Origin of the sequence: Pantoea eucrina, assembly GCF_020079945.1 — a bacterium.
In the GTDB taxonomy this organism is placed as follows: Bacteria; Pseudomonadota; Gammaproteobacteria; order Enterobacterales; family Enterobacteriaceae; genus Pantoea; species Pantoea eucrina.
Genome location: NZ_CP083448.1, coordinates 1,434,209 through 1,490,663, shown reverse-complemented (window position 1 = coordinate 1,490,663; position 56,455 = coordinate 1,434,209). Strand labels below are relative to the sequence as shown.

55 protein-coding genes, 3 tRNA genes and 1 other RNA gene (2 of these 59 cut by a window edge) are annotated in these 56,455 nt (G+C 56.1%); 31 read left to right on the top strand and 28 right to left on the bottom strand.

Annotated features, from left to right (window positions below):
• The 5 genes in view from rsxC to nth are tightly spaced (at most 3 nt apart) and all read left to right on the top strand, a layout consistent with a single transcriptional unit that may run on beyond the window.
• Positions 1-458, top strand: partial view of an electron transport complex subunit RsxC gene (rsxC, locus tag LAC65_RS07040; RefSeq protein WP_039384190.1) — the end only. It extends 1,831 nt beyond the left edge of the window; 458 of the gene's 2,289 nt are visible here — the last part of the coding sequence; its start codon lies beyond the left edge, outside the window; its stop codon occupies positions 456-458.
• Entirely contained in the window at positions 459-1,517 is a 1,059-nt protein-coding gene (gene rsxD, locus LAC65_RS07035; protein ID WP_039384187.1) for an electron transport complex subunit RsxD, read from the top strand. It begins immediately after the preceding gene.
• 3 nt (positions 1,518-1,520) lie between these two features.
• On the top strand, positions 1,521-2,150 hold the full coding sequence (gene rsxG, locus LAC65_RS07030) for an electron transport complex subunit RsxG (protein WP_039384184.1): 630 nt from the start codon (positions 1,521-1,523) through the stop codon (positions 2,148-2,150).
• A complete protein-coding gene (locus LAC65_RS07025) occupies positions 2,147-2,854 on the top strand; it encodes an electron transport complex subunit E (protein ID WP_039384182.1) in 708 nt (235 codons plus the stop codon). The genes rsxG and LAC65_RS07025 overlap by 4 nt, the downstream gene beginning before the upstream one ends.
• Positions 2,851-3,486, top strand: coding sequence for an endonuclease III (gene nth / locus LAC65_RS07020; RefSeq protein ID WP_039384179.1), 636 nt, complete (start codon positions 2,851-2,853; stop codon positions 3,484-3,486). The genes LAC65_RS07025 and nth overlap by 4 nt, the downstream gene beginning before the upstream one ends.
• 41 nt (positions 3,487-3,527) lie before the next feature.
• Here the strand turns inward: nth and LAC65_RS07015 are convergent, their stop codons facing one another.
• Positions 3,528-4,592 carry a mechanosensitive ion channel family protein gene (locus tag LAC65_RS07015; protein ID WP_039385834.1) on the bottom strand — a complete coding sequence of 355 codons (1,065 nt, stop codon included), beginning with the start codon at positions 4,590-4,592 and terminating at the stop codon, positions 3,528-3,530.
• A 733-nt stretch (positions 4,593-5,325) separates the two neighbouring features.
• On the opposite strand from LAC65_RS07015, the gene dtpA reads away from it, so the two are divergent.
• A complete protein-coding gene (dtpA, locus tag LAC65_RS07010; RefSeq protein ID WP_039384176.1) occupies positions 5,326-6,831 on the top strand; it encodes a dipeptide/tripeptide permease DtpA in 1,506 nt (501 codons plus the stop codon).
• Between the two features lie 168 nt (positions 6,832-6,999).
• Positions 7,000-7,605, top strand: a complete 606-nt coding sequence (gene gstA, locus LAC65_RS07005; protein ID WP_039384173.1) for a glutathione transferase GstA — start codon at positions 7,000-7,002, stop codon at positions 7,603-7,605.
• 41 nt (positions 7,606-7,646) lie between these two features.
• Here gstA and pdxY read toward each other — a convergent pair whose 3' ends face one another.
• The 5 genes from pdxY to anmK form a co-directional block, all read right to left on the bottom strand.
• Positions 7,647-8,507: a pyridoxal kinase PdxY gene (gene pdxY, locus LAC65_RS07000; RefSeq protein ID WP_039384169.1), complete on the bottom strand. Its 861-nt coding sequence runs from the start codon at positions 8,505-8,507 to the stop codon at positions 7,647-7,649.
• 54 nt (positions 8,508-8,561) lie between these two features.
• Entirely contained in the window at positions 8,562-9,836 is a 1,275-nt protein-coding gene (gene tyrS / locus LAC65_RS06995) for a tyrosine--tRNA ligase (protein WP_039384166.1), read from the bottom strand.
• Between the two features lie 138 nt (positions 9,837-9,974).
• Positions 9,975-10,631: a pyridoxamine 5'-phosphate oxidase gene (pdxH, locus tag LAC65_RS06990; RefSeq protein WP_039384163.1), complete on the bottom strand. Its 657-nt coding sequence runs from the start codon at positions 10,629-10,631 to the stop codon at positions 9,975-9,977.
• A gap of 19 nt (positions 10,632-10,650) precedes the next feature.
• Entirely contained in the window at positions 10,651-10,980 is a 330-nt protein-coding gene (locus LAC65_RS06985) for an MliC family protein (RefSeq protein WP_039384161.1), read from the bottom strand.
• A 9-nt stretch (positions 10,981-10,989) separates the two neighbouring features.
• Positions 10,990-12,111 (bottom strand): anhydro-N-acetylmuramic acid kinase, encoded by a 1,122-nt coding sequence (gene anmK, locus LAC65_RS06980; protein ID WP_039385830.1) that lies wholly within the window; start codon positions 12,109-12,111, stop codon positions 10,990-10,992.
• Positions 12,112-12,388: 277 nt separating this feature from the next.
• On the opposite strand from anmK, the gene slyB reads away from it, so the two are divergent.
• Complete coding sequence (gene slyB, locus LAC65_RS06975) at positions 12,389-12,856, top strand: outer membrane lipoprotein SlyB (RefSeq protein WP_039384159.1); 468 nt, start codon at positions 12,389-12,391, stop codon at positions 12,854-12,856.
• Between the two features lie 39 nt (positions 12,857-12,895).
• Here slyB and slyA read toward each other — a convergent pair whose 3' ends face one another.
• Entirely contained in the window at positions 12,896-13,333 is a 438-nt protein-coding gene (gene slyA, locus LAC65_RS06970; protein ID WP_224144849.1) for a transcriptional regulator SlyA, read from the bottom strand.
• A 151-nt stretch (positions 13,334-13,484) separates the two neighbouring features.
• Here slyA and LAC65_RS06965 point away from each other — a divergent pair, with 151 nt between their 5' ends.
• The 3 genes from LAC65_RS06965 to LAC65_RS06955 are packed head-to-tail and all read left to right on the top strand — an operon-like array spanning position 13,485 to position 16,590.
• Positions 13,485-13,721, top strand: a complete 237-nt coding sequence (locus LAC65_RS06965; protein WP_039384154.1) for a DUF1656 domain-containing protein — start codon at positions 13,485-13,487, stop codon at positions 13,719-13,721.
• A gap of 6 nt (positions 13,722-13,727) precedes the next feature.
• A complete protein-coding gene (locus tag LAC65_RS06960) occupies positions 13,728-14,585 on the top strand; it encodes an efflux RND transporter periplasmic adaptor subunit (RefSeq protein ID WP_039384152.1) in 858 nt (285 codons plus the stop codon).
• A 7-nt stretch (positions 14,586-14,592) separates the two neighbouring features.
• On the top strand, positions 14,593-16,590 hold the full coding sequence (locus tag LAC65_RS06955; protein ID WP_039384151.1) for an FUSC family protein: 1,998 nt from the start codon (positions 14,593-14,595) through the stop codon (positions 16,588-16,590).
• On the opposite strand, the gene LAC65_RS06950 is transcribed toward LAC65_RS06955, so the two are convergent.
• The 4 genes from LAC65_RS06950 to LAC65_RS06935 all read right to left on the bottom strand — a co-directional run bounded on the left by LAC65_RS06950 (position 16,591) and on the right by LAC65_RS06935 (position 19,014).
• Positions 16,591-17,058: a hypothetical protein gene (locus tag LAC65_RS06950; protein ID WP_039384148.1), complete on the bottom strand. Its 468-nt coding sequence runs from the start codon at positions 17,056-17,058 to the stop codon at positions 16,591-16,593.
• Positions 17,059-17,183: 125 nt separating this feature from the next.
• Positions 17,184-17,687, bottom strand: coding sequence for a superoxide dismutase family protein (sodC, locus tag LAC65_RS06945; RefSeq protein ID WP_224144858.1), 504 nt, complete (start codon positions 17,685-17,687; stop codon positions 17,184-17,186).
• 96 nt (positions 17,688-17,783) lie between these two features.
• The gene (locus LAC65_RS06940) at positions 17,784-18,680 is read right to left on the bottom strand and encodes an aldo/keto reductase (protein WP_039384145.1); all 897 of its coding nucleotides are present in this window, start codon (positions 18,678-18,680) and stop codon (positions 17,784-17,786) included.
• A gap of 64 nt (positions 18,681-18,744) precedes the next feature.
• The gene (locus LAC65_RS06935; protein ID WP_162287178.1) at positions 18,745-19,014 is read right to left on the bottom strand and encodes a DUF1289 domain-containing protein; all 270 of its coding nucleotides are present in this window, start codon (positions 19,012-19,014) and stop codon (positions 18,745-18,747) included.
• A gap of 184 nt (positions 19,015-19,198) precedes the next feature.
• On the opposite strand from LAC65_RS06935, the gene eptA reads away from it, so the two are divergent.
• From eptA to rnt, 5 genes are all read left to right on the top strand, one after another.
• The gene (eptA, locus tag LAC65_RS06930) at positions 19,199-20,836 is read left to right on the top strand and encodes a phosphoethanolamine transferase EptA (protein WP_039384144.1); all 1,638 of its coding nucleotides are present in this window, start codon (positions 19,199-19,201) and stop codon (positions 20,834-20,836) included.
• 39 nt (positions 20,837-20,875) lie between these two features.
• Entirely contained in the window at positions 20,876-21,478 is a 603-nt protein-coding gene (locus LAC65_RS06925) for a TetR/AcrR family transcriptional regulator (RefSeq protein ID WP_039384141.1), read from the top strand.
• Between the two features lie 41 nt (positions 21,479-21,519).
• Complete coding sequence (nemA, locus tag LAC65_RS06920) at positions 21,520-22,617, top strand: alkene reductase (RefSeq protein WP_039384139.1); 1,098 nt, start codon at positions 21,520-21,522, stop codon at positions 22,615-22,617.
• 96 nt (positions 22,618-22,713) lie between these two features.
• A complete protein-coding gene (gloA, locus tag LAC65_RS06915) occupies positions 22,714-23,121 on the top strand; it encodes a lactoylglutathione lyase (RefSeq protein WP_039384137.1) in 408 nt (135 codons plus the stop codon).
• Between the two features lie 108 nt (positions 23,122-23,229).
• Positions 23,230-23,913, top strand: a complete 684-nt coding sequence (gene rnt, locus LAC65_RS06910) for a ribonuclease T (protein WP_039384135.1) — start codon at positions 23,230-23,232, stop codon at positions 23,911-23,913.
• 38 nt (positions 23,914-23,951) lie between these two features.
• On the opposite strand, the gene LAC65_RS06905 is transcribed toward rnt, so the two are convergent.
• The gene (locus LAC65_RS06905) at positions 23,952-24,284 is read right to left on the bottom strand and encodes a Grx4 family monothiol glutaredoxin (RefSeq protein ID WP_021506217.1); all 333 of its coding nucleotides are present in this window, start codon (positions 24,282-24,284) and stop codon (positions 23,952-23,954) included.
• A 352-nt stretch (positions 24,285-24,636) separates the two neighbouring features.
• Here LAC65_RS06905 and LAC65_RS06900 point away from each other — a divergent pair, with 352 nt between their 5' ends.
• Together LAC65_RS06900 and purR are read left to right on the top strand one after the other, a co-directional pair.
• Entirely contained in the window at positions 24,637-25,425 is a 789-nt protein-coding gene (locus tag LAC65_RS06900) for a C40 family peptidase (protein WP_039384133.1), read from the top strand.
• Between the two features lie 297 nt (positions 25,426-25,722).
• Positions 25,723-26,748 (top strand): HTH-type transcriptional repressor PurR, encoded by a 1,026-nt coding sequence (gene purR, locus LAC65_RS06895; protein ID WP_039384130.1) that lies wholly within the window; start codon positions 25,723-25,725, stop codon positions 26,746-26,748.
• Here the strand turns inward: purR and punR are convergent.
• Positions 26,745-27,656, bottom strand: a complete 912-nt coding sequence (punR, locus tag LAC65_RS06890) for a DNA-binding transcriptional activator PunR (RefSeq protein WP_039385823.1) — start codon at positions 27,654-27,656, stop codon at positions 26,745-26,747. The genes purR and punR overlap by 4 nt on opposite strands.
• Before the next feature lie 108 nt (positions 27,657-27,764).
• Between punR and punC the strand changes: the two genes are divergently transcribed.
• On the top strand, positions 27,765-28,958 hold the full coding sequence (punC, locus tag LAC65_RS06885; RefSeq protein WP_039384127.1) for a purine nucleoside transporter PunC: 1,194 nt from the start codon (positions 27,765-27,767) through the stop codon (positions 28,956-28,958).
• A 272-nt stretch (positions 28,959-29,230) separates the two neighbouring features.
• Complete coding sequence (gene cfa / locus LAC65_RS06880; protein ID WP_039384125.1) at positions 29,231-30,379, top strand: cyclopropane fatty acyl phospholipid synthase; 1,149 nt, start codon at positions 29,231-29,233, stop codon at positions 30,377-30,379.
• A gap of 34 nt (positions 30,380-30,413) precedes the next feature.
• Here cfa and LAC65_RS06875 read toward each other — a convergent pair whose 3' ends face one another.
• The gene (locus LAC65_RS06875; RefSeq protein WP_039384122.1) at positions 30,414-31,070 is read right to left on the bottom strand and encodes a riboflavin synthase; all 657 of its coding nucleotides are present in this window, start codon (positions 31,068-31,070) and stop codon (positions 30,414-30,416) included.
• A 191-nt stretch (positions 31,071-31,261) separates the two neighbouring features.
• On the opposite strand from LAC65_RS06875, the gene LAC65_RS06870 reads away from it, so the two are divergent.
• The 6 genes from LAC65_RS06870 (at position 31,262) to LAC65_RS06845 (ending at position 35,332) form a co-directional block, all read left to right on the top strand.
• On the top strand, positions 31,262-32,635 hold the full coding sequence (locus tag LAC65_RS06870) for an MATE family efflux transporter (protein WP_039384121.1): 1,374 nt from the start codon (positions 31,262-31,264) through the stop codon (positions 32,633-32,635).
• A 154-nt stretch (positions 32,636-32,789) separates the two neighbouring features.
• Positions 32,790-32,866, top strand: a tRNA-Val gene (locus LAC65_RS06865).
• Positions 32,867-32,869: 3 nt separating this feature from the next.
• Positions 32,870-32,946, top strand: a tRNA-Val gene (locus LAC65_RS06860).
• A gap of 14 nt (positions 32,947-32,960) precedes the next feature.
• Positions 32,961-33,037 (top strand) — tRNA-Val (locus tag LAC65_RS06855).
• 343 nt (positions 33,038-33,380) lie between these two features.
• Positions 33,381-34,793: a pyruvate kinase PykF gene (gene pykF / locus LAC65_RS06850; RefSeq protein ID WP_039384119.1), complete on the top strand. Its 1,413-nt coding sequence runs from the start codon at positions 33,381-33,383 to the stop codon at positions 34,791-34,793.
• A gap of 302 nt (positions 34,794-35,095) precedes the next feature.
• Complete coding sequence (locus LAC65_RS06845) at positions 35,096-35,332, top strand: major outer membrane lipoprotein (RefSeq protein WP_039384115.1); 237 nt, start codon at positions 35,096-35,098, stop codon at positions 35,330-35,332.
• Between the two features lie 88 nt (positions 35,333-35,420).
• On the opposite strand, the gene LAC65_RS06840 is transcribed toward LAC65_RS06845, so the two are convergent.
• Genes LAC65_RS06840 through sufA form a run of 7 tightly spaced genes read right to left on the bottom strand, consistent with a single transcriptional unit; the run spans position 35,421 to position 42,023 of the window.
• The gene (locus LAC65_RS06840; RefSeq protein ID WP_039384113.1) at positions 35,421-36,395 is read right to left on the bottom strand and encodes a L,D-transpeptidase family protein; all 975 of its coding nucleotides are present in this window, start codon (positions 36,393-36,395) and stop codon (positions 35,421-35,423) included.
• Between the two features lie 60 nt (positions 36,396-36,455).
• Positions 36,456-36,872 (bottom strand): cysteine desulfuration protein SufE, encoded by a 417-nt coding sequence (gene sufE / locus LAC65_RS06835; protein WP_203025458.1) that lies wholly within the window; start codon positions 36,870-36,872, stop codon positions 36,456-36,458.
• A 20-nt stretch (positions 36,873-36,892) separates the two neighbouring features.
• Positions 36,893-38,113 carry a cysteine desulfurase SufS gene (gene sufS / locus LAC65_RS06830; protein WP_039384108.1) on the bottom strand — a complete coding sequence of 407 codons (1,221 nt, stop codon included), beginning with the start codon at positions 38,111-38,113 and terminating at the stop codon, positions 36,893-36,895.
• Positions 38,110-39,387, bottom strand: coding sequence for a Fe-S cluster assembly protein SufD (sufD, locus tag LAC65_RS06825; protein ID WP_039384107.1), 1,278 nt, complete (start codon positions 39,385-39,387; stop codon positions 38,110-38,112). The genes sufS and sufD overlap by 4 nt, the downstream gene beginning before the upstream one ends.
• A complete protein-coding gene (gene sufC, locus LAC65_RS06820) occupies positions 39,362-40,108 on the bottom strand; it encodes a Fe-S cluster assembly ATPase SufC (RefSeq protein ID WP_039384106.1) in 747 nt (248 codons plus the stop codon). The genes sufD and sufC overlap by 26 nt, the downstream gene beginning before the upstream one ends.
• Positions 40,109-40,147: 39 nt before the next feature.
• Positions 40,148-41,641 carry a Fe-S cluster assembly protein SufB gene (gene sufB, locus LAC65_RS06815; protein WP_039384104.1) on the bottom strand — a complete coding sequence of 498 codons (1,494 nt, stop codon included), beginning with the start codon at positions 41,639-41,641 and terminating at the stop codon, positions 40,148-40,150.
• A gap of 7 nt (positions 41,642-41,648) precedes the next feature.
• The gene (gene sufA, locus LAC65_RS06810; protein ID WP_039384102.1) at positions 41,649-42,023 is read right to left on the bottom strand and encodes a Fe-S cluster assembly scaffold SufA; all 375 of its coding nucleotides are present in this window, start codon (positions 42,021-42,023) and stop codon (positions 41,649-41,651) included.
• A gap of 387 nt (positions 42,024-42,410) precedes the next feature.
• On the opposite strand from sufA, the gene LAC65_RS06805 reads away from it, so the two are divergent.
• Positions 42,411-42,815 (top strand): hypothetical protein, encoded by a 405-nt coding sequence (locus LAC65_RS06805; RefSeq protein ID WP_039385821.1) that lies wholly within the window; start codon positions 42,411-42,413, stop codon positions 42,813-42,815.
• A 30-nt stretch (positions 42,816-42,845) separates the two neighbouring features.
• Here LAC65_RS06805 and ydiJ read toward each other — a convergent pair whose 3' ends face one another.
• A complete protein-coding gene (gene ydiJ / locus LAC65_RS06800; protein ID WP_224144848.1) occupies positions 42,846-45,899 on the bottom strand; it encodes a D-2-hydroxyglutarate dehydrogenase YdiJ in 3,054 nt (1,017 codons plus the stop codon).
• Positions 45,900-46,100: 201 nt separating this feature from the next.
• Here ydiJ and ydiK point away from each other — a divergent pair, with 201 nt between their 5' ends.
• Entirely contained in the window at positions 46,101-47,210 is a 1,110-nt protein-coding gene (gene ydiK, locus LAC65_RS06795) for an AI-2E family transporter YdiK (protein ID WP_039384098.1), read from the top strand.
• A 250-nt stretch (positions 47,211-47,460) separates the two neighbouring features.
• An RNA gene (gene rprA / locus LAC65_RS06790) (antisense sRNA RprA) lies at positions 47,461-47,569 on the top strand.
• Between the two features lie 162 nt (positions 47,570-47,731).
• On the opposite strand, the gene ppsA is transcribed toward rprA, so the two are convergent.
• A complete protein-coding gene (ppsA, locus tag LAC65_RS06785; RefSeq protein WP_039384096.1) occupies positions 47,732-50,122 on the bottom strand; it encodes a phosphoenolpyruvate synthase in 2,391 nt (796 codons plus the stop codon).
• A gap of 440 nt (positions 50,123-50,562) precedes the next feature.
• Between ppsA and ppsR the strand changes: the two genes are divergently transcribed.
• Both ppsR and LAC65_RS06775 read left to right on the top strand, forming a co-directional pair.
• Positions 50,563-51,390 (top strand): posphoenolpyruvate synthetase regulatory kinase/phosphorylase PpsR, encoded by an 828-nt coding sequence (gene ppsR, locus LAC65_RS06780; RefSeq protein WP_039384092.1) that lies wholly within the window; start codon positions 50,563-50,565, stop codon positions 51,388-51,390.
• Positions 51,391-51,523: 133 nt separating this feature from the next.
• Positions 51,524-52,570 (top strand): 3-deoxy-7-phosphoheptulonate synthase, encoded by a 1,047-nt coding sequence (locus tag LAC65_RS06775; protein WP_039384089.1) that lies wholly within the window; start codon positions 51,524-51,526, stop codon positions 52,568-52,570.
• Between the two features lie 2 nt (positions 52,571-52,572).
• Here the strand turns inward: LAC65_RS06775 and LAC65_RS06770 are convergent, their stop codons facing one another.
• From LAC65_RS06770 to LAC65_RS06750, 5 genes are all read right to left on the bottom strand, one after another.
• Positions 52,573-54,012 carry a protein adenylyltransferase SelO gene (locus tag LAC65_RS06770; RefSeq protein ID WP_039384085.1) on the bottom strand — a complete coding sequence of 480 codons (1,440 nt, stop codon included), beginning with the start codon at positions 54,010-54,012 and terminating at the stop codon, positions 52,573-52,575.
• Positions 54,013-54,109: 97 nt separating this feature from the next.
• Positions 54,110-54,853: an EAL domain-containing protein gene (locus LAC65_RS06765; protein ID WP_039384082.1), complete on the bottom strand. Its 744-nt coding sequence runs from the start codon at positions 54,851-54,853 to the stop codon at positions 54,110-54,112.
• A 312-nt stretch (positions 54,854-55,165) separates the two neighbouring features.
• On the bottom strand, positions 55,166-55,624 hold the full coding sequence (locus LAC65_RS06760; protein ID WP_039384078.1) for an NlpC/P60 family protein: 459 nt from the start codon (positions 55,622-55,624) through the stop codon (positions 55,166-55,168).
• Between the two features lie 63 nt (positions 55,625-55,687).
• Positions 55,688-56,437, bottom strand: a complete 750-nt coding sequence (gene btuD, locus LAC65_RS06755; RefSeq protein ID WP_039384074.1) for a vitamin B12 ABC transporter ATP-binding protein BtuD — start codon at positions 56,435-56,437, stop codon at positions 55,688-55,690.
• 1 nt (position 56,438) lies between these two features.
• Positions 56,439-56,455 carry the 3' end of a glutathione peroxidase gene (locus LAC65_RS06750; RefSeq protein WP_039384072.1) on the bottom strand. It continues 529 nt past the right edge of the window, so 17 of the gene's 546 nt are visible here — the last part of the coding sequence; the start codon falls outside the window, past its right edge; it ends in the stop codon at positions 56,439-56,441.

Sequence of the window (56,455 nt, the reverse complement as noted above, 5' to 3'; positions counted from 1 at the left end):
AGCCGATAACGGAAGACGATCCGCGCAAAGCCGCCGTCGCCGCCGCTATTGCCCGCGCCAAAGCGAAAAAAGCGGCCGCGCAGGCCACAACCGCAGACGAGCCGGTCGCCGCAACGCCTGCGCCGGCAACGGAAGACGATCCGCGCAAGGCCGCCGTCGCCGCCGCCATTGCCCGCGCCAAAGCGAAAAAAGCGACCGCGCAGGCCACAACCGCAGACGAGCCGGTCGCCGCAACGCCTGCGCCGGCAACGGAAGACGATCCGCGCAAAGCCGCCGTCGCCGCCGCCATTGCCCGCGCCAAAGCGAAAAAAGCGGCCGCGCAGTCGGAAAGCTCGCTGCCGCCGGCGGTATCCGCTGAACCTGAACCTGAAGACCCACGCAAAGCGGCCATCGCTGCGGCGGTCGCCCGTGCTAAAGCGCGTAAAGCGCAGCAGCAGCCTTCGACCACTGAGGAATAAATGGCCTTTCGTATCGCAAGCTCTCCCTATACTCATAACCGGCGCAGCACCGGTAACATTATGCTACTGGTGGTACTGGCGGCCCTGCCCGGCATGGCGGCGCAGTGGTATTTCTTTGGCAGCGGTTTTCTTATCCAGGTTGTGCTGGCTATTGCGACGGCGCTGCTGACCGAAGCGGCGATACTGCGGTTGCGCCACAGCGCCGTAAAGCCGGTGCTGGCAGATAACTCAGCCCTGCTGACGGCGCTGCTGCTCGGGATCAGCCTGCCGCCGCTTGCCCCCTGGTGGCTGATTGTTCTGGGCACCCTGTTTGCGATTCTGATTGCCAAACAGCTCTATGGCGGCCTGGGCCAGAATCCGTTCAACCCGGCAATGGTCGGCTACGTTGTGCTGCTGATCTCTTTTCCGGTGCAGATGACCAGCTGGCTGCCGCCCGATGCGCTGCAGGCGGTAAAACCGGATCTGATGGATTCACTCAGTATGGTGTTTCGCGGCCATACGCTGGCCGGCGATACCATGCAGCAGCTGCAGCTCGGGGTGGATGGCATCAGTCAGGCCACGCCGCTCGATACGTTTAAAACCGGACTGCGCGCCGGCCACAGCGCCGAAGAGCTTCACGCTCAGCCAATCTACGCCGGGGTACTGGCGGGACTGGGCTGGCAGTGGGTCAACCTGGGTTACCTGCTGGGCGGCATGCTGCTGCTGGCAAAAAATGCGATTCGCTGGCATATCCCGGCCAGCATGCTCGCCTCGCTGGCGGTATGCGCCACGCTCGGCTGGATCTTCTCGCCTGAGACGCTTAATACACCGCTCACCCACCTCTTTTCGGGTGCGACCATGCTGGGCGCATTCTTTATCGCTACCGATCCGGTTACCGCCTCCACCACTAACCGGGGGCGTCTGATCTACGGTGCGCTGATCGGTCTGCTGGTCTGGCTGATCCGCAGCTTTGGCGGCTATCCGGATGGCGTGGCGTTCGCCGTGCTGCTGGCAAATATCTGCGTGCCGCTGATTGACTACTATACTCAGCCGCGCGTTTATGGTCACCGGAAGGATTAAGGTATGATCGACGCTATTCGCAAAAACGCGGTAACGCTGGGGATGTTTGCAGTGGTGACGACCGGCGTAACCGCCGTGGTGAACTATGTGACCAAACCCACCGTTGAGCATCAGACTGCGCTGCAGCAGAAAAACCTGCTGGATCAGGTGGTACCGACCGCGCTGTACGATAATGCTATTCAGCAGGAGTGTTATCTGGTGCACAATGCGGCGCTGGGTAATGAGCAGCCGCATCACCTCTATATTGCCCGTAAAGGCGACAAGCCGGTGGCCGCAGCGCTGGAAAGTACCGCCCCCGATGGCTACTCCGGCGCCATTCAGCTCCTGGTAGGCGCTGACTTCAGCGGTACCGTGCTGGGCGTGCGCGTCATTGAACACCATGAAACGCCTGGGCTGGGTGATAAAATTGAGCTGCGCATCTCTGACTGGATCAACAGCTTTAATGGAAAACAGATTAAAGGGGCCGATGACCCGCATTTTGCCGTGAAGAAAGATGGCGGCGATTTCGATCAGTTTACCGGTGCGACCATTACGCCGCGCGCGGTGGTTAACGCCACTAAACGCACGGCGCTCTATATTGAAACGCTGCCAGCGACGTTGCGTTCGCTGCCGGAATGTGGAGAAACACCATGAGTGAAGCGAAAAATCTGCTGATTGGCGGTTTATGGAAAAATAACTCTGCGCTGGTACAGCTGCTGGGACTCTGTCCGCTGCTGGCGGTGACCTCCACCGCAACCAATGCGCTGGGGCTGGGGCTGGCCACGACGCTGGTGCTGACCATTACCAACAGTGCAATTTCCGCCTCACGCCGCTGGGTACCGGCAGATATCCGTATCCCGATTTATGTGATGATTATCGCCTCGGTTGTCAGCTGCGTTCAGATGCTGATCAACGCTTACGCCTACGGTCTTTATCAGTCGCTGGGGATCTTTATTCCGCTGATCGTCACTAACTGTATTGTCGTGGGCCGTGCTGAAGCGGTAGCGTCAAAAAGCAGTATCCCGCTATCCGCGCTGGATGGGTTCGCTATCGGTATGGGAGCGACCTGCGCCATGGTCACGCTGGGATCCATTCGCGAACTGATTGGCAGCGGTACGCTGTTCAACGGTGCCGATCAGCTGCTCGGCCCGTGGGCAACCTCACTGCGCATCGAAGTCGTGCACTTTGATTCACCGATGCTGCTGGCTATGCTGCCACCCGGCGCCTTCATCGGTCTGGGTATGCTGCTGGCAGGAAAGTATCTTATCGATCAGAAAATGAAACAGCGCGCCGCGCTGCGCGCTGAAGCGGAAGCTAAAACAGTGGCTGCGCCAGGTGAAATCGGGAAAGCGGTGTGAATAAAGAGAAGCGCCTGCAGATCCTGACCCGTCTGCGCGATAACAACCCGCATCCGACCACTGAGCTGCAGTTCAGCTCGCCATTTGAACTGCTGATTGCGGTACTGCTTTCGGCTCAGGCGACCGATGTCAGCGTGAACAAAGCCACGGCCCGGCTCTATCCGGTCGCGAACACCCCGGCGGCCATGCTGGCGCTTGGCGTCGACGGCGTCAAAGAGTACATCAAGACAATCGGGCTGTTTAACAGCAAAGCGGAAAACGTGATCAAAACCTGCCGCATATTGCTGGAACAGCATGGCGGCGCGGTGCCGGAAGATCGTGCCGCACTTGAGGCGCTGCCGGGTGTCGGGCGTAAAACCGCTAACGTGGTGCTGAACACCGCCTTTGGCTGGCCCACCATCGCCGTCGACACGCATATCTTTCGCGTCAGTAACCGCACGCGCTTTGCGCCGGGTAAAAATGTGGAAGAGGTTGAAGAGAAACTGCTTAAAGTGGTGCCTGCCGCGTTTAAGGTCGACTGCCATCACTGGCTGATTCTGCACGGGCGTTATACCTGCATAGCACGCAAGCCGCGCTGCGGCGCCTGCCTGATCGAAGACCTGTGCGAATACCGTGATAAGACGGAGATCTGAGCGCGGTGCCGGGGTCAGCGGCACCGCATTCTCCTGTCTGGTTACGCTTCCGGATGGCTCAGCGTAGCCCGTACATGCGGCAAACACTGCGGATAGTGCTGCTGAATAAACTCAATCATCTTTTCCCGCACGTAGCAGCGTAAGTCAAACGCGGTAGGCGAGTTATGTGCCGTCATCAGCAGCCTGATCGTCATGGTTTTTTCGGTTGTTTCCGTTACCTGCAGCACCTGCGTTTCCCGATCCCAGAGCCGGGTTTCATTGAGCACCTTCTCAAAATGCTCGCGCAGCGGTTCCAGCGGCATAGAGTAATCAAGATAAAGAAAGACGGAACCTAAAATCTGTGCGTTATTACGCGTCCAGTTCTGGAACGGATTTTCTGTAAAGTAGGTTATCGGCAATACCAGCCGGCGCAGATCCCAGAGACGCACCACAACATAGGTCAGATTAATTTCTTCAATCCAGCCCCACTCTTTTTCTACCACCACCGCATCATCAATTTTTATCGGCTGCGTAAATGCAATCTGAATACCGGCAAACAGATTGACCAGCGATTTCTGTAATGCAAAGCCAATAATAATACCGGCAACGCCTGCCCCGGCGAGAATCGTCGTGCCAAACTTACGCACACCCGGAAAGCTAAGCAAAATCAACGACAAACAGAGAGTTACCAGCACAACAATCACAACTTTTTTTACATACATGATCTGCGTGCGGATTTTTCGCGCGCGCAGGTTATTTGAGATATTAATGTCATAACGGATAAAGAGCATGTCCTGCGCGACATTGATCATCCTGATCATCAGCGAGCAGAAGGATAATATAATAAAGATGTGCAGAGCGGCATTAATAAAGCCCAGCGACTCCGGCTGAATATTCACATAATCTACGCCGGCGCTGATGAATAACAGCGGTAAAATAAGAAACATCGAGCCGCGCAGATGTTTTTCGAGAGATTTAAACAGTTTTTTATCCCGTCCCTGCCAGTAACGAATCAGGCTGAGAAGGATATATCGCGCCAGAAAGCCCATTGCGAGCGACAGTGTGACGAGTAATACAGCAGGCACCCATTGCGGAGCACCAGATAACTCACCCAGTATCAACGGCATCATCTTCCCTCATGGTTTACTGACGGCACTGCACCGCCAGTACGCTGAACATCTGGCCGGTTTCACGCCGGCCCCCGGAATTGTACTGACATGAGTATATGAAATTTATGATAAACCGCGTCTGCCCACGGCTGTTTATTCGTCTGAAAGGATGAGTTGATGTTTCAGTTAAGCCGTGAACAGCGTTCAGCGCTGGCTGGCCTCAGCGTTTTCGTTCGTTCCCTCAATAAAAAGAGATTTGCTGCACGAACAGCGCGCCATTTCTTTTTTCATGCGGCTAATTAATTGGAGAATTTGTGCGCTGGATCAACTAATTAGCTTTCCGGAAACCCCGCCCTGCTCTTTTAGCTCAATAATCAACCTATTATGCTCATAATTCACGCGAAAACAGCAGCATATATCGTATAAATATTCAGCAACAGTCTGTTATTCCGCTTTATGCCTCTCAGGCGGTTTGTTTCAGCAAAGGGGTTTACCAAACTTATGCGCTGCGTGTTTATTCTGTTACAATCGTTTCACACCCTATTAAACACTAAACCATCGCGCTTAGCCGCAGAGATTGCCCTGCCGGCATTCGCTACGCCAGCGTGTAAAAAATGCTTGCCCTGTGGCCCCGATTCAGCCAAATTAGGCGCCGTTTTTCCTTTCTAATAACAATGTTGCGCGGGATGACCCAGACCGACGCAGACTTAATTCCTGTTACAAAACAGGCGATGTATAAACTGAGGTATACGTGTCAACTGCAAACAAACACACTGACGAGGCAGTAAGCCTCAACGCCTTCCGGCAACCTAAAGCATTTTATCTGATCTTCTCTATCGAGCTGTGGGAGCGTTTCGGCTACTACGGCTTACAGGCCATTATGGCCGTCTATCTGGTCAAACAGCTGGGGATGTCTGAAGCGGACTCCATTACGCTGTTTACCTCCTTTAGCGCCCTGGTTTACGGTCTGGTGGCTATCGGCGGCTGGCTGGGTGACAAAGTACTCGGCACCAAGCGCGTCATTGTGCTGGGCGTCATGGTGCTGGCACTCGGCTATGCGCTGATCGCATTTTCCGGGCATGACACCACGCTGGTTTATGTCGGCATGGCGACCATTGCTGTGGGCAGCGGCCTGTTCAAAGCGAACCCCTCTTCGCTGCTCTCCACCTGCTACGCCAAAGACGATCCGCGCATCGACGGCGCATTTACCATGTTCTATATGTCGATCAACATTGGCTCGCTGTTCTCAATGATGCTGACGCCGTGGCTGGCAGCAAAATATGGCTGGGGTGCCGCTTTCTCTCTCTCCGTCGTGGGGCTGGTGATCACGCTGCTTAACTTCCTGTTCTTTAAGCGGCTGGTGAAAGAGTATGGGTCAAAGCCCGATTTTGCTCCGCTGCAGGTGGGTAAACTGCTGCTGACCATCGTGGGCGTTGCGGTGCTGATCGCACTCGCCACCTGGCTGCTGCATCATCAAAGCATTGCGCGCATAACGCTCGGCGTTGTCGCACTGGGCATTGTTCTGATCTTTGCCAAAGAAGCGTTCACGCTGCAGGGTGCCGCGCGCCGTAAAATGATTGTGGCGTTTCTGCTGATGGTGGAAGCGATTGTCTTCTTTGTGCTCTATATGCAGATGCCGACTTCGCTCAACTTCTTTGCGATCCGCAACGTTGAACACGCCATTTTCGGCATCGCGTTTGAGCCGGAGCAGTTCCAGGCGCTGAATCCGTTCTGGATCATGGTCGCCAGCCCGCTGCTGGCCGCAGTCTATAACAAGCTGGGCGATAAGCTGCCGATGCCGCACAAATTTGCCATTGGCATGGTGCTCTGCTCCGGCGCGTTTCTGGTGCTGCCGCTCGGCGCCGGCTTTGCAAATCAGGCAGGTATTGTCTCCGTTAACTGGCTGATCCTGAGCTATGCCCTGCAGAGTATCGGTGAGCTGATGATCTCCGGCCTGGGTCTGGCCATGGTCGCGCAGCTGGTGCCACAGCGTCTGATGGGCTTTATCATGGGCTCATGGTTCCTGACTACCGCAGGCGCAGCGATGATCGCCGGTAAGGTGGCCAACCTGATGGCGGTGCCGCAGGATGTCACCGATCCGCACACTTCCCTGGCGGTCTACAGCCAGGTATTCCAGCAGATTGGTATTGCCACCGGTGTGATTGCCCTGCTGATGCTGGTTACCGCCCCGCTGCTCAACCGCATGACGCAGGATACCGCTGAAGGTGCGCTGAAGCGCGCCGGCGCCAGCGAATAACCGCATCCGGCTCCGCGCTGCGCACGCCTGTTACTGCGCACCGGAGCCGTTTTTCAGCTGATAAGTCCCTTCCCATCTCTCTTTTTCCCTTGTAGTTTACTCAGAGTCCGCTATCCGGCGTGCCATGTTTGTCACGTCACTCATATCATTTGTTGAGGAGATGCAACAATGAAACTCTATTGCAAGCCCGGCGCCTGTTCCCTCTCCCCCCATATCGTCGCCCGCGAATGCGGCCTCGACTTTACGCAGGTTAATGTTGATCTGCAGAAGAAACTGACGGAACAGGGTGAGGATTACTGGCAGATTAACCCTAAAGGTCAGGTTCCGGCGCTGCAGTTTGATGACGGGACGATACTGACTGAAGGCGTGGCGATTGTGCAGTATCTGGCGGATCTCAAACCTGATTACCATCTGCTGGCTCCGACCGGCAGCCTGACGCGCTACCATACGCTGGAGTGGCTGAGCTTTATCAGCAGCGAGCTGCATAAAGGGTTTTCGCCGCTGTTCCGCCCCGATACGCCAGACGCGTACAAACCGCAGCTGCGTGCCCAGCTGGAGAAGAAGTTTCAGCTGGTCAATGCGGCGCTGGAAGACAAGCAGTGGCTGCTGGGCACGCGCTATACCGTAGCCGATATCTATCTGTATGTGGTGACGCGCTGGGCGAAAGCGGTGAAGCTGCAGCTGGATGAGATGCCGGCGCTGGACGCGTGGTTTGCCCGCGTGGGTGAGCGTCCGGCGGTTCAGGCGGCGCTGCAGGCAGAGGGGCTGGCGTAAACAGTGCGACAGGCCGGCGCTGAAACCGGCCTGCCGTGCAGTCAGAGTTTTTCTGCCGCGAAATGCTGCTGCGGCTGCGCGATAGCGTCCTGTGCCGCGACCAGCTGCAGCTCATACTCTCCCATTTCATGGGTTTTCAGCATCACTTCATATACCGCTGCAGTAACATGCTCCAGCGCCTGCTGCAGCGATTTGCCGTGCAGCAGATCCACCAGCAGCAGACCGCTGGTCAGATCGCCTACGCCTACCGGCTGACGCACGCCAAAGTCCACCAGCGGACGGCTGATATGCCAGCACTCATCAGCGGTAACCAGCAGCATCTCAAAGCGGTCGCTGCGCCGGCCGGCACGGGCCAGATGTTTAACCAGCACCACTTTCGGTCCCTGCGCAATCAGCAGACGCGCCGCATCTACCGCCTGCTCAACGTCAGCCACCGTCTGTCCGCTCAGCATCTCCAGTTCAAGCAGGTTAGGTGCAATCAGATCGCTGGCGGGCAGCGCCTGTTTGCAGTGAAACTCCGCTACGCCCGGCGCCACAATACAGCCTTTCTCAGGATGCCCCATCACCGGATCGCAGAAAAACCAGGCGTCCGGGTTGGCGGCTTTGACTTCACGCACAATCGCCAGAATCTGCTCGCCCTGTTCGGCTGAACCCAGGTAACCGCTGAGTACGGCATCACAGGTTTTAAGGCGATCGATGGCGGCGATACCTTTGACGATATCGGTCAGATGGCTGGCCGGCATCACCGTACCGGTCCAGTGACCATACTGCGTGTGATTAGAAAACTGAACAGTATTGAGCGGCCAAACGTTTGCGCCCATGCGGCGCATCGGGAACTCTGCCGCGCTATTACCGGCGTGGCCAAACACCACGTGAGACTGAATTGCGAGAATATTTTTCATTATAACCCTGTACTGCCTTGCCATGAAAAAGGGCCGGAAACCGGCCCTGACACCTTACTGCCAGTTTATCAGGCAGTAGTGTTTTTTGCCGCGACGCAGCAGCGTAAAGCGGCCAAACAGCTTGTCGCTGTCGCTGAAACGATACTCGGCATCCGCCTGTTTTTCTCCGTTCACAGAGACCGCATTAGAGCCGATCATCGTCCGGGCCTGGCCGCGCGACGGCACCAGCTCTGCGGCAACCAGCGCCTGCTGCAGATCGTCTTCCGCGCTGAGCGTGATAACCGGCATGCCGTCCTGTGCCAGCTGCTCAAAGTCTGCTTCGGTCATGTCGCTCAGGCTGCCTGAGAACAGGCTCTCGGTGATCCTTCTGGCCGCAGCCAGTCCTGCATCACCGTGCACCAGGCGCGTAACCTGCTCGGCCAGCACGTACTGGGCGCGTGGCGCTTTGCCGCTGTTTTTGTCCTCTTCTTCGAGCGCGTTAATCTCATCCAGGCTCATAAAGGTAAAGAACTTCAGGAAGCGGTAGACATCTGCGTCAGCGGTGTTGATCCAGAACTGGTAAAACTTGTAAGGACTGGTTTTTTTCGCATCCAGCCAGACCGCGCCGCCTTCTGTTTTACCGAACTTGGTGCCATCTGATTTTGTAATAAGCGGCACGGTCAGGCCAAAGGCCTGCTGCTGATGCAGACGACGGGTCAGGTCGATACCGGAGGTGATATTTCCCCACTGATCGGAGCCGCCAATCTGCAGCACCACGCCATAACGCTTGTAAAGCTCGGCAAAATCGTAGCCCTGCAGCAGGTTGTAAGAGAACTCCGTGTAGGAGATCCCCTGATCCTCACGATTCAGACGCTGTTTAACCGCTTCCCGGTTGATCATCTGATTAACAGAGAAGTGCTTGCCGATATCGCGCAGGAAAGTCAGCACGTTCATGCCACCAAACCAGTCGTAGTTGTTAGCCGCGATAGCGCTGTTATCGCCGCAGTCAAAGCTAAGGAACGGGGCAACCTGGTTGCGGATCTTCTCTACCCACTCGCCTACGGTTTCACTGGTATTGAGTTTACGTTCCGCGGCTTTAAAGCTGGGATCGCCAATCAGACCGGTGGCTCCACCCACCAGCGCAACCGGCTTGTGGCCGGCATCCTGAAAACGCTTCAGGCAGAGCAGCGGCACCAGATGGCCCAAATGCAAGCTGTCGGCGGTAGGATCAAAGCCGCAATAGAGGGCAATTGGCCCTTGCGCCAGTCGCTCTGCTAACGCTTCTTCATCCGTTACCTGGGCCACAAGGCCACGTTCCTGCAATTGTTGTATCAGGTTACTGCTGGTCATCACTGACTCCAAATTGATCGGGCTGCACCTGGGCTGGTACACAGCTTTCCGCTACGATGCGGAGACGAAAAAAAAGAGGGCTATAGCATAAAGCGCTGACGCTCACGGCGCCAGCGCTGAAACGGGGAAAAGCGGGTTTTACGGTGCTAACCGGTCAATCGTCCAGCCATTCTCACTGCGCTGATAGAGAAAACGATCGTGCAGCCGGTGTTCGCCGCCCTGCCAGAACTCAATGGCAGAAAACCGCACGCGGTATCCGCCCCAGAACGTGGGCAGCGGGACGTCGCCCTGCTGAAATTTCTGCGTAAGTTCCAGAAACTTGCTCTCCAGTACGCTGCGCGCAGAGATACGGCTCGACTGTTTAGAAACCCAGGCACCAATCTGGCTGTCGCGGGGGCGGCTATGGAAATATTTTATGACCTCCAGCGGCGAGAGCTTCTCCGCCTCGCCCAGCACCATCACCTGACGCTCCAGAAAGTGCCACGGGAGATGCAGCGAGATGCGCGGGTTTTCTGCCAGCTGCAGCGCTTTACGGCTGCCAAGGTTGGTATAAAAGACAAAGCCTGCAGCATCGTAGTGCTTGAGCAGCACAATGCGCTGATAAGGCTGACCGCTGCTGTCTACCGTCGCCACCGTCATGGCGGTGGGATCGGGCAGCTGCGCGGCACACGCCTGCTGCAGCCACTGTTCAAACAGGACCAGAGGATCGTCCGGCAAATCTTTGCGCCGCAAGCCGCCGCGGGTATATTCCCGGCGCAGATGGGCAATCTGTTGCAGGCTGTCGCTGTCGCTCATAGCGTCTCTCTTAATCGTATTAAGACCGGTTGGTGTTCGCCGCGTCCTGCAGTTCGCAGTCGTTGATAATGATTCTGTCATTGCGCTCAACAAAAGCGCTGTTGCCTTTCGACCAGAAAACGTAGTGGTCGTCACTGTAGCGCGCGCCCGACGCGGAGACGGTCTGTTTCAGCGTCAGCGGCTTGCCATCAAGAATAAAGCTGACCTCTTCTTTGCTGTTATCCAGCGTGACCGTCAGCGGCAGCGTGCCGCACTGGTAGTGCAGCGTTTCGGGCTGCGGGGCCGGCTTCTGCAGCATACCGCAGCCGCTCAGTGCCAGGCAGCCCGCTGCCAGCATATATCTCTTCATTACTTCTCCTTATCGTGTCGGCCGGCTATTTGCCGGATAGATAGCACCCAGCACGCTCATTTCACGCGCCCCGGTGACCGCAGGCAGATTGCCTGGCAGGCCAGAGAGGGTCCGGAACGCCAGCCAGGCAAAGGCCAGCGCTTCCATATCATCGCCGCTGACGCCCGCGGCATCGGTAGTGGTCACCTCGGTGCCGGGAAGATGCGCCGCGAGCCGCGCCATGAGCAGCGGATTGCGGCCACCTCCGCCGCACACCAGCAGACGGTCACAGCCGTTACTGAGCTGGATCTGCTGTGCAATTGTCAGCGCCGTCAGTTCGCTTAGCGTAGCCTGCACATCCTCCGGTGCCAGCGCAGGAAAAGCCTGTAGCTGACGCTCTATCCAGTCAGGATTAAAGTACTCACGCCCGGTGCTTTTCGGCGGCGGCAGCGCAAACCAGGGATCGTTCAGCATCTGCTCCAGCAGCGCGGGTACCACCTGCCCGCTGGCGGCCCAGGTCCCGTTATGATCGTAGCTTACCCCCTGATGACGCCAGATCCAGGCATCAATCAGCATATTGCCGGGTCCGGTATCAAAGCCCCGCACCGGCTGCCCCGGGATCAGCAGCGACAGGTTAGCGATGCCGCCAATATTCAGCACCATGCGGCGTTCACTGCTGTCCATGAGCAGCGCCTGATGAAACGCAGGCACCAGCGGCGCACCCTGCCCGCCCAGCGCCATATCGCGCCGGCGAAAATCGCCGACTACGGTCACGCCGGTGGCGGCGGCAATCTGGTTATTATCGCCAATCTGCAGCGTATTAGGGGCGAAGCTGCCGGGTTCATGCCAGACGGTCTGACCGTGGCAGCCGATGGCCACAATGTCATCGGCTTCCAGCGCCTGCTGACGCATCAGGGTGACCACCGCTTCAGCAAACAGCTTACCCAGCTCGGTGTCCAGCTGCCCGAGCTGCGACAGCGTCAGCGGCTGTCCCTGGCATATAGCCAGTACCCGCTGCCGCAGTGCGGGCGGAAACGGGTGACAGTAGCTCGCCTGCTGCGCCACCATGTGACGGTCGATCGCCGCCAGCACCACGTCCACGCCATCCAGACTGGTGCCTGACATCACTCCTATATAGCGTCCTGACTTTATCACGATAGCTCCTCGTTATCCGGCGGGTGCCGGCGCCGGCACTCTGCTGATGCCGCCTTTCTAATATGATGATAACTTTCTGCTTTTCACTCTGCCATGCGCAGTGCAGCAGAGCAGAAATATTTTTACCGGCGGATTGAATTTTTGTTGATGAGGCATACTCTATGCTGCGACTCTGGTACTGATTGTGCGGCATGGCATCCATGCGTCGCTTTCTGTCTTATACTCTGTGCAGAGCAGGATGAGAACATGGCGTTTTTTATAAAGGAGCTTTCTGATGATTAAGCGTTTCATAGCCGTGGCCCTCGCTGGTGTAACGCTGGCAGGCTGTGTCAGCAATGACACCCTCTCAGGCGATGTTTACAGCGCCAGTGAAGCCAAGCAGGTCCAAAATGTGTCATACGGCACGCTGGTGTCAGTGCGCCCGGTTAAGATTCAGGGTGGCGATGACAGCAATGTCATTGGTGCAATTGGCGGTGCGGTGCTGGGTGGTTTCCTGGGTAACACCATCGGTGGTGGTGCAGGTCGCAGCCTGGCGACGGCGGGCGGTGCGGTACTGGGCGGCGTTGCGGGCCAGGGCGTACAGGGTGCCGTTAACAAATCTAACGGCGTTGAGCTGGAAATCCGCAAAGACGATGGTAATACCATCATGGTCGTGCAGAAGCAGGATGCGAGCCGCTACTCACCAGGCCAGCGCGTGGTACTGGCCTCTAACGGCAGCCAGGTCACAGTCTCTCCGCGCTAACTCTGACGCGCAAAAAAACCGACGCCTGGCGTCGGTTTTTTATTTTTCGCGATGCTGTAATTCGAGAATATTTTTCTCAAGCCGCGCAATCAGCGTGACCATCTGATTGATCTCTTCGGCGCTGATGCCAGCCAGGATATCGTCGCGGGTTGCATCAATAACGTGCTCTACCTGCCCGATAATCGGTGCGGCTTCTTTGGTCAGCCTGATGCGTTTCGTCCGCCGATCGTTTGCGCAGGTGGAGCGGGTGATCAGTCCCTTCTCTTCCAGCTGATCCAGCGTGCGCACCAGCGAAGGCTGCTCAATACCGATCGCTTTAGCCAGCTGGATCTGCGACTGTTCTGGCGGAAGTTGATGAATATTATGCAAAGTCACCCAGTGCGTTTGTGTCAGCTCCAGCGGCTTCAGGCGCTGATCGATTAACGCGCGCCAGATGCGCACCAGGCGCGACAGGTCGGTTCCAAGTGGCGTATCCATTTCATCTCCTTATAATTAGCTTGCTAGCTATCAAGCCAGATTTTACACTATTTTGCGAGTTTACAGGACAAAATACAAATAGCAGGCCAGACGTAGTGGATATCGCTACGCTTATCATGACATTGCCTGAGTCAACAAAGGATGATGACACATGCCCACCCCTGATTTTCCTGCAGCAGCGCCCCTGACCGATCTGGTCTTTGGTGCCTCACTGCTGTTTCCGCCGCTGTTTAAGGCCGTGCTGCTCGGCTTTTTTTTCTGGCTGCTGATCCATCCTCTGCTGCGCGACCGGCTCTATGCCGGTGATATCTGGCACCCCACTCTGCTGGATCTCTCACTGTTTGTGCTTTGCGTGTCAGCCGCGCTGTGGCTGGTGCAATATGGATAACCGACCATGACCTTTAATCCCCTGAAATATTTCTCGACCCTGATTGTTTTTGCGCTGGCGCTGCTGGCCGCCTGGTGGATGTGGAATACCTACATGCAGGCGCCCTGGACACGCGACGGCAAAGTGCGCGCTGAACTGGTTGATGTGACGCCTGAGATCTCCGGCCGCATTACTCAGCTGCGGGTGCGGGACAATCAGCGCGTACACAAAGGCGACGTGCTGCTTGAGCTTGATGCAAAACCGTGGCAAATCGCGGTAGCGAGCGCTGAAGCACAGCTGGCGAAAGCACAGAGCGATCTGGCAAAAGCGCAGCATGAAGCGCGGCGGCGGGCAGAACTGCCGCGTAATGTTATTTCAGCAGAAGATCGGGATATCGCTCAGCTAACCGCTGAAGCGGCTGCCGCTACGGAGAAAGCGGCGCAGGCGACGCTGGATCAGGCGCGCTGGAATCTGCAGCAGACCACACTGACGGCTCCCACCGATGGCTGGATAACCAATCTGACGCTGCGTCCTGGCAACTATGCGACGGCGGGAACACCGCTGTTTGCACTGGTTGACAGTCATTCATGGTATGTCGTGGGCTATTTTGAAGAGACTAAACTGCGCCATATCCAGCCTGGTGCCGCAGCGCGAATTGCGCTCTATAGCGATGGCACCCGGCTGCAGGGAGAAGTAGAAAGCATCGGCAGCGCTATCTACGACCAGAGCGTAGCGACCGACAGCGGCCTGGTGCCGGATATCAAACCCAATGTTCCCTGGGTGCGGCTGGCGCAGCGGGTACCGGTACGTATCCGGCTGACGCAGCTGCCCGCTAATGTCCGGCTGGTTGCGGGCACCACCTGTACCATCTCTGTTGCGCACTGAGGCGAGCATGAAACTGCACTGGCTGGCGTGGCATAACCTGCCCTGGATCAGAGCCACACGCGGTGAATGGCGGAGCGCCCTGCGCATTAGCCTGGCGATGTGCCTGGCCCTGACTATGGCGTATCTGCTGCAGCTGGATGAGCCCTACTGGGCGATGACGTCGGCGGCGGTCGTGAGCTTTCCCGGACTGGGGGGTGCAATCAGTAAAAGCCTGGGGCGGATCGCCGGCAGCCTTACCGGCGCGCTCGCCGCGCTGCTGATTGCCGGTCACACGCTAAATGAGCCATGGCTGTTTGCTTTTTTTATGGCCAGCTGGCTGGCGCTCTGCACCTGGATCGCCAGCCATTATCAAAACAATGTCGCTTACGCTTTTTCCCTCGCTGGCTACACCGCCGCTATCATCGCGTTCAGCAGCGTTAACGTCAGCGACACGGCTGAGCTCTGGACGATTACCCAGGCGCGCGTCTGTGAAGTCATCACCGGTATTCTCTGTGCGGGCATAATGCTGATGCTGCTGCCCGCTACCTCAGATGGCAGCCATCTGATGCGCTCGCTGCAGCAGATGCATCAGCGTCTGCTGCAGCACGCACGTTTGCTGCTGCAGGAGCGCGGCGAAACAGCCCATCTTGCTCATGAGCAGGTTATCAGTGAAATTCTGACCATGAATCTGCTGCGCATTCAGGCATTCTGGAGCCATTACCGCTACCGCCGGCAGAATAGCGTGCTGAACTATGTGCTCCACCAGCAGCTGCGGCTGACCAGCATGCTCTCAGGCCTGCGCCGTATGCTGCTCAACTGGCCCGATGCACCGGACGACGTGCAGGAGGCGTTAGCGCAGGTGCTGGAGCAGCTTACCCGGCCGCAGTGCGATAAATATTGCATCGCGCGCATCCTGAGCCGCGTGACGCCGCCTGACAGCGGTGATTTTCGTCAGCGCGCTTTTGTCACGCGTCTGCATACCTTCTGCCGCCTCTGGCTGGACGTGCAGCGCTGGATCCGTCTGCTGCAGCACCCCGAAACCGGCGTCCGTTTTCAGCCACCGCGCGTTCCGGCACTGTCGCGTGAAGCTGACAGCGTTGAGGCGGCCTGGAGCGCCCTGCGCACGTTTACCGTTATTATGCTGGGCTGTGCTTTCTGGATTGTTACCCGCTGGGAATCTGGTGCCGCAGCGCTGACGCTGACGGCTATCGCCAGCGTACTTTACGCCTCAGCCCCTTCGCCCGGCGGCAGCGTTCTGCTGCTGCTGCGTACTCTGCTCTGGCTGTCGCTGTTCAGTTTTCTGTTTCAGTATGGATTGATGGTGCAGATCAATGCGCTGGGCGGGTTTTTAGCCGTGCTTTTTCCGCTACTGCTGACGCTGCAGCTCTTCAGGTTACAGCAGAAAAAACGGGCGGCGCTGTGGGGGCAGTTCATTGTGTTCATGGGATCGTTTATCGCCGTCACCAATCCGCCTGAGTGGGATTTTCAGCGTTTCATTAATGACAACCTGGCAAAGGTGTGCGGCGTGTTGCTGGCGTGGATGGCCTTTCAGCTGCTGCGGCCGGGTTCTGATATGCGCCGCAGCCGCCGTTATATCCACGCTATTCGTTACGCTTTTCTCGACCAGCTGCGCAGACGACCACGCCTGAGCGAATATCGTTTTGAATCACATATCTATCATCATATCGGCCAGCTGACGCAGAGCCGCGATGCGCAGGCCCGTCTCTGGCTGCTGCGCTGGGGCGTTGTTCTGCTGAACTGCTCGCATATTGTCTGGCAGCTGCGCCAGTGGCAGCCTGCGGATAGCGCGCTGGCGCAGCTGCGCGACCAGAGTATTCAGGATCTGCACCCGATCATGAGCCGGCGCGGCGTGCAGCATCGCGCCCTGGAGCAGACGCTGCAGGCGCTTGATAAACAGATATCCCGGCTCGGTTCAGAGGTCAGCGGTGAAGCAAATACGCTGGCAGGCATGTTATGGCAGCTTCGCTGTGCGCTGGCTCAGCTGCAGCAAGCGCTGCCGGAGTAATTACCGGCAATATTTTGCCCACTGATTCTGAAAATCGGTTTGCAGCTGCGCCAGCGTTTTACGATCTTCAAACCGGCTTTTATCCTGTTCGCTCTCCGGCCTGATCACCAGCGCTTTTTCATCATAAGAGTAGATAAAGCGGCGGGTCAGCGTGGTTCCGGTAAAGCTGCGCCCCTGAATTGAGCCGCAGACCACCGGGATAGTCTGCGTATAGATCGCCGTATTGAGGAAATTGGTTTCGCTGGCGCTACGCAGCACGTTCTGGCAATGGTGCTTTTCCAGCTGCTGCACGCTGTGCGGCGTCAGCCACTCCCGGCCGCGGGCGATATGCTCGCAGCTGGCGCGCAGCGGACTGGTATCTATATTGCGCTGCAGCTGACGGCTGGCGTCGAGACGCAGCTGCGTATCCCTGGGCCGATCGCACCCTGCAAGTAACAGTGCCAGCAGCACTATCCCTAAGCTTTTCATTCCTGCCCCTGAGTGGTTCCCTGACTGTATCGCTATGATAGAGCGGAATAATCGTCCTGAGTAGCATTAAACGGTGTCAGAATTTTATTGCAGCGGGCAGCCCTTGCTGCGCTACCCGCGGTTGATCAGATTACGCCACAGGCAAGACGCGCCCCTCCGCCTCCCAGCGGTTCAGGATGATCGGCATGGTTATCACCGCCCACGTGAACCATCAGCGCCTTACCTTTAATATCACTGAGCGATTTCAGACGCGGTGCAACCACCGGATAGCTGGCTTTGCCGTCATCTGTAACATAGAGGGCCGGCAGATCGCCGAGGTGCCCGTCGGCATAAGGACCGAGATGTTTGCCGCTGTTCTGCGGATCAAGATGGCCACCCGCAGCGCCGGCTGCCACGGTTTTCCCCTGCGACTCGCCAGGTTCACAGCTGCCTTTAGCATGCACATGGAAACCATGGATGCCCGGTTTCATACCGGATAACGCCGGGGTAAATTGCAAACCGTAGTCCGTTTCCGTAATGGTCACTTTACCTACGGCCTCGCCGACGCCCTGGGTGGAAACCTGATGCAGCGTGACCTCCTGAGAAGCAGCGCTGGCACCGGCCGAACAGGCCAGCGTAATAAGAGCAATAAGCGTTCTTTTCCTAACGTCTCCTTACGGTTGATAGACCCGATAAGTCTGGACGCTTTTTGCCCGCGCTGCTGCAGTTTGACGAAGCTTTACGCTTCAGGGCACATCGTAGCCGAGCGCGGCTTTACGGATACGGAACCACTGCTGGCGATTAAGCGTCAGCGCAGCCGCCTCTGCCGCCTGACCGATGCGGCCGGTTTTACCGGAGCCGATGATCGGCAGTGGCCGGGATGGCAGCATCATAATCCAGGCATAGACCACCTGCTCAATCGTGGCCGCACCGATCTCCCGCTGAACCTGGCTCAGCTCGTCGCGCAGCGGCTGGTAGTGTGGATCGCTGAACAGACGGCCGCCGCCGAGGCAGGACCACGCCATAGGACGCATCCGCGCCTGCTGACACTGATCGAGCGTGCCATCCAGCAGCGCGGTCTGCTCCAGCGGCGAGATCTCCAGCTGGTTGGTCACCAGCGTAAACGGCAGGCGCGACTGCAGCAGCGAAAACTGCGCCGGGGTAAAATTTGAGACGCCAAAATGACGCACTTTACCGCTCTGGTGCAGCTGCATAAACGCTTCGGCCACTTCATCGGCATCCATTAGCGGATCGGGACGATGGATCAGCAGCAGGTCGAGGTAGTCAGTCGCAAAATGCGTGAGCGAGTTTTCCGCACTGCGAAGAATGTGGCTGGCATCGGTGATGTAGTGTCCGATCTGATGCTCAGGTTTGGCCCGCGTTGCGATGCCGCACTTAGTCACAATCTGCAGCTGTTCGCGCAGCTGTGGCGCCAGGCGCAGCGCAGCGCCAAACGCCGCCTCGCACTGATAGTCACCGTAGATATCCGCATGATCGACCGTGGTCAGCCCGAGGGAGAGATGATACTCAATGAATGAGACCAGCTGCTGTGGTGTCATCCCCCACTCCATTAACCGCCAGTAGCCGACCACCAGAGGAGAGAACGCCGGCCCCTGAGGGGAGATAGCCTGTGGTTGTAACATAACAAAACTCCCTGCATTGAATGTTAAAAAAGGGAGTATAACGAAATGAGGACAGAAGCGGCGTTTAAAACAGCGAGGGCTGCTGCGGATCCTGATCCGCATCCGGTTTTTGCTGACGCTGCAGGCGCAGATAGCGCTGCCGGCACAGCCTTAGCACTTCACGCTTCTGCGCATCGCTGAAGCGCATCCAGTTAAAACGCTCTTCACGACTTCGCAGGCAGCCGCGACAATAGCCGCGCGCATCGGTCTGACAGATGCCGCGACAGGGGCTGGGTACCGGGAAAAACTCGAGTTGTTCAGCCACATCTGCCTCTGATTCGCTACTGGATAACATAGTGATAACAGTTTCCGCGTGAACTGCAAGCTGCGGTGCTAAAAGAAAGCGTACCTGCCCGGCTCTCTGATCTAATCAATAAGTGTTATTTAACTTTAACAATAACGTCATCTGAAGTGCGTTTAAGGTTATCCTCAGATTTCTTCTCTACTGTGCGTCCATTCTGACTTGATAATGAACCTCAATGAAACCTGCCATTAAGTTACAGTGTCACGAAAACCGGTTTAATCTGCTGGCTGCCCTGCTGTTCGCGCTGATTCTGAACGCGCTGTTTCTGCAACAGGCGTGGAAAATCATCACCTATACCCGTCTGCACGACTACCTTTTTGCTGCCAGCATGCCGGTCGTGCTGACGGCCGCATTTTATCTTCTGTTTTGCCTGTTTGCCTGGCCATGGGTTCGCAAGCCACTGCTGATCGTACTGGTACTGATCAGTGCAGCAGCCAGCTACTTTATGTTCAGCTTTGGGACGGTAATCGACACCAATATGGTGGCCAACGTCTTTGAATCCAGCGTACAGGAGGCGGGTGCGCTGGTAAGCCCGCGCTGGCTGGTCTGGATGCTGCTGATGGGGTTGCTGCCGGTGCTGCTTATCGTCTTCGTGCGCGTCAGGCGCAGTCAGCGCTGGTGGTGGAGCATCCTGCAGCGGCTGGCGGGAGCGCTGGGGGCGCTGTTGGTGATCCTGCTGATGGCTGCCCTGTTCTACAAAGATTATGCGTCGCTGATCCGTAACAACAAAGGGCTGGTAAAAATGATCACGCCAGCCAATGTGATTAGCGGTGCTGGCCATTATGTCGATAAGCGCTATCTGCAGGGCAGCCAGGCGCTGATTAAAATCGGGCAGGATGCCCGCAAAGGCCCGCTGATCGCGCAGGCAGCTAAAAAAACCCTGGTGGTGCTGGTTGTGGGAGAAACGGCACGCGCGGAGAACTTTTCGCTGGGCGGCTATGCGCGCCAGACCAATCCGGAGCTGCAGAAGCAGCAGGTGATTTACTATCCGCATGCGACCTCCTGCGGCACCGAGACGGCGGTTTCTGTACCCTGCATGTTCTCGGTGATGCCGCGCGAGCATTACGATGCTGACCTGGCACATCACCAGGAGGGCGTACTGGATGTGCTGGCGCACGCCGGAGTCAGCGTATTGTGGCGCGAGAATGATGGTGGCTGTAAAGGCGCCTGCGACCGCGTGCCGCACACTGACATGACGCAGTGGTCGTTACCGCAATACTGCCATAGCGGATTCTGCCTCGATGACGTGCTGCTGCACCGCTTCGATAACTACGTTGACAGTTTACATAACGACAGCGTGATCGTGCTGCATCAGATGGGAAGCCACGGCCCGGCCTACTATCTGCGCTATCCGGCTGCGTTCCGTCGTTTTACACCCACCTGCGACAGTAATCAGATTCAGGATTGCGATCCGCAGGCGCTGGTCAACACCTATGACAATACCCTGCTTTATACCGACAGCATGCTTAGCCAGACTATCGACAAGCTAAAAGCGCTGAGCGACCGCTTTAACGTGGCGCTGGTTTATCTTTCGGATCATGGTGAGTCGCTGGGCGAACACGGTATGTACCTGCACGGCGCGCCCTGGATGCTCGCCCCGTCACAGCAGACGCATATTCCGCTGCTGATGTGGTTCTCACCCGGCTATGCCAGCGCGTTTCATCTGGATGAAAGCTGTCTGCGGCGGCAGGCCGCAACGCAACCGGTCTCCCAGGATAACCTGTTTCATACGCTGCTGGGCCTGTTTGACATCCGGACGCAGGTTTATCAGCCGCAGCTGGATATGATCAAATCGTGCCAGCAGAAAAGCTGACGCTTGCATTAGACCGACTGGTCTACTAGGCTTTTGCTCATGAATAAAAGTGTGCAACGTAATGAAACCCGTGAACACCTGCTCGCTACCGGCGAGCAGGTTTGTCTGCAGCGCGGCTTTACCGGAATGGGACTTAACGAAGTACTCACGCTGGCGGCCGTGCCGAAAGGGTCCTTCTATTACTATTTCCGCTCTAAAGAGGCGTTTGGCGTTGCGCTGCTGGAGCGCTATTTCGTCAATTATCTGCAGCAGATCAATCAGCAGCTGACGCTGCCATCCCTGCCTGCACGTCAGCGGCTGCTGGCGCATTTTCGTTCAGGCCGGCAGCTGTTTGCTGAGCAGGGGCTTATTATGGGCTGCCTGGGCGTCAAGCTGTCGGCTGAGGTATGCGATCTCTCAGAGCCGATGCGCGATGCGCTGCAGCGCGGCGCCAGCGCCATTATTGCCGCTTACGCACACTGCCTGACCGAGGCTGCGGCTGAACAGCCGCTGCTATTTAATCAGACTCCGGTGCAGCTTGCGCAGCGTTGCTATCTGCTCTGGCTGGGCGCCAGTCTGCAGAGCAAAATTTCCCGCGAACCAGATCCGATTAATCTGGCACTCAGCACTATCGAACAGTGGCTTAACGGCCCGCATTTTTAAAACAGATGTTTATAGACGACCGGTCTAATAGAGGAATTACTATGGCGAGCAAACAGCTATTTTCCCCGCTGAAAGTGGGTGCAGTTACCGTTCCTAACCGCGTATTCATGGCACCGCTGACGCGGCTGCGCAGCATTGAGCCGGGTGATGTTCCCACGCCGATGATGGCTGAGTACTACCAGCAGCGTGCCGGAGCGGGCCTGATTATTACTGAAGCGACGCAGGTCTCTTTTCAGGCTAAAGGCTATGCGGGCGCACCAGGCCTGCATACGCAGCAGCAGATTGATGCATGGAAGATGATCAACGAAGGCATTCACGCTGCTCAGGGCCACGTTGCGGTCCAGCTGTGGCATACCGGCCGCATTTCACATTACAGCGTGCAGCCAGAAGGCAATGCACCGGTTGCGCCTTCTGCCCTGCCAGCCGGTACCCGTACCTCGCTGCGCGCCGCTGACGGCAGCGTGTATCGCGAAGAGACCTCCGTGCCGCGCGAACTGACCGTCGATGAAATTAAACAGATTGTGCAGGATTTCGGCCAGGCTGCAGCCAATGCCCGCGAGGCTGGCTTTGACCTGCTTGAGCTGCACTCAGCGCACGGCTATCTGATGCACCAGTTCCTGTCGCCTGACTCAAACAAGCGCGACGACGAGTATGGCGGCTCGATTGAAAAGCGCGGCCGCTTTGCGCTGGAAGTTGTGGATGCAGCGATCGCCAACTGGTCTGCCGATCGCGTCGGGATCCGCGTTTCACCTGTCGGGGCGTTCCAGAACCTGGAAAATGGCCCGGACGAAGAGGAAGCTGCGCTCTGGTATATCAGTGAACTGGGCAAACGCGGCCTGGCCTATCTGCACCTTTCTGAGCCAGACTGGGCGGGTGGCAAACCTTACACTGATGCGTTCCGCGAAAAAGTCCGCACGGCTTTCCCCGGTGTGATCATCGGTGCCGGCGCCTACAGCGTGGAAAAAGCGGATGATTTGATCGCGCGCGGCCTGATTGATGCCGTGGCGTTTGGCCGCGACTTTATTGCCAACCCGGACCTGGTTGCCCGCCTGCAGCAGGATGCTCCGCTTAACCCGCAGCGCCCGGAGAGTTTCTACGGCGGCGGTGCGGAAGGTTACATCGACTACCCGACGCTGTAACCGGCAGCTGCCGCATAACGATGCGGCAGCCCCGTCACCCGCTATACTTGTACTGTTTCTGCGTCAAAATCTGACCATGTTAAAAAAGAGGATGTTATGCGTTTACTTCACACCATGTTACGCGTTGGCGATCTGCAACGCTCAATTGACTTCTATACCCGCGTACTGGGTATGCGCGTGCTGCGTCAGAGTGAAAATGCAGAATATAAATATACTCTGGCATTTGTTGGCTACACCGAAGAGAGCGAAGGTGCGGTCATTGAGCTGACCTATAACTGGGGTACGGAAAAATATGACCTTGGGAACGCTTATGGTCACATCGCGCTGGGCGTAGACGATGTCGCCGCAACCTGCGAGCGCATCCGTAGCGCGGGCGGCAACGTAACCCGTGAGGCGGGCCCGGTTAAAGGTGGCAGCACGATTATTGCGTTTGTTGAAGATCCCGATGGCTATAAAATTGAGCTGATTGAAAACAAGCATGCCGGTAATGGCCTTGGTAACTGATGCCTGACGCCAGCCCGCAAATTTGCGGGCTGGTTTTTCTCATCTGCTGCACCCTCCCGCCTTTTTTGCCATAATGCGCGCTGCCCTTTTCACTGCTATGAGATCCTGATGTCTGAATCGAACGCCCAGAACGCCCTTAACCAACGCTTTCGCGGCTTTTATCCGGTAGTTATCGATGTCGAAACCGCCGGTTTTAATGCGCAGACTGATGCGCTGCTGGAGATTGCCGCCACGACCCTGAAAATGGATGAGGATGGCTGGCTGCAGCGTGACGAAACCCAGCATTTTCACATTGAACCCTTTGCAGGTGCCCTTCTTCATCCTGAAGCGCTGGCGTTTACCGGTATCGATCCTGCGAACCCGCTGCGCGGCGCAGTGAGCGAATATGAAGCGCTGCACGCCATCTTTAAACAGGTGCGCAAAGGGCTTAAAGAGAGCGGCTGCAACCGGGCGATTATTGTGGCGCATAATGCCAACTTTGATCACAGCTTCGTTACGGCGGCGGCTGAGCGCGCCAGCCTGAAACGCAACCCCTTTCATCCGTTTGCCACCTTTGATACGGCGGCGCTGAGCGGGCTGGTGCTGGGACAGACGGTGCTGGCAAAAGCGTGCAAGGCGGCAGGTATCGATTTTGACAGCACGCAGGCGCACTCGGCGCTTTATGATACAGAGCAGACGGCAATGCTGTTTTGCGAGCTGGTAAACCGCTGGAAACGTTTAGGTGGCTGGCCGCTGGCGCTAAATGACGCTGAGGCAGAGAGCGAAGCGTCAGGCGAAAGCGCGGCAGAGTAAGAGAATGAAAAAGGCCGGCACAGCGCCGGCCTTTTAATTTATTCCGCTTCTTTGTGTTTCTCAGCGGTTTCTTTGATCAGCGGCTGAAGTTCACCGCGCTGGAACATCTCAACGATGATGTCGCAGCCGCCGACCAGCTCCCCATCCACCCACAGCTGCGGGAAGGTTGGCCAGTTAGCGTATTTTGGCAGTTCAGCACGGATATCAGGATTCTGCAGGATATCAACATACGCGAAGCGTTCGCCACAGGCAGAGAGCGCCTGAACAGCCTGAGCTGAGAAGCCGCAGCTTGGCAGTTTTGGCGATCCTTTCATATACAGCAGGATCGGGTTTTCTGCGATCTGGCGCTGAATTTTTTCAACAGTACTCATTTTTGCCTTCCTTAATTCTTCACTTCGTGTTTGTTTATTGTAGCGACTTCATCCCGCGACTGAAATCGGGAATTTGCCTCGCTGCGGCATGAATCGCCATGTTTGTTAAGTTTGCCGCCACGGGCGTATGACGAAGTGTGTATTAATACACGATTAGCAATAAATATGCTGCGTTAACCGCCTGAAACCGCTCATTTTTGCTGCACAGCCCTTGTGTTGATGGATTTAATAAAAAAGACCTTACCTTTTGTAAAAAAAGTGGATTAGAATCAATCCGGCGCTGATCGCTGATCAGAATTTTCTAATATTGCCGCGGTCTGCTTCTGCAGCCTGCCGAACCTGTAACCGGACTATGCGTTTACTGATTACGCTTTTCATACTGGCTTTTGCTCAGCTGTTTTTTAACGTGGCCGCTGCTTCACCGCACAAGCCGGTTAACGCCAGCCTGCAGAAAGCGGAGAAAAAGAGTGCGCGCGACGATGAGCGCCGCAAACGACGTCCGGTTAAAACCTCGGCTAAAAAAACACGCGTCACGCCCGTACAAAAAGTTAAATCGAAAAAAAGCCTGCACGCAGAACCGCCTGCGACTTCCCGTACCGCCCGTAAAAAAGCGCCCGCCCTCTCCGCCAGCAAAAAATATGGTCATCAGCGTACCAGCCGGAAAATAGCAGCCGCGGAAGAGAGTACCGATGCGCTGACCGGTATCAGGCTCAGCAAATCCCACCGTCTGCGCTACCAGAAGGCGCGTGAAACCGCCATGACTAAACTTATGGGCCAGCTGGGCAAACCTTATCAGTGGGGTGGCACCTCTCCGCTTACCGGATTCGATTGCAGTGGCCTGGTCTGGTACGCCTACAAAGATCTGGTCCGTTTCAAACTGCCGCGCACGGCCAACGAAATGTATCATCTGCGCGATGCCGCTCCCATCAAGCGCGAAATGCTGGAGAAAGGGGATCTGGTGTTTTTCCGCATCAATAATCGCGGTACAGCCGATCATGTTGGCGTTTATCTGGGTAACGGCAAATTTATTCAGTCGCCGCGTACCGGCAAGGATATTCAGATCAGCGCGCTGGGTGAAGATTACTGGCAGAAGCACTATGTTGGCGCACGCCGCATGATGACACCTAAAACCATTCGTTAGCGGTTGCGCAACACGCCGCGCGCGTTTTGGCCTGAACACATACCGGCTGCCGTAATCTAAATATTTTCGCCTGACCTCAGGTAAAAATCTCGTTTTATGCCCCTCACCTTGCTAGAATCGCCGCCTTTCGTTGCGCAACACCTTTTGCGCACGCTGCTGTCATTATCTGTTACGGTTAATTACTCGCCTTAAATCAGCCATTTTTATGCTGAAACCGGGCAGAAAACCCTGCGCAGACGCAAACGTTTAACACTATACTTATCATAAAGTTGCGATAGGTTTAAGAGGTCCATTTTCATGGCAACAATTAAAGATGTGGCAAAACGCGCTGGCGTATCAACGACCACGGTTTCGCACGTCATCAATAAAACGCGCTTTGTCGCTGAAGAGACGCGTAATGCCGTGTGGGAGGCGATTAAAGCGCTGCACTACTCTCCCAGCGCCGTGGCGCGCAGCCTGAAGGTTAATCACACGAAAACATTGGGTCTGCTGGCGACATCCAGCGAAGCCCCCTACTTTGCTGAAATCATTGAAGCGATTGAAAACCACTGCTTCGCTCAGGGCTATACGCTGATTCTGGGCAATGCGCACAATGACCTGCAAAAACAGCGCGCCTATCTGTCGATGATGGCGCAAAAGCGGGTAGATGGCCTGCTGGTGATGTGCTCTGAGTATCCGGACGATCTGCTTCAGATGCTGGAAGAGAATCGCAATATTCCGATGGTGGTCATGGACTGGGGCGCTTCCCGCGGGGATTTTACCGATACCGTGCAGGATAACGCCTTTCAGGGCGGCTATCTGGCCGGCCGTTACCTGATCGAGCGGGGTCATCGCGATATTGGCGCTATTCCGGGCCAGCTGGAGCGCAATACCGGCGGCGGACGGCACGCCGGCTTCCTGCAGGCGATGCAGGAAGCGGGGATCGCGGTGCGTGCGGAGTGGATCGTACAGGGCGATTTTGAGCCGGAGTCGGGTTATCAGGCGATGCAGCAGATCCTGAGCCAGAAGCAGCGGCCTACCGCTGTGTTCTGCGGCGGCGATATTATGGCAATGGGCGCCATCTGCGCCGCCGATGAGATGGGCCTGCGCGTACCGCAGGATATTTCGGTGATCGGCTATGATAATGTGCGCAACGCCCGCTACTTTACGCCGGCGCTGACGACGGTGCATCAGCCCAAAGCTCAGCTGGGTGAGAAAGCGCTGGAGATGCTGCTGGACCGCATTACCAGTAAACGTGAAGAGCCGCAAACAATTGAAGTTCAGCCCAGTCTGATTGAGCGTCGCTCCGTCGGGGATGGTCCGTTTCGCGACTATCGCCGCTAAGCGTGGCGCTCGCTGAGCCACTCATGGTTTAGCGTCTCAGCATCCCCCAGGTATTCCAGCAGCCAGATCAGCGCTGGCGACGCCCGCTGCTCGGCCCAGCTGACGCAGCAGGGACTCTCCGGAAAGGGCTGCGGTAATATCAGCTCCACCAGCGCGCCGCTATCCAGTAGCGGCCGCGCCAGATGTCCCGGGATCATCCCCACGCACAGGCCAGCCTGCAGGCAGTCGATTCCGGTTTCCCACTCCGGCACCACCAGCCGGCGCTGATTATCCAGCGTCCAGGTCATACGGCGCGGCAGCGCGCGCGACGTATCTTCCAGCACCAGCGACGGCCAGGCGCGCATCGCCTCTTCGTCAGGATGCGCGCTCTGCGCCAGTGGATGATCCGGACTGACCACGCAGCGCCAGTTAAGGGCGCCCATATCCTGAAAAGCAAAGCGTCCGCCAACCGGGATCGCCTGCGTGGCGCCGATGGCTACGTCAACCCGGCCATCGGCCAGCGCATCCCATACGCCGTTAAACACTTCATAGCTGATGATCAGCTCCATATCGGGAAAGTGGCGATAGAAATCTTTCACCAGCTGGCGCGTGCGCTGCGGCTTGACGATACAATCAACGGCAATAGTGAGCTGGCCGCGCCAGCCGTTGGCCAGCTGCTGACACTGGCGTCGCGTTGCCAGCATTTTTTTGATAACAGAGCGGCCTTCTCGCACAAAATGCTCGCCGGCCGGCGTCAGGACCACCTCCCGATGCTGGCGTTCAAACAGCTCCACGGCAAGCCAGCTCTCCAGCTGCCTGATGGTATAGCTGATAGCAGAAGGCACGCGGTGCAGCTCCTGCGCTGCCGCGCTGAAACTGCCGGTGCGGGCGACGGCATCCGCTACCTCAAGTGCATATTCAGACCACATATTTTTGCCTTCAAAAAATTTAACAGCACTCTGCAAATATTAGCGTTTCACAAAGCTGACTGCACCCTTTTACACTCCTTCGCGTTTCCCTGCCGAATGAGAAAAATAGTGATGTCATCTAAAGGATTTCTGCCCTATCTGGCGCTGCTGAGCATGCTCGGCTTTCTCGCCACGGATATGTATCTGCCCGCATTCAGCGACATGCAGCGTGATTTTGCCACCGCTCCGGGTGTTATCAGCGCCAGCCTGAGCCTGTTTCTGGCGGGCTTTGCCTGTGCGCAGGTGGGCTGGGGACTTCTCTCTGACCGCATTGGCCGCAAACCGGTTTTACTGGCGGGCCTCTCAATCTTTGCCCTGAGCTGTCTGGCCATGCTATGGGCCGACAACGTCTGGCTGATGCTGGCGCTGCGCTTTATTCAGGCTGTGGGCGTCTGTGCCGCCGCCGTGAGCTGGCAGGCGCTGGTTATCGATCGCTACCCTAAAGCGCAGGCCAATAAAGTGTTTGCCACTATCATGCCGCTGGTGGCGCTCTCTCCTGCTCTGGCTCCGCTGCTGGGTGCCTGGCTGATGAGTCATTTTCACTGGCGCACTATTTTCCTGGTGCTGACGCTGATTACCCTGGTGCTGCTGGCAGGTACCCTCAGACTTCGCTCGCCGCGTATCTCTCAGGCGGCGCGCGGCGATCAGCCTGGCTGGCTGACGCTGCTCGCTACCCGCGCCTACAGCGGCAACGTGCTGATTTACTCCGCCTGCTCTGCCAGCTTCTTTGCCTGGCTGACGGGTTCACCCTTTATTCTGGCGGCCGCGGGCTTAACCCCGGCCGATATCGGGCTCAGCTATGTACCGCAGACGATTGCCTTCCTTATTGGCGGTTTTGGCTGTCGTGCGCTGCTTAATCGCTTTCAGGGCGCGCAGCTGCTGCCCTGGCTGCTGCTGATTTACAGTCTGAGCATTATGAGCCTCTTTGCCGTTGCGCTGCTTCCCGCGCCGTCGCTTTTTGGCCTGCTGCTGCCTTTCTGCGGTATGGCGCTGGCAAACGGCGCTATCTATCCGATTGTGGTTGCCAGCGCGCTGGCGCCGTTCCCGCACGCCAGCGGTAAAGCTGCAGGTTTACAGAATCTGCTGCAGCTTGGCTTATGCTTCCTTGCCAGCCTGATTGTCTCGGCTGGTTTGCAGCAGGCGCTTTATCACACTACGCTGGTAATGGTAAGTACGGTGGTGCTCGCCTGGATGGGCTTCGTCTGGCAGCGCGCAACGGCTAAATCAGCCGATATCGCCCATCCCTGCGAAGACAACGCATAAGCCGGTCTGGTGCTATTTTGCCAGAGAGCGATCCGCCCGCATTCGCGCCGCGGGTCGCTATCTCTTCTGACATTCATAACAATAACAGCGCTCCCGGTCTTTCCGGGACAGCATCTGCGTGCGGCCAGGCCGCTGCGCATTGCGTGAGTCCGGACTATTCATACCTCTGTTAATGTGGTTTAGCTGCGCACGGCACCACCCTGCGTTCTTTCACAGACCTGATGCAGATCCTTCTGTTTCCCAGGTCATATTTACAAAGTGATGGAGAAGCTATGAGTTCATCATGTGCAGAAGCAGTCACTCCCGAAGAGAATCCGTGGTTTCGTATTGCCCGGAAGTTACTTGAACAGGCAGATATTCGCGTTAATGGTTCACGACCGTGGGATATTCAGGTTCATCATGCTGACTTTTTTAAGCGCGTGATGCAGGAAGGCTCACTGGGTCTGGGCGAAAGTTACATGGATGGGTGGTGGACGTGTGAACGACTGGATATGTTTTTTCATCGCGCGCTCAGACATCATCTCGATCATCAGCTGCCGCACCACTTTAAGGATACGCTGCGTATCGCTGCTGCCCGGCTGACCAATCTGCAATCAAAAAAGCGCGCCTGGCAGGTCGGCAGAGCGCACTACGATTTGGGTAATGACCTGTTCAGCCTGATGCTGGACCCGTTTATGCAGTACTCCTGCGGCTACTGGCCTCATGCGCAAACGCTGGAAGCGGCGCAGGAAGCCAAGCTGGATCTGATCTGCCGCAAACTGCAGCTTGAACCCGGCATGTCTCTGCTGGATATCGGCTGCGGCTGGGGCGGGCTGGCGGAGTTTGCTGCCCGCCGCTACGGTGTCAGCGTATATGGCGTCACTATCTCCCAGGAGCAGCAAAAGATGGCACAGCAGCGCTGCGCCGGACTGGACGTCACGATACTGCTGCAGGATTATCGCGACCTTGAGCAGCAGTTTGACCGCATCGTTTCCGTCGGGATGTTTGAGCACGTTGGCCCGAAAAATTATGCGACCTACTTCAGGGTGGTTAACCGCAACCTGAAACCCGGCGGCCTCTTTCTGCTGCACACCATCGGGGCGGTAAGAACCGATATGCGGGTAGATCCGTGGATCGATAAATATATTTTCCCGAACGGCTGCCTGCCCTCTGTGCGACAGATAGCGGACGCCAGCGAGCCTTATTTTATTATGGAAGACTGGCACAACTTCGGGACCGATTATGACACCACGCTTATGGCGTGGCATACGCGTTTCCTGGCGGCGTGGCCGCAGCTCTCTGCCCGCTATGATGAGCGTTTTAAGCGTATGTTCAGCTACTATCTCAATGCGTGTGCAGGTGCCTTTCGCGCCCGGGATATTCAGCTGTGGCAGGTGATGTTCAGTCGCGGCTATGAAGGCGGGCTGCGCGTTGCGCGCTAGGTTAAAAAGGCGCGCTGCGCGCCTTTACTGAAGTTTATTCTGCCGGTCCGGCCGGCGCTGTTGCTGCGGCAATCAGGGCGGCTTCACGCTGCGCCATAACGCGCTCAACGGTATCCACAATCGCCTGCGTTTGCGGATCGATTTCGATATTGACCTTATGCCCCAGCTTTTTGCTTCCCAGCGTGGTGCGCTCCAGCGTTTCCGGGATCAGGTGGACGCAGAATTTGGTTTTGGTCACATCGCCGACCGTCAGGCTGATGCCATCAATACCGATATAGCCTTTGCGCAGAATATATTTTATCTGTTCTGCATCCTGCAGTCTGAACCAGACTTCGCGGTTATTTTCCGACTGAATAATTTTGCAGATTTCAGCGGTGGTCATAATATGACCCGACATCAGGTGTCCGCCAATTTCATCGCTGAATTTAGCCGCACGCTCAATATTGACTCTGTCACCCACCTGCAGCGCACCCAGATTGGTAATGCGCAGCGTCTCTTTAATCAGGTCAAAGCTGACCCGATCCTCTTCGATGGCCGTTACGGTCAGGCAGCAGCCGTTGTGCGCTACAGACGCCCCCAGCTCCAGCCCTGGCAGCAGGGCTGCATCAAGACGTACAGTATGAGTGCGAAACAGCTCTTTCTCTTCAATGGCGACAATTTCCGCCACGCCCTGCACAATACCCGTAAACATAACTATCCTCTCCACGCGTTTGTCTTAGCTTATCACAGCCTGCCAGCACAACTTAATTTGCGCATGCGCAATGGTTGCATAAAAGGCAAATAAATTTGTTATCATTATTTGTTCCGCGTGCGGGCTCTGGCTGCATTGAGCGCGCATTCGCCGGGAATAGTCTCTCTTTCTCTTAATCAAACAGGTGATACGTGCAGAAGTATTTAACAGAAGCGCGTCAGCTGCTGGCCCTCGCAATCCCGGTGATCCTCGCTCAGGTAGCCCAGACTGCGATGGGATTTGTAGATACCGTTATGGCCGGTGCGGTAAGCGCCACGGATATGGCCGCCGTTGCTGTTGGCACCTCTATCTGGCTTCCCGCCATTCTTTTTGGTCACGGTCTGCTACTGGCACTGACGCCAGCCGTTGCGCAACTCAACGGGTCCGGACGACGTGAACGCATTGCCGAGCAGGTGCGCCAGGGGTACTGGCTGGCACTGGCCGTTTCGCTTGTCATTATGGTTGTGTTATGGAACGCGGGCTATCTTATCCGCGCAATGCATGACATTGACGCCGATCTGGCCATTAAAGCGGAAGGTTACCTGCATGCGCTGCTCTGGGGCGCACCAGGCTATCTTTTTTTCCAGGTGGCGCGTAACCAGTGCGACGGTCTGTCTAAAACCAAACCCGCCATGCTGCTGGGCTTTCTCGGACTGCTGACCAACATTCCGCTGAACTACATCTTCATTTATGGCCACTTTGGTATGCCGCGTCTCGGCGGCGTGGGGTGCGGCGTGGCAACCGCCTCCGTCTACTGGGTGATGTTTCTGGTTATGCGCTTCTGGCTCCGGCGTATGCCGGCGATGCGCGATATTCGCATGGCCTCACGCTGGTCAGCGCCCTCGCGCGCTATTCTCACGCGGCTCTTTTCGCTGGGGTTACCGGTAGCGCTGGCGCTGTTCTTTGAAGTTACGCTGTTTGCCGTAGTGGCGCTGCTGGTTTCACCACTGGGCATTGTGAATGTCGCAGGACACCAGATCGCGCTCAACTTCAGCTCACTGATGTTTGTCCTGCCGCTGTCGCTGGGGGTAGCCACCACGATTCGCGTGGGTTACCGGCTGGGTGAAGGCTCGGCGGAAGGTGCACGCACCGCCGCCTGGACCGGTCAGGGCGTGGGCATCGCCATGGCGGCCTGCACTGCCCTGTTTACCGTCACGTTCCGTCACGATATCGCCGCGCTCTATACGGCGAACCCTGCGGTCATTACGCTGGCTGCCCAGCTGATGCTGCTGGCTGCGATCTATCAGTTCTCCGATTCGATTCAGGTTATCGGCAGCGGGATCCTGCGCGGTTATAAAGATACCCGCTCGATCTTTTTCATTACGCTGATCGCTTACTGGGTATTGGGACTGCCGGCAGGCTATATCCTGGCGCTGACTGACTGGATTGTTCCGGCGCTGGGTCCGGCCGGATTCTGGTGCGGGTTTATTGTGGGCCTGACCTCTGCCGCCGCGATGATGATCTGGCGTATTCGCCGTATGCAGCGTCTGCCTGCAGAGGTTATTCTGGCGCGGGCGGCGCGCTAAGTGGCTGAGCGGGCGTTTATCTGGCCCGCAATGCTGAAAAAAGCGACGCTTCGCACAGATGCTGGTCAGTCGTCCCGATTTTCTGTTTTTTTCCCTTGCCAGGTTTCCGGCGTACCGTTAATATTCGTCCCCGCTGTCGCCCTGACAGCGTGTTGCGCTCTTAGCTCAGTTGGTTAGAGCACCACCTTGACATGGTGGGGGTCGATGGTTCGAGTCCATTAGAGCGCACCAAGTGCGTCCGTAGCTCAGTTGGTTAGAGCACCACCTTGACATGGTGGGGGTCGGTGGTTCGAGTCCACTCGGACGCACCAGTTTGCTGTATTGCGCGCTCTTAGCTCAGTTGGTTAGAGCACCACCTTGACATGGTGGGGGTCGATGGTTCGAGTCCATTAGAGCGCACCACTTCGCTGTATCCTCTTCTTGCGCAACGTCGCTTTCCTTGATTCAGGTCGATATCCCCTGCTGCTTTTATATTGGTTTTCGCATACTTAGCGATTATACTATGGCTCGTTGTTTCACCTGAAAGGTTTCAGCGCTGACGTGCCTATGCCATCAATGTCTCTGATTTGCGCAACGCCGCCCTGCCGGCCTGCTTCTGCAACGCATAACTTCCCTGCACGCTCAGTTCCTGTCACCTATTCTTACTTCTGTATTATCCGTAGCCACAATCGTCACATTTTCACTTCGGTGCTCCGCGCATCGGATACCGACCTTTATCATCCATCACAACATACAGATATCTGACATGAAAAAGACCAAGATTGTTTGTACTATCGGGCCGAAAACCGAATCAGAAGAGATGCTGACCCAGCTGCTGGAAGCAGGCATGAACGTTATGCGTCTCAACTTCTCGCACGGTGATTACGCCGAACATGGTCAGCGCATCGCAAATATGCGTGCCGTCATGGAAAAAACGGGGCATCAGGCCGCGATTCTGCTGGACACCAAAGGACCGGAAATCCGCACCATGAAGCTGGAGGGTGGCAACGACGTTTCACTCAAGGCGGGCCAGACCTTTACCTTTACCACCGATCAGTCTGTGATTGGTAATCATGAACGCGTCGCTGTTACCTATGCCGGTTTTACTGAAGATCTGAAAATTGGCAACACGGTTCTGGTCGACGATGGCCTGATTGGCATGACCGTTACTGAAGTCACGGAAAACAGCGTAGTGTGTGAAGTGCTGAATAACGGCGACCTCGGCGAAAACAAAGGCGTTAACCTGCCTGGCGTCTCTATCCAGCTGCCTGCACTGGCAGAAAAAGATAAGCGCGATCTGATTTTTGGCTGCGAGCAGGGAGTGGACTTTGTCGCCGCGTCGTTTATTCGTAAACGCTCTGACGTGCTGGAGATCCGCGAGCATCTGAAAGCGCATGGCGGCGAAAACATCCAGATCATCTCTAAGATCGAAAACCAGGAAGGCCTTAACAACTTCGATGAAATTCTCGAAGCGTCTGACGGCATCATGGTTGCGCGTGGCGATCTGGGCGTAGAGATCCCGGTTGAAGAGGTTATCTTCGCGCAGAAGATGATGATCAAAAAGTGCAACAAAGCCCGCAAAGTGGTCATCACTGCTACGCAGATGCTCGACTCCATGATCAAAAACCCGCGCCCTACCCGTGCTGAAGCGGGCGACGTGGCTAACGCCATTCTTGACGGTACTGACGCCGTGATGCTGTCTGGTGAGAGCGCCAAAGGCCGCTATCCGCTGGAGTCGGTCACGATCATGGCCACCATCTGTGAGCGTACCGATCGCGTGATGAAGTCACGCATCGACGAGCTGAAAGATTCCCGCAAGCTGCGTATTACGGAAGCTGTCTGCCGTGGTGCCGTTGAGACCGCAGAGAAACTGGAAGCACCACTGATTGTTGTAGCCACCGAGGGCGGTAAATCAGCAAAATCAGTACGTAAGTACTTCCCGGATGCAACCATTCTCGCCCTGACGACCAACCAGACCACTGCCCGTCAGCTGATCCTGAGCAAAGGTATCGAGACTCGCCTGGTCGCCCGCATTGAATCAACCGATGATTTCTATCGCATTGGTAAAGAGCTGGCGCTGGAAAGCGGCTACGCGCAGAAAGGTGATGTGGTCGTGATGGTTTCAGGTGCCCTGGTGCCAAGCGGAACTACTAACACCGCTTCCGTGCACGTGATTTGATTTAACGTCACACTTTATTTAAACAAGCGCCTTAACCGGCGCTTTTTTTATTCCATCGCTAATCTATAATCAGAAAAATTCAAATCGAAAATAACTATTCAATATGTTGTGGAATTAAGGTTAATCCGATTAAATCCCTCTGTTTTCGCTAAATATTTTCATCATATTCTGCCAGATGCTGCTTCTTTGAGCGAACGATCAAATTTAAGCATGTTCTCATCAAAAATTTATTCTCAACTTAAAAAGCTTTGTGCAATACTTGTAACGCTACATGGAGATTAACTTAATCTAGAGGGTATAAAATGAAACGTACTAAACTGGTACTGGGCGCGGTAATCCTGGGTTCAACTCTGCTGGCTGGTTGCTCAAGCAACGCTAAAATCGACCAGCTGTCTTCAGACGTTCAGACTCTGAACGCTAAAGTTGACCAGCTGAGCAACGACGTGAACGCAGTGCGTTCTGACGTTCAGGCTGCTAAAGATGACGCAGCTCGCGCTAACCAGCGTCTGGACAACCAGGCTCACTCTTACCGTAAGTAAGAGTTCTGGTTTGAAAAATGGTGCCCTGGTGGCACCATTTTTTTTGTGCTGATTCCAGCGCCCGGTGGCGCTGTCTGACCGGCTGACTTCAGCCCTGCGGCTCTGCTGCAACCTGCTCTGCCGTCTCTGCGGCAACCGGCTCGCCGCTGCTGACCAGCACCGGCATACCTGAACGGCGCGTCATCGCCTCCTCAATCAGCGCACTGTCGCTTTTCGCACTGCGGCTAAAGGCTTTCAGAGCGGTGCTGCGCACCAGCGGCTGCGTCTGCGGATCATCTTTTTCACTGCGCGACAGCGGCTGATGAACCTCAATATAGCGTTTACCGTCTGGTTCGATGGCGTACTTCACCGGCTGATTAACAATCTGAACGCGCGTGCCTGCCGGGACGCTGTTGAACAGCGCTTCAATATCAGCGGGACGCAGGCGAATACAGCCGGAGCTGACGCGCATGCCGATGCCAAAGTCAGCGTTAGTGCCGTGAATCAGGTAGTGTCCCTTGCCATACGCCAGACGCAGGGCGAACAGTCCCATCGGATTGTCAGGGCCGGCCGGAACCGTCACCGGCAGCGTCACGCCCTCTTTCGCATAGCGCTTGCGAATATTTGGCGTCGGTGTCCAGGTCGGGTTGGGAATTTTCTGGCTGATACGCGTCACCATATCGGGCGTCGCAGCGCCTAACTGGCCAATGCCGATTGGATAGACCACCACGCGGTTTTCTCCCGGCGGATAGTAGTAGAGGCGCAGCTCAGCCAGATTAACCACAATCCCTTTGCGCGGCGCATCCGGCAACAGCATTTGCAGCGGCACGGTGATCTGCGTACCTGCCGCCGGCAGCCAGGGATCAACGCCGGGGTTTGCTTCCAGCAGGCCGAGCAGTCCTGTGCTGTAGCGCGCTGCCACGCTCTCCAGCGGCTGTTTGTTATCAGAGATAGTGGTCAGAACGTTTTCGCCGATCAGGCGGCTGTCGTCGGCAGGGAGAGGATATTCAGTAGCCATTGAAGGTGCAGAGAGTCCAAAGCAGGACAGCAGCAGTGCACCAGCTAAACGTAACGCAGGTTTCATGCAGGTTTCTCTTTCTGGATGGAAAAGACCCCGGCTAAACCGGGGTCTGAAGAGTGTACCTTAGCAGAGCTGCTGAGCGTTATGCCGGATAGCGCGGATCATCGCTTCCAGCCCCTGAGAACGCGTTGGCGTCAGGTGCTGAGTCAGCGCCAGTTCCGCAAACCAGTGGCGCACATCCAGCTCGAGGATCTCCTGCGGCTTCAGCCCCCGATAGAGGCTAAATACTACTGCAATCAATCCCTTAACAATAGCTGCGTCGCTATCCCCTTCAAACGCCATCGATCCGTCCGCCTGCGGCGTCATGCGGATCCAGACCTGGCTCTGACAGCCTGAAATGACATACTCAGGCTGATGCAGGCTTTCAGAGGATTCTGGTAATTTTGCACCCAGCTCAATGATGTAAAGGTACTTCTCTTCCCAGTTAGCGCAACGATTAAAGTTGCGCACCAGCTTCTCTTTTTCCGGCAGGTTCGCCATCTGTTACTCCTGAAATCTGCTTAGCCCAGCAGGCGATGGATACGCGTCAGGCCAGCGGCCAGCCGATCTGCCTCATCTTCGGTATTATAGAGCGCGAAGGAGGCGCGACACATCGCCGGTACGGCATAGTGGCGCATCAGCGGCATCGCACAGTGGTGACCGGTGCGAATGGCAATACCATACTGATCGAGGAAGCTGCCAACGTCAAAGGCGTGATGTTTACCCAGGTTAAAGGCGATTACCCCGCTGCGCTGCGCTGGACCATAAAGCACGATGTCCGGTACTGAAGCGAGTTTGTCCAGCGCGTAACGCATCAGCGCGCTTTCGCGTGCATGAATAGCATCAAGACCCAGTTCACTTACCCAATTCAGTGCAGCACCCAGACCGATGATACCGCCGGTATTAGGCGTACCCGCTTCAAAGCGCCACGGCGCGCTGTTCCAGGTGGTTCCCACCGGCAGCATGACCTGGTCAATCATGGCCCCCCCGCCTTCCCACGGCGGCATCTGCTCCTGTAGCGCTTTACGCGCATAGAGTACGCCGATACCGGTCGGACCGTAAATCTTATGTCCGGAGAAAACGTAGAAATCACAGTCGATATCCTGCACGTCAACGGCGTGATGCATCACCGCCTGCGCGCCATCAATCAGTGTGACCAGGCCGGCTGCTTTCGCCTGAGCGACCAGCGCCTTAACCGGGTTAACGGTGCCCAGCACGTTAGAGACGTGCGTGACCGCCAGCAGCCGGGTACGGCTGTCGATAAGCGTAGCAAGCTGCTCTGTAGCCAGTTCACCGCTATCGCTGAGCGGCAGGACGCGGATCTCAGCACCGGTGCGCTGTGCCACCATCTGCCACGGCACGATGTTAGCGTGATGCTCCATCTCGGTAATGATGAGATTGTCACCAGGCTGCAGCTGACTGCCGCCCCAGCTATTGGCTACCAGATTAATGCCTTCGGTTGTGCCTTTAACAAAGATAATCTCTTCATGTGAAGCCGCATTCAGAAAGGCCGCAGCCTGCGCGCGTACCGCTTCCATATCGCTGGTGGCCTGCGCGCTAAGCGAATGGATGCCGCGATGCACGGCGGCGTAGCCGTGCTGGTAAAAATGACTTTCCGCGTTGATTACCGCGAGCGGACGCTGCGCGCTGGCCGCGCTGTCAAGGTAGGCCAGCGGGTGTCCGTTGACCTCACGACTCAGGATCGGAAACTCCGCTCTGACTCGTTCGGAATCGAAACTCATGAATGTACTCCAGGGAAACGCTGTGAGATGCGTGCCAGCACCGCCTGACGCAGAATGTCATCATCCAGCGTTTCGGTCAGTTCGGCGGCAAAAGCGTGGATGATCATCTGCTGCGCCGCTTCTTCAGCGATACCGCGCGAGCGCAGATAAAACATCTGCTCATCATCAATGCGGCCGATGGTGGCACCATGGCTGCATTTTACGTCATCGGCGTAGATCTCCAGCTGTGGCTTGGTATCGACTTCCGCCAGCCGGCCCAGCAGCAGATTATTGTTGGTCATCTGGCCATCGGTTTTCAGCGCGTGCTGTGCCACTTTGATGTGACCATTGAAGACGGCACGGCCTTTTTCGCGCGAAATGGTTTTATGCAGCTGACGACTCAGGCAGTGGCCTTTGTTGTGCTCCAGATAGCTGCGGGTATCTGCGATTTCGCTGCCCACCGGCAGGACCAGGCTGTTCATTGCCAGCTCGCTGTTTTCGCCATTCAGCTGCGTGCTGGTGTTATGACGTGACAGGCCGGCGCCCAGCAGGAAGCTGGTGCTGCTGACGCGCGCATCCTGACCCATCACAATGTCATTATGCGCAAAGTGATAGCTGCTGCTGGTTTCAAAGGCGAGCTTGGTATGTTTCAGCTGCGCATTATCCGCTACGGCAAAGGTGATCCGCGCGCCGGTAAAGTGCGCCGCGTCATTCAGCGTGACATAGTGCTCAACGATTTCCGCTACCGCACTCTGCTCCAGCTCTACATGATGACGATGGTGCACGGTATTGAGCGCATCTGCCTGACCGCTGGTGATATGCAGCAGGTAGAGTGGGCGGGTAGCCGCTTTGCCGCGCGCCAGACGAATCGTCGTCACCTCTTCTGCCAGGCTCTCTGTCAGATGCAGGAAGATCTCCGGCTGTACCGGCGCCGGCAAATCGCGACGCTCCGCTGCCTGAACGTGCTGGATCTCAAACAGATCGGTTTCCGTGCTGCTCAGCGCAGGCTGGAAGCGGCCATCAACAAATACCAGTCGTACCGCGTCCAGCGGCAGCGCCAGCGCATCCGCCTGCTCACGGCTGAGACTCTGCGCGGAAGGCAGCACAAAGTGCTGTCCCAGCAGGCTCTCCAGCGATGTATATTTCCAGTTTTCATGCTTGCGGGTGGGCAAGCCTTCACGCATCAGCTGCTGCCAGTGCTGCTGCGCCTGCAGCGAGCGCTGCTCGCCGCGAGACTCAAACAGATGGTGCCACTGCTGCAGGGCATTATCACTCTTCGTCGGTAAGCCAGCCATAGCCTTGCTCCTCCAGCTGTTTCACCAGTGAAAAGTCGCCAGACTTAACGATTTTACCCTGATAAAGAACGTGCACGTGATCCGGCTTAATGTAATCCAGAATACGCTGATAGTGCGTTACGATGATGAAAGAGCGCTTACCGTCGCGCAGGCTGTTAACGCCCTCAGACACGATTTTCAGGGCATCAATATCCAGACCCGAATCGGTCTCATCGAGAATGCAGAGTTCCGGCTCCAGCGCCGCCATCTGCAGAATATCATTGCGCTTCTTCTCACCACCGGAGAAGCCGACGTTAACTGAACGCGTCAGCAAATCTTCCGGCATTTTCAGCAGCTTGATCTTATCTTCGATAAAATCCTGGAAGTCGAAGCGATCCAGCTCTTCCTGCTCGCGATATTTGCGTACTGCATTAACGGAGGTCTGCAGGAAAAACTGGTTGCTGACACCCGGGATCTCTACCGGGTACTGGAACGCCATAAAGATGCCTTCTCCGGCACGCTCTTCAGGTTCCAGCGCCAGCAGATCTTTCTCTTTAAAGGTGACGGAGCCACCGGTGATCTCGTAATCTTCGCGACCCGCCAGCGTTGCTGAAAGCGTACTTTTACCTGAGCCATTCGGGCCCATAATGGCGTGGACTTCACCTGGTTTAACTTCCAGGTTCAGACCGCGCAAAATCTCTTTATCTTCAACGCTAACCTGTAAATCTTTAATACTTAACATACTTATTCCTTCACATTGCTTCCGGCAACGCGTGTGGCATCAGCCGACACTGTGCTCAAGGCTGATCGCTAACAGTTTTTGTGCTTCCACGGCAAATTCCAGTGGCAGCTCGGAGAAAACATCTTTACAGAAGCCGTTGACGATCATAGAGATCGCATCTTCTTCGCTGATGCCGCGCTGCAGGCAGTAGAACATCTGATCTTCGCCAATACGTGACGTAGTGGCTTCATGCTCAAGCTGCGCTGTGTTGTTGCGCGTTTCTACATACGGGAAAGTATGCGCACCGCAATCGGGACCAATCAGCATCGAGTCACACTGCGTAAAGTTACGCGCATTGGTTGCCGTCGGCATGATTTTCACCAGACCGCGGTAGGTATTCTGGCTTTTACCCGCCGATATCCCTTTAGAGATAATGGTCGATTTGGTGTTTTTACCGATATGGATCATTTTGGTACCGGTATCCGCCTGCTGGCGACCGCTGGTCAGGGCAACCGAGTAGAACTCACCTACGGAGTAGTCACCGCGCAGGATACAGCTTGGATATTTCCAGGTAATCGCAGAGCCGGTCTCAGACTGCGTCCAGGACATCTTGCTGTGATCGCCTTCGCACAGGGCGCGCTTGGTAACGAAGTTGAGGATACCGCCCTCACCTTCGCCGCCAGGGAACCAGTTCTGTACCGTGGAATATTTCACTTCAGCATTTTTATGGATGATGACTTCAACGACCGCTGCGTGCAGCTGATAAGTGTCACGTACCGGCGCCGAGCAGCCCTCGATATAGCTGACATAGCTGTCTTCATCTGCAATCAGAATGGTGCGCTCAAACTGACCTGTTTTCGCCGCGTTGATGCGGAAATAGGTCGACAGCTCCATCGGGCAGCGTACCCCTTTCGGGATATAAACAAAGGTGCCATCGGAGGCTACCGCTGAGTTAAGCGCAGCAAAGAAGTTATCGTTGTGTGGCACGACAGTACCCAGATACTTCTGTACCAGTTCCGGATGGTCATGGATCGCTTCACCAAATGAGCAGAAGATAATGCCCTGTTTGGCCAGCTTGTCACGGTAGGTGGTTGAGACCGACACGGAATCGAAAATCGCATCGACAGCGACCTCTTTACCTTCACGTACCGGAACACCCAGCTGATTAAACGCGTCTTCCACTTCCTGAGTCAGGTAGTCACTGGAGGCCACGCTGCCCGACGCCTGGGTTGCACCCGGCTCAGATGCGCAGCTGTCGTCACAGTTCCCGCATGATGGCGCAGAAAAGTAGCTGTAATCCTGATAGTCGAGCTTGTCATAGTGCGCTTTTAACCAGTGCGGCTCTTCCATTTCAAGCCAGGCACGGAAAGCCTTGAGCCGGAACTCAAGCATCCATTCGGGTTCGTTACGTTTAGCCGAGATCGCACGCACGACATCTTCATTAATGCCGTGTGCCAGTTCGTCGGTTTGTAACCGGGTAAAGAAGCCCTCTTTGTAGTTGAGCTTGCCTTCCCAGGTCTGTACATCATCAGATGCTTCGCTATGTCGTGACATATTTCACTTACTCGACGCCAAAGCTTTCACCGCACCCGCAGGCGTGCTGAGCTTTAGGGTTATTGAATTTAAAGATCTGGTTCAGGCCTTCACGGACGTAGTCCAGCTCGGTGCCGTCGACAAACGGCATTGCCTGAAGCGGCACAAAGAGTTTTGCGCCAAACTGCTCAAACTGCAGATCGTCATCGGCTGGCTCTTTTACCAGATCCATGACATAACCAAAACCGGCACAGCCAGATTGTTTCACGCTCAGTTTCAGACCCTTTACTTCCGGGTCCTGTTCAACCAGAGTCAGGATCTGTTTCGCTGCCGACTCGGTCAGCGTAAGTCCTTTCCAGACAAAATCGTCAGGCGAAAAGGACGCGGCGTTTACTGATGACATCGTTGTACCTCGCAAGTCTGGACCTTCTCAGGCTATCCCCCTATGGTAGTGATATCGCCTATCACTTCAACCTCTTGTTTTGCAGGGATAATCATCTCGTGCTGTTTTTTCTGCTTAATTATTAAGCATAGTCCCTTTAGTACGGCCTGTAACAGACAGTTTTTATTCGGGACAAATATTACAACCTATTGATATCGTAACATTTTATAAAAACCGGCCCTAAAGCAATTAACCTGTATACAGGTTACGCCTTTACCGAATGTAAAGAGATTGTTATTGCCGATTTTAGTAACAGGTTACAGACATCAATATATTTCTTTAGCGGGAATTGCATTCCTGACGCAGTTTAATATGATAATGATTATCATTAACTATTTAGGCGGCGCTATGACACGTACCGTTTCAGCCTGGTTACAACACAAAATCAGCGACTACCGATTTGCCGTGCGCGACATCACCGTAGATTTTTATCTGGCCGAAGCCAGACTCAACCGGCCAGAGTGCTCACTGGAGCAGCTGCGCCGGTTTAACGATACCTGCCTGGATATGGCGGAAATCTGCGATATCAACGGCGACGATCGCAGCTATCTGCACGCCTTAGGCAAGCTGCACCATCGCCTGATTCAGGAGATGGGCAACGATGACCGTGACCGGCTGTTTCGCCTGCAGGCGTATCAGTTCGCCCGCCAGTCGCTGACGCATTTATGCCAAAAGCTTGCACAAAGCGGCGACTGGGACCAGATAACGGGCCTGCAGCGTGATTTTGTCCGCCACGCTGGCTGGATATTCTAATCCAGCTTTGTGACGGCTCCTACATTTTGTTTACATCAATTCCAGCAGCGCCTGTAAAGGATGACGCATGCCGTTGCCTTCGGCACGTTTCACCTGGCTGCGACAGGAAAAGCCGGTCGCCAGACAGCGCTGGCGCGGCAGCCGCTGCAGCTGCGGATGCCAGGAGAGCGCATAGATGCCGAGCGAGTTCTCCAGATGCTGCGCCTCGTGGCCATACGTCCCCGCCATGCCGCAGCAGCCGGTATTGATATTTTCCAGCCGGGCACCGAAGCGGGCAAATATCTTCTGCCATTGATCCGGCGTAGCGGGCAGCGCGGTCACTTCCGTACAGTGCGCAAACAGATACCAGGGCTCGCCGCTGACCGGCTGATTTACGCCATCAGCCAGCGCCTGCTGCAGCCACTCATGCACCAGTAGCACGCTGAAATCACCGCGCTTGCTTTTCAGTACCTGCTGATACTCATCGCGATAGCAGAGCACAGTGGCCGGGTCGACCCCGACCATCGGGATCCCCAGTTTTGCCACCCGATTGAGCAGTTCAGCAGTTTTCGCTGCGGTACGGGCGAAACGCTGCAGAAACCCCTTAACATGCTGCGCTTTGCCGTTGGGAGAGAAAGGCAGCAGCACCGGACGGTAACCCAGCTTTTCAATCAGTGAAATAAAGTCGGTCACCAGCTGCGCTTCGTAGTAGCTGGTAAACGGGTCCTGCACCACCAGCACGCACTGCTGCCGCGCTGCGCTATCCATCGCTTCCAGCTGCTCCAGCGTCAGGTTCATTGCCGGATGCCCGCTCAGACGCTGTTTAAGGTTAGGTGCGGAGAGCTGAGGCAAATCCACCATACCGATATGCGTTTTGCTGAATTCGCGCATCCACGGCTGCTGCAGGAAGAAATTGAACACCTTTGGCGCTTTCGCCATCAGCGGCGCATAGCTCTCTACGCTGGCCACCAGGTGATCGCTGACCGGTCGCAGATAGCGCGTATGGTAAAGTTGTAAAAAGCGCGCGCGGAAATCGGGCACATCGATTTTAATCGGGCACTGGGTCGAACAGGCTTTACAGGCCAGACAGCCCGACATCGCCTCTTTTACCTCATGGGAAAAATCGTACTCTCCGCGGTTAGCGTGCCAGCTGTTACGCGTACGCTGGATCAGCATACGCAGGCTGGCTCCCTGCTGCGGCAGCGCCTGCTCAAGCTGGTCAGGATCAACGCCCTGCTCCGACAGCAGGCGCAGCCATTCACGCGTCAGCGTCGCGCGTCCTTTCGGCGAGTGAATACGATTGCGGGTGATTTTCATCGACGGACACATCGGGCTGCGCACATCAAAATTGAAGCAGAGGCCGTTGCCGTTGCACTCCATCGCGCCGCGCCAGCTGGTGCGTACCGTCAGCGGGATCTGACGATCCAGATCGCCGCGCATCGCGCCATTCACCTGCATCATCGGCGCATCGCTCTCCAGCGGCGTGCAGATTTTACCCGGATTCAGCCGGTTATCGGGATCGAACGCGCGTTTGATACGACGCAGCTCGGTAAACAGCGTTTCACCGAAAAAGGCCGGACTATACTGCGCGCGGAAACCTTTGCCATGCTCCCCCCACAGTAACCCGCCGTAACGGGCCGTCAGCGCGACCACTTCATCTGAAATCTGCTTCATCAGCAGCACCTGCTGCGGATCGCACATATCCAGTGCCGGACGCACGTGCAGCACGCCCGCATCAACATGGCCAAACATACCGTAGCTCAGGCCGTGGCTATCCAGCAGCGCGCGAAACTCACCAATATAATCGGCCAGCTGCTCCGGCGGCACCGCCGTATCTTCCACAAACGGAATTGGCTTGGCGCGCCCCTGTGCATTGCCCAGCAGGCCAACCGCCTTCTTACGCATCGCGTAAATACGCTCGACCTCAGCCAGTTCATTACAGATCTGATAACCTATGACGCCACCCTGCCGCTCAGTCATCAGCGTATCCAGCCGGTCGCAGAGACGGGCGATTTGCTGTTCGATAAGTGCGCCATCATCGCCGGCAAACTCCACGATATTCAGTCCCAGCATCGTTTTATCCGGGATATCGGTGATCAGTTCTTTAACGGAGTGCCAGACAATATCTTCCCGCGCCAGATTCAGTACTTTTGAATCCACCGTCTCCACTGACAGCGCCTGCGCTTTTACCATAAATGAAGCGTTGCGCAGCGCGGAGTCGAAAGACTCATATTTAACGTTAACCAGACGACGGACTTTGGGGATTGGCGTGATATCAAGACGCGCTTCCGTAATAAACGCCAGCGTGCCCTCGGCACCGCACAACAGCCGCGTGAGATCGACCTGCTGCATGTCATCACTGAAGACGTGGCGTAAATCGTAACCGGTCAGGAAGCGGTTAAGCTTTGGAAATTTTTCAAGGATCAGCGCGCGCTGCTCACGACAGCTTTGCAGCACCGTCTGGTAGATGCGGCCCTCAGGCGTCGGCGTTGCGGCGAGCTGCTCCGCCAGCGCCACCGGTATGGCGCGCGTATCAAGGATATCGCCGCCCAGCAGCACCGCGCGTAACCCCTCGACATGATCGGAAGTTTTACCATATACCAGCGATCCCTGACCTGAGGCATCGGTGTTGATCATGCCGCCCAGCGTGGCGCGGTTACTGGTGGAGAGCTCCGGGGAAAAGAAGAAACCGTATGGCCGGAGCCAGGCGTTGAGCTGATCTTTCACTACTCCCGCCTCAACCCGCACCCAGCCCTGTTCGGTGTTGATCTCCAGAATGCGGTTCATGTAGCGCGACATATCAACCACAATGCCCTGATTCAGCGACTGTCCGTTAGTGCCGGTGCCGCCGCCGCGTGGCGTAAACGTCAGGCTGGCAAAAGCGTCCTCACCGGCGAGCCGCGCAATCAGAGCGATATCTGCGGTCGAACGCGGAAACAGTGCCGCATCCGGCAGAAGCTGATAGATGCTGTTATCCGTAGAGAGTGAGAGACGGTCGGCATAGCTGGTAGCGGTATCGCCGGTAAAACCCTGCTCTTTGAGCGCCTGCAAAAAGGCGAGAACTTGCTGAACCAGGCCAGTAGCCTGCGGAATTTGTGGGATCATGGTGTCGTGACCGGGATGTTGTAAACGTTTGCGTAGTAATTTTTTAACGTCTGGTTGTATCACATTTTTTTCCTGTCTGCTGGCATTTCCCTTCCCCGCTTCTGTGGCCCTGCTTTTCCTGTTTAATTTTCAGGAAATAGCGCATGATGATCCCGGGCCAGGGGCCCTTCCTGAAGGATTAACTGAGGTTAAATCGCTGTTATGAAAAGCCTGCAACGCGGTGTGGATCTGCCGCAACTGCTGTTCTCACTGATGTTTATTTTGCTGATGATTATCGCCTGTCTCTGGGTGGTACAGCCTTTTATTCTGGGCTTTGCCTGGGCAAGCATGGTTGTTATCGCAACCTGGCCACTCATGATTCGCCTGCAGCATCTGCTGTGGGGACGCCGCTCCCTGGCCGTTATCGCCATGACGATTCTGCTGCTGCTGCTGTTTATCATTCCGATTGCGCTGCTGGTCAGCAGCCTGATTGACAACAGCGCCCCGGTTATCGCCTGGGCTACTCAGCGCCATCTGCTGATGCCGGAATTCGCCTGGCTGCGGGAGATCCCGTATGCCGGCAACAAGCTCTATGTCAGTTACCATAAGCTGGTGGATGGCGGCGGTTCAGCGATCATGCGTCAGGTGCAGCCCTATATTGGTCGCACCACGGGCTTCTTTGTCGCACAGGCGGGACATTTTGGCCGCTTTATGCTGCATCTGGCGCTGATGCTGTTATTCAGCGTGCTGCTTTACTGGCGCGGTGAGCAGGTGGGACAGGGTATCCGCCACTTCGCCTACCGTATGGGGGGGCCCCGTGGCGATGCTGCGGTGCTGCTGGCCGGACAGGCAATACGGGCCGTTGCGCTGGGTGTTGTCGTCACGGCGCTGGTGCAGGGGGTATTAGGCGGGATCGGACTGGCGATCTCGGGCATACCTTATGCCACGCTGCTGACGGTGCTGATGATCCTGACCTGCCTGGTCCAGCTGGGTCCGCTGATTGTTCTGGTACCCGCGATTATCTGGCTCTACTGGAGCGGTGATACGACGTGGGGCACGGTGCTGCTGGTCTGGAGCTGTATTGTCGGCACGCTCGACAACGTGTTACGTCCGGTGCTGATTCGCATGGGTGCCGATTTACCCATGATTCTGATCCTCTCAGGTGTTATCGGCGGCCTGATCGCCTTTGGCATGATTGGCCTGTTTATCGGCCCGGTCGTGCTGGCGGTCTCTTATCGCCTGGTTTCAGTCTGGATGCACGAGGCTCCGGCGCCGGATGATGATGTGGAAACGGCAATTGAAGCGCTGACAGAGCATGAAGAGCTGCCCTGATACCTCTGATGGTCGCAGCGGCCTGAACATTCATGCCCGGGCATTTTTCAGGCACGCTGTTTTTCATAAACGGTTTTTAAGAAAAAACGCGATTTTTAGCGCTTAACGACGTTTCGCTGGCTGGAATGATTATTTTTCATACTGAATCGCCCGATGCAGCGGGCAAAAGAGGCGATAAAAGATTATCAGCTTTAAACTAATAAGAGGATTCTTAAAGACTATAGCAGGCGCAATAAATAATATGTTTCTCATGTTGGAAATCAACCTACTGATTTTTAAACAACCTTTTTCCCCTGAGTAACGTAAAAGAATTGCTGTGTGTAGTCTTTGCCCATCCCCTGTGATGGGCTTTTTTTTGGCCTGCATTCAGCGCCCGCTGTAGCACTGCGTGCTATCTGAACAGGCGGGATGCTTAGCAGCTAAAACTCAGGGTTATTATGCTGAAACAGTGGCTCATCCGCAGCTTAAGCCTGCATGAATCATGACGCGTACGGTATAACCTTACGCGTCATGCTCAGAGGTTAAGCGCGCTGAGCAGAGTCAATCTCAGCCAGGCTCAGCCAGGTTTCAACCACCGTATCCGGATTAAGCGACAGGCTGTCAATGCCCTGCTCCATCAGCCACGCGGCAAAATCCTGATGATCTGAAGGACCCTGTCCGCAGATACCGACATATTTGCCCTGTTTTTTTGCGGCCTGAATCGCCATCGAAAGCAGCGCTTTCACCGCTTCATTGCGCTCATCAAACAGAGCAGACACCACGCCAGAATCGCGATCCAGCCCCAGTGCCAGCTGCGTCATATCGTTGGAACCGATGGAGAAACCGTCGAAGTGCTGCAAAAACTGTTCTGCCAGCAGCGCGTTTGACGGGATTTCACACATCATAATCACCTTCAGACCCGCTTCACCGCGCTTCAGCCCGTGCTTCGCCAGTTCAGCCACGACCGCTTCCGCCTGGTCAACGGTGCGCACAAAAGGCACCATGATTTCAACGTTACTCAGCCCCATCTCATTGCGCACCCGCTTCACGGCTTCGCACTCCAGCGCAAAACAGTCGCGGAAGCTGTCAGCAACGTAGCGCCCGGCCCCCCGGAAACCAAGCATCGGGTTCTCCTCTTCCGGCTCGTAGCGCTCTCCGCCGACCAGATTGGCGTACTCGTTCGATTTAAAATCGGACAGGCGCAAAATCACGCGCTTCGGCGCAAAGGCGGCGCCCAGGGTAGCAATCCCCTCCGTCAGGCGCGCGATATAGAACTCAACCGGATCGTCAAAGCCTTTCATCATCTGGCGGATCTGCTGCTGTAGCTCCGGCGTCTGCTGATCAAACTCCAGCAGCGCTTTAGGATGCACGCCGATCATGCGGTTGATAATAAACTCCAGCCGCGCCAGGCCGACACCCTCATTGGGCAGACAGGCGAAGTCAAACGCGCGATCGGGATTACCGACGTTCATCATGATCTTAAGCGGCAGATCGGGCATCGAGTCGACCTGAGAGCTGGCGATCTCAAAATCGAGCAGGTCATTGTAGACGTAGCCGGTATCGCCTTCGGCGCAGGAAACCGTCACTTTATGCCCGTCACGCAGGTGATCGGTGGCATCACCACATCCCACCACCGCCGGGATCCCCAGCTCACGTGCAATGATCGCCGCATGGCAGGTGCGTCCGCCGCGGTTGGTCACGATAGCCGACGCTTTTTTCATGATAGGTTCCCAGTCCGGGTCCGTCATATCGGTGACCAGCACGTCGCCCTTCTCAATGCGGTGCATTTCGCTGATATCGTGGATCACCTTGACTTCACCCGCACCGATACGATGACCGATGGCGCGTCCTTCAACCAGCACCTGGCCCGTGCCCTGCAGGCTGTAGCGCTCCATCACCTGACCATTCGAGCGTACGGTTTCCGGTCGCGCCTGTACGATATAGAGCTTGCCGGTATGCCCGTCTTTTGCCCACTCGATGTCCATCGGGCGCTTGTAGTGCTGTTCAATCAGCACCGCCTGGCGTGCCAGCGCCTGTACTTCGTCGTCGGTCAGGCTGAAACGATCGCGCGTTGCCTGCTCCACATCCTCAATGCGCACCTGCTCGCCATGCGTCTGAGAATCGGCATACACCATGCGGATTTTTTTAGACCCCATCGTCCGCCTGACAATAGCCGGGCGGTTTACCGCCAGCGTCGGTTTATGCACGTAAAACTCATCCGGGTTGACCGCACCCTGTACCACCATCTCACCCAGCCCCCAGGCTGAAGTGATAAAGACGACCTGATCAAAACCTGACTCAGTATCAATGGTAAACATCACGCCAGAGGCGGCAAGATCGGAGCGAACCATACGCTGCACCCCGGCCGAGAGCGCCACGCCGCGATGATCGTAGCCCTGATGCACGCGGTATGAGATAGCCCGATCGTTAAACAGCGAGGCGTATACGTGCTTAACCGCCACCAGCACGGCATCAAACCCCTGTACGTTGAGGAAGGTCTCCTGCTGCCCGGCGAATGAGGCGTCAGGCATATCCTCGGCAGTCGCGGATGAGCGGACGGCAAAAGAGGCGTCGGCATCATCAGCAGAAAGCTGCTCATAAGCAGTACGAATAGCCGCTTCCAGCGCCGGCTGAAACGGCGTGTCCACGACCCACTGGCGGATCTGCTTGCCCGCCTGGGCCAGCGCCGCCACGTCATCAATATCCGTGATATCCAGTAGTGCATAAATGCGCTGGTTCAGTCCGCTTTGGTCGAGAAACTGATTAAACGCGTCAGACGTCGTGGCAAAGCCGTTCGGGACGGATACGCCCAGCGACGACAAATTGGTAATCATTTCTCCAAGAGAGGCATTTTTGCCTCCCACCCGATCAACATCATGCATGCCAAGCTGGTTATACCAGAGCACTAGCGATTGTTGGTCTTGATTGGACATTGAGATGATCCTTTTAAATGATTAGGGCACATGGAACATTTTGCTATTCGCCACAGCAGCCTGGCATAACTGGTTTATAAAGACTAAGTGTTGAATCGTTAAAGCAAAAAAAGAGAGACAAAATCAGACTATTACCTGCCGGGGCTGACGTTGCGCAAACGGCACTATTATTACTAACAGCTTGCTGCAATAACGAATTTTCCATTTTTATAGCATTATCAGCGGATTGCTGTTGCGCAAACGACATCAGACAGAGTCTGCGCGTCATTTATGAAACTGTGGCGGGCGCGGACGTTTATTTATCGCTTTTTCTTTATGATGCTATTAACGTCAGGTATGACACTATTCCGGTCTGAGCACGGCGGCATATGGATATTTCATTTCGATTTAATTTGAAATGAAATCGGTTAATTCACTATTCACTCAGAGAGCACTTTTCAATGAGCACTGAACGCAGCGTGTTTTATATTTCAGACGGCACCGCCATTACAGCAGAAGTGCTGGGCCACGCGGTGCTCTCGCAGTTTCCGGTTGATACGCACAGCGTTACCCTGCCGTTTGTAGAAAACGTGCAGCGGGCCCAGGCGGTCAAAGCGCAGATCAACGCGCTCTGGCAGCGCAGCGGCGTGCGGCCGCTGGTCTTTTTTTCCATCGTTACGCCTGAGGTTCGCGACATCATTCTGGAGAGTGAGGGGTTTTGTCAGGATATTGTGCAGGCGCTGGTGGCTCCCCTGCAGAGTGAACTGGGCGTCTCCTCTATGCCGGTGGCACACCGCACTCACGGGCTGACCGCGAATAACCTGGGTAAATATGATGCGCGTATCGCCGCGATTGACTACACCCTGGCGCATGATGACGGGATCTCACTGCGCGGACTCGAAGATGCTCAGGTGATCCTGCTGGGCGTTTCGCGCTGTGGCAAAACCCCGACCAGCCTCTATCTTGCCATGCAGTTTGGTATTCGCGCAGCCAACTACCCCTTTATTGCCGATGATATGGATAACCTCAAGCTTCCTCCTGCGCTGCGCGCGCATCAGCACAAGCTGTTCGGGCTGACCATTGATCCGGAACGGCTGGCGGCCATTCGCCAGGAACGGGCGGAGAATACCCGCTACGCCTCGCTACGCCAGTGCCGGCTGGAAGTGGGTGAAGTGGAAGCGCTGTTCCGTACACATCAGATTCGCTACCTCAACAGTACCAACTACTCGGTCGAGGAGATTGCCACCAAAATCCTCGACATTATGGGGCTGGAGCGACATATGTACTGACTGATGCGCTAAGCGGCCCGCGTATTTATTATCTCTGTGATTTTGCTGGTTGAATTCAGGACGCATTGGTTTATTGTGAACCTCATCACTTCCCGGTATATCACCGCTGCGAAGAACCTGTTTGAGAGCCACTATGAATAAAACTGATGAACTGCGTACGGCGCGAATTGGCAGCCTGATTACGCCCGCCGCGCTGGCCAGCCAGCACCCGCTATCGTCTGATATCGCAGAGAGCGTTACGGCCGCGCGCCAGCGTATTGCGCGCATTCTGACCGGCGAGGATCCGCGCCTGCTGGTCATAATCGGGCCCTGTTCGCTGCATGACCCGCGCGCTGCGCTGGATTATGCGGCACGCCTGCAGCAGCTGCGCGAGCAGTATCAGGACCGGCTGGAAATCGTCATGCGCGCCTATTTTGAGAAACCGCGTACCGTGGTGGGCTGGAAAGGGCTGATTTCCGATCCCGACCTTGACGGCAGCTTTGATGTCAATCGCGGTATTGCTATCGCCCGCAAGCTGCTGCTGGATATCAACGCGCTGGGTCTGCCAACGGCGACTGAATTCCTCGATATGGTCATCGGCCAGTTTATAGCCGATCTCATCAGCTGGGGTGCCATTGGCGCCCGCACCACTGAAAGCCAGATCCATCGCGAAATGGCCTCTGCGCTCTCCTGCCCGGTAGGGTTTAAAAACGGCACGGACGGTAACGTACAGATCGCCGTCGACGCCATTCGTGCTGCCCGCGCCAGCCATATGTTCCTCTCGCCGGATAAAGCGGGCCAGATGACCATTTATCAGACCAGCGGCAATCCGCACGGTCATGTGATCCTGCGTGGCGGGCGTCAGCCAAACTATCATGCGGAAGATGTGGCGGCGGCGGCAGCCAGCCTGCGTGAGTTCAGCCTGTCTGAGCAGATGGTGATCGATTTCAGTCACGGCAACTGCCTTAAGCAGCATCGTCGCCAGCGTGATGTGGCGCGCGATATCGCCGCGCAGATCCGCGCCGGTTCGCGAGCGGTAGCAGGCGTTATGATTGAGAGTTTTCTGCAGGAAGGAAACCAGAAAGTGGTGGCTGGTCAGCCGCTGGTGTACGGCCAGTCGATTACCGATCCCTGCCTCGGCTGGGACGATAGCGCGGCGGTACTGGCAGAGCTGGCTGCCGCCGTCGACAGCCGTTTCTGATATCAGCTGGAGCAGCTGACCTCCAGCGTTTTACTCCACTCTGGCGGCCGCTGGCGCAATGTCGCGCTGCTGGCCGCTTCATCAAAGGGGTGCTGCAGCGCCAGATGCAGCTCTTTAAGGGCCGCAGTCTCGCCCCGCTCCACCTCTTCAATCACCTGCTGGGCAAGATAGTTGCGCAGCACGATGGCGGGGTTGGCCGCCTGCATCACCGCCTGCCGTTCGCTGTCGCTGGCCTCATCCTGCAGCAGTCGCTGCTGATAGCTGCTATACCAGCGATCAAACGCGTCGCGATCGATAAACTCATCGCGCAGCGGCGAACGCCTTTCCTGCTGTTCGGTATAGCTGAGCTGACGAAACGTAAAGGTGTAATCGCTGTGCTCATTGCTCATCAGCGCCAGCAGGTTGCTCAGAATCGTATTATCCTCTGCCTGCGGCGTCAGCAGGCCAAGTTTCGCCCGCATGCGCTCTCCCCAGACGCGCATCAGTTCAGGCTCATAGTGGCTCAGCGCCTGCTTCAGCTGCTCCGTGGTCAGCAATCCCGACAGCGCGTGCGCCAGCCGGTTGAGGTTCCACAGGCCAACCGTCGGCTGATTATTAAACGCATAGCGCCCCTGATAGTCACTGTGGTTGCAGATAAAGGCGGGATCGTACTCATCAAGAAAGCCGTAAGGACCGTAATCCAGCGTCAGGCCGAGAATCGACATGTTATCTGTGTTCATCACTCCGTGAGCAAAGCCTGCGCTCTGCCACAGTGCGATCAGGCGGGCGGTACGTTTTGCCACATCCGTGAACCACAGCAGATAGCGATCCGGTTCCGCCTCAAGGTGCGGCCAGTGATGACGAATCGCATAGTCTGCCAGCTGGCGTACTTTATCCGTCTCCCCTGCGTAATAGAAGTGTTCAAAGTGACCAAAACGCAGATGGCTCTCCGCAATACGCATCAGCATCGCGCCGCGCTCCTGCGTTTCGCGCAGCACCGGTTCGTCACCGATGGCCAGCGCCAGGGCGCGCGTCCCGGGGATACCCAAATGGTGTAACGCTTCTGAAGCGAGAAACTCCCGCACGCTTGAGCGGATCACCGCCCGTCCATCTCCCATGCGGGAATAAGGGGTTAAGCCTGCGCCTTTCAGATGCCAGTCCAGCTTGCGCCCATCTTCCAGCTGCTGCTCACCCAGCAGCAGGCCGCGTCCGTCACCCAGCTGCCCGGCCCAGACGCCAAACTGATGGCCGCTATACACCTGAGCGAGCGGAGCCATGCCTGGCAGCAGCGCCTGACCGCTCCATACGCCGTGGCCGTCGCCGGCAAACAGCTCCGCATCCAGCGACATTTCCGCCGCCAGCGGCGCATTATGATAAAGGAGACGTCCTCCCGCCAGCGGCGTGGGCTGCAGCGATGTGTAATATCCGGTCAGCTCCTGCTGCCAGCTATTGATAAATTGCATATATACTCCAGAGGTGCTTAATAATGCAGCACCAGGATAGCGTGTAGAGAGTAAAGGATAGTCTGGCACGGGGCGCCCGGGAAAAACAGCGCCTGAATTACTGCTGCGAGGGTGTGGTCTGCGTCAGAAAAGGAGTGATGAGATCTTCTAACCGTTCCGCTTTAACCACCGGGAACACGTTACCCTGAATATGCACGCCGCTCAGATCGCTGACTTTGCTCAGCAGGCGCGCATCATCGATACCAGAAATAATAATTTGCTGCGTATAGCCGCTGAAATTATCGATAACCGTCTGCATAAAAGGGATAAAGGAGGCGCGCTTCGCCAGATTCTGGATAAATAATTTATCCAGCTTCAGGACGCTAAACAGCGAATCATAGACTGCCGTTGCCGGGGCTTTGCCAGCTCCGAATTGTGAAAGCGATAAACGGAATTGATGATTAAGTCGGGATAAAACCGGATGCGCTTTGCCGGCAGATAATTGCGGAAACGTTTCGCTGATATCCATTACGATAAATGGCAGCTGTTTAAATTTCCTTAACAGAATTTCACTCTCTAACAGCGTTTCAGCCAGCGATTCGTCAATTCTCATTAGCGCATCAACATGATTACGCTCAAAGAAAGCGCGGTGCTTTTCCAGGATTAAAAGCTGAGCCTGCAGCAGCCTTAACTGCTGACTGGCATCGAGCTGCGGCAACAGTAAATCCTGTGGCAACGTAATTGGCGCACTGTCATGAACAAATTGTGTAACCAGCTCAACCGCAGTGAGCTGGCCCTCCAGCGTATAAGCCGGATAAAACCAGGTTTCCGACTGATAGTCGGCCGAAATATGGACTTTCATTTTTTACAGCCAGAGGCAGTGGCAATGAAGGCATCGTATATCAATGAAAAGAGTCAGGCAATAGCACCAAACGCCGGAAGAGAAGGTGTTTTAGCGCCTAATGCAAGCTATTAATCATTAAATTATACTTAAGCCAAATACGCCGTGTTAATATCCACAATGATAAAATCTTTAGCTCTATTTTTAGTAGTAATTTGTCAGGTGGTAAAGTACCAATTTTAATGAGAGCTTTATTTCAGCAAAAAAAGAACCCATTGTGCGAATTAAGCTCTCTTTTCGCCGCGCTATTTCATTCATCCAGAATGCAACTTGTCATATTCTGCGCGCCTGCCAGAAGACCCTCTGCCAGTAAACATTATTGAGCGAAGAGCGAATAACGCCTTTGCTGGTAGAGGCGTGTATAAAGGTGTTGTTGCTGGCATAGATACCGACATGCAGCCCGTTTTCGCCGCTGCCGGTTTTGAAAAACAGCAGATCGCCAGGCAGCAAATCACGTGGATCGATACGGTTGCCGATTTTTGTCTGAGCGCGTGTGGAGCGTGGCAGCGCGATGTCAAAGCGATCGCGGAACGTCAGCAGGACAAAGCCGGAGCAGTCAACCCCACGCGGACTGAGGCCACCATAGCGGTACGGCGTGCCCTGCCAGCGGCTGAGCTGATAGTTGAGCCGGGTCTGCACTGCGGCAGGATCTGAGAGACGGGAATCAGGCGGAGGCGCATGATGACTGCACCCTGTGACCATCAGCACGAATAGCAGAATAAGTAACCGCATAGCCTGTTCCCTGTCAGCCCGATCCGGCAGACACTGTAGCCGTAAACGCGCGCGGTGTGCAAGTCAGGAGAGCAGCAGCAGACGCCCCTGCGGTGTATCCACCTCTGTCACCTCTGTCTGAAACAGCGGCGCAAGCCGGGCGGCCGTCAGCACCTCATGCGCTCTGCCCTGATATTTCAGCTCTCCCTGATGCAGCAACCAGACGCGATCCGCGTAGCGCAGCGTATGATTCAGGTCGTGACTGCTGGTGATCACGCCGATGCCGGCGGCGCAAAGCTGCTGCAGAAGCCGGGTGACGCCCTGCTGCTGTGCCACATCCAGCGCGCTCATCGGCTCATCGAGCAGCAGCAGGCTGCCCTGCGGATTGATGTCAGGATGGATTTGCAGTATCACCGCCAGCAGGCGCACCCGCTGCCACTCCCCTCCGGAGAGCTGCGTCAGAGCGATCTCCAGCTTGTGATGCAGACTCAGCTGCGACAGCAAACGCGCCAGCACGTTATTCAGCTCTGTGCCAGCACCACGCGGCAGATGCATCTGCAGGTAGTGCCAGACCGGCATCGCGCCGGGCGCAGGCTGCTGCTGAGGCAGCCAGCCACGCTGCTGAGCCAGCGCCTCTCCTGACAGCGCAGCAACAGCGGTGCCGTTAAGCAGCAGCTCTCCGCGCGGAGTCGCAAGACCGCTGAGCGCCTCCAGCAGGGTGCTCTTTCCGGCGCCGTTAGCGCCCACCAGATGTACCCACTCCCCGCGCGCGAGAGCGAGATCCAGCGGCGCCAGCCGGCCGGGGCAGCTCAGACCGTGACACGCCAGCAGCATGTCAGGCGGTCAGCGCCT

Bases quoted from the DNA above. Each gene is read 5' to 3' on its own strand.
- rsxD (WP_039384187.1), top strand. From the start codon at position 459: ATGGCCTTTCGTATCGCAAGCTCTCCCTATACTCATAACCGGCGCAGC.
- rsxG (WP_039384184.1), top strand. From the start codon at position 1,521: ATGATCGACGCTATTCGCAAAAACGCGGTAACGCTGGGGATGTTTGCA.
- LAC65_RS07025 (WP_039384182.1), top strand. From the start codon at position 2,147: ATGAGTGAAGCGAAAAATCTGCTGATTGGCGGTTTATGGAAAAATAAC.
- LAC65_RS07015 (WP_039385834.1), bottom strand. From the start codon at position 4,592: ATGCCGTTGATACTGGGTGAGTTATCTGGTGCTCCGCAATGGGTGCCT.
- gstA (WP_039384173.1), top strand. From the start codon at position 7,000: ATGAAACTCTATTGCAAGCCCGGCGCCTGTTCCCTCTCCCCCCATATC.
- pdxY (WP_039384169.1), bottom strand. From the start codon at position 8,507: ATGAAAAATATTCTCGCAATTCAGTCTCACGTGGTGTTTGGCCACGCC.
- tyrS (WP_039384166.1), bottom strand. From the start codon at position 9,836: ATGACCAGCAGTAACCTGATACAACAATTGCAGGAACGTGGCCTTGTG.
- pdxH (WP_039384163.1), bottom strand. From the start codon at position 10,631: ATGAGCGACAGCGACAGCCTGCAACAGATTGCCCATCTGCGCCGGGAA.
- LAC65_RS06985 (WP_039384161.1), bottom strand. From the start codon at position 10,980: ATGAAGAGATATATGCTGGCAGCGGGCTGCCTGGCACTGAGCGGCTGC.
- slyB (WP_039384159.1), top strand. From the start codon at position 12,389: ATGATTAAGCGTTTCATAGCCGTGGCCCTCGCTGGTGTAACGCTGGCA.
- slyA (WP_224144849.1), bottom strand. From the start codon at position 13,333: ATGGATACGCCACTTGGAACCGACCTGTCGCGCCTGGTGCGCATCTGG.
- LAC65_RS06965 (WP_039384154.1), top strand. From the start codon at position 13,485: ATGCCCACCCCTGATTTTCCTGCAGCAGCGCCCCTGACCGATCTGGTC.
- LAC65_RS06960 (WP_039384152.1), top strand. From the start codon at position 13,728: ATGACCTTTAATCCCCTGAAATATTTCTCGACCCTGATTGTTTTTGCG.
- LAC65_RS06955 (WP_039384151.1), top strand. From the start codon at position 14,593: ATGAAACTGCACTGGCTGGCGTGGCATAACCTGCCCTGGATCAGAGCC.
- LAC65_RS06950 (WP_039384148.1), bottom strand. From the start codon at position 17,058: ATGAAAAGCTTAGGGATAGTGCTGCTGGCACTGTTACTTGCAGGGTGC.
- LAC65_RS06940 (WP_039384145.1), bottom strand. From the start codon at position 18,680: ATGTTACAACCACAGGCTATCTCCCCTCAGGGGCCGGCGTTCTCTCCT.
- LAC65_RS06935 (WP_162287178.1), bottom strand. From the start codon at position 19,014: ATGTTATCCAGTAGCGAATCAGAGGCAGATGTGGCTGAACAACTCGAG.
- eptA (WP_039384144.1), top strand. From the start codon at position 19,199: ATGAAACCTGCCATTAAGTTACAGTGTCACGAAAACCGGTTTAATCTG.
- LAC65_RS06925 (WP_039384141.1), top strand. From the start codon at position 20,876: ATGAATAAAAGTGTGCAACGTAATGAAACCCGTGAACACCTGCTCGCT.
- nemA (WP_039384139.1), top strand. From the start codon at position 21,520: ATGGCGAGCAAACAGCTATTTTCCCCGCTGAAAGTGGGTGCAGTTACC.
- gloA (WP_039384137.1), top strand. From the start codon at position 22,714: ATGCGTTTACTTCACACCATGTTACGCGTTGGCGATCTGCAACGCTCA.
- rnt (WP_039384135.1), top strand. From the start codon at position 23,230: ATGTCTGAATCGAACGCCCAGAACGCCCTTAACCAACGCTTTCGCGGC.
- LAC65_RS06905 (WP_021506217.1), bottom strand. From the start codon at position 24,284: ATGAGTACTGTTGAAAAAATTCAGCGCCAGATCGCAGAAAACCCGATC.
- LAC65_RS06900 (WP_039384133.1), top strand. From the start codon at position 24,637: ATGCGTTTACTGATTACGCTTTTCATACTGGCTTTTGCTCAGCTGTTT.
- purR (WP_039384130.1), top strand. From the start codon at position 25,723: ATGGCAACAATTAAAGATGTGGCAAAACGCGCTGGCGTATCAACGACC.
- punR (WP_039385823.1), bottom strand. From the start codon at position 27,656: ATGTGGTCTGAATATGCACTTGAGGTAGCGGATGCCGTCGCCCGCACC.
- cfa (WP_039384125.1), top strand. From the start codon at position 29,231: ATGAGTTCATCATGTGCAGAAGCAGTCACTCCCGAAGAGAATCCGTGG.
- LAC65_RS06875 (WP_039384122.1), bottom strand. From the start codon at position 31,070: ATGTTTACGGGTATTGTGCAGGGCGTGGCGGAAATTGTCGCCATTGAA.
- pykF (WP_039384119.1), top strand. From the start codon at position 33,381: ATGAAAAAGACCAAGATTGTTTGTACTATCGGGCCGAAAACCGAATCA.
- LAC65_RS06845 (WP_039384115.1), top strand. From the start codon at position 35,096: ATGAAACGTACTAAACTGGTACTGGGCGCGGTAATCCTGGGTTCAACT.
- LAC65_RS06840 (WP_039384113.1), bottom strand. From the start codon at position 36,395: ATGAAACCTGCGTTACGTTTAGCTGGTGCACTGCTGCTGTCCTGCTTT.
- sufE (WP_203025458.1), bottom strand. From the start codon at position 36,872: ATGGCGAACCTGCCGGAAAAAGAGAAGCTGGTGCGCAACTTTAATCGT.
- sufS (WP_039384108.1), bottom strand. From the start codon at position 38,113: ATGAGTTTCGATTCCGAACGAGTCAGAGCGGAGTTTCCGATCCTGAGT.
- sufD (WP_039384107.1), bottom strand. From the start codon at position 39,387: ATGGCTGGCTTACCGACGAAGAGTGATAATGCCCTGCAGCAGTGGCAC.
- sufC (WP_039384106.1), bottom strand. From the start codon at position 40,108: ATGTTAAGTATTAAAGATTTACAGGTTAGCGTTGAAGATAAAGAGATT.
- sufB (WP_039384104.1), bottom strand. From the start codon at position 41,641: ATGTCACGACATAGCGAAGCATCTGATGATGTACAGACCTGGGAAGGC.
- sufA (WP_039384102.1), bottom strand. From the start codon at position 42,023: ATGTCATCAGTAAACGCCGCGTCCTTTTCGCCTGACGATTTTGTCTGG.
- LAC65_RS06805 (WP_039385821.1), top strand. From the start codon at position 42,411: ATGACACGTACCGTTTCAGCCTGGTTACAACACAAAATCAGCGACTAC.
- ydiJ (WP_224144848.1), bottom strand. From the start codon at position 45,899: ATGATCCCACAAATTCCGCAGGCTACTGGCCTGGTTCAGCAAGTTCTC.
- ydiK (WP_039384098.1), top strand. From the start codon at position 46,101: ATGAAAAGCCTGCAACGCGGTGTGGATCTGCCGCAACTGCTGTTCTCA.
- ppsA (WP_039384096.1), bottom strand. From the start codon at position 50,122: ATGTCCAATCAAGACCAACAATCGCTAGTGCTCTGGTATAACCAGCTT.
- ppsR (WP_039384092.1), top strand. From the start codon at position 50,563: ATGAGCACTGAACGCAGCGTGTTTTATATTTCAGACGGCACCGCCATT.
- LAC65_RS06775 (WP_039384089.1), top strand. From the start codon at position 51,524: ATGAATAAAACTGATGAACTGCGTACGGCGCGAATTGGCAGCCTGATT.
- LAC65_RS06770 (WP_039384085.1), bottom strand. From the start codon at position 54,012: ATGCAATTTATCAATAGCTGGCAGCAGGAGCTGACCGGATATTACACA.
- LAC65_RS06765 (WP_039384082.1), bottom strand. From the start codon at position 54,853: ATGAAAGTCCATATTTCGGCCGACTATCAGTCGGAAACCTGGTTTTAT.
- LAC65_RS06760 (WP_039384078.1), bottom strand. From the start codon at position 55,624: ATGCGGTTACTTATTCTGCTATTCGTGCTGATGGTCACAGGGTGCAGT.
- btuD (WP_039384074.1), bottom strand. From the start codon at position 56,437: ATGCTGCTGGCGTGTCACGGTCTGAGCTGCCCCGGCCGGCTGGCGCCG.